Annotated in this window: 53 protein-coding genes, 1 tRNA gene, 1 pseudogene and 1 riboswitch (2 of these 56 cut by a window edge); of the genes and pseudogenes, 26 read left to right on the forward strand and 29 right to left on the reverse strand. The window is 72.2% G+C overall.

The window, feature by feature from the left end; genetic code table 11:
- The 3 genes from cysS to ACWGJ5_RS15250 form a co-directional block, all read left to right on the forward strand.
- On the forward strand, positions 1 to 119 hold the 3' portion of the coding sequence (gene cysS, locus ACWGJ5_RS15240; protein ID WP_453310191.1) for a cysteine--tRNA ligase. 1,282 nt of this gene lie to the left of the window's left edge; only the last 119 of its 1,401 coding nucleotides appear in the window; the start codon falls outside the window, past its left edge; its stop codon occupies positions 117 to 119.
- Positions 120 to 211: 92 nt separating this feature from the next.
- Positions 212 to 1,153, forward strand: coding sequence for a 23S rRNA (guanosine(2251)-2'-O)-methyltransferase RlmB (gene rlmB, locus ACWGJ5_RS15245; RefSeq protein WP_453310192.1), 942 nt, complete (start codon positions 212 to 214; stop codon positions 1,151 to 1,153).
- 153 nt (positions 1,154 to 1,306) lie between these two features.
- Positions 1,307 to 3,019: a DoxX family membrane protein gene (locus ACWGJ5_RS15250; protein WP_453310193.1), complete on the forward strand. Its 1,713-nt coding sequence runs from the start codon at positions 1,307 to 1,309 to the stop codon at positions 3,017 to 3,019.
- Between the two features lie 116 nt (positions 3,020 to 3,135).
- Here ACWGJ5_RS15250 and ACWGJ5_RS15255 read toward each other — a convergent pair whose 3' ends face one another.
- From ACWGJ5_RS15255 to ACWGJ5_RS15265, 3 genes are all read right to left on the reverse strand, one after another.
- Positions 3,136 to 3,867 (reverse strand): nucleotidyltransferase family protein, encoded by a 732-nt coding sequence (locus ACWGJ5_RS15255; protein ID WP_228624471.1) that lies wholly within the window; start codon positions 3,865 to 3,867, stop codon positions 3,136 to 3,138.
- 111 nt (positions 3,868 to 3,978) lie between these two features.
- Positions 3,979 to 4,440: a hypothetical protein gene (locus ACWGJ5_RS15260; protein ID WP_453310194.1), complete on the reverse strand. Its 462-nt coding sequence runs from the start codon at positions 4,438 to 4,440 to the stop codon at positions 3,979 to 3,981.
- 238 nt (positions 4,441 to 4,678) lie between these two features.
- Positions 4,679 to 5,815 (reverse strand): ABC transporter ATP-binding protein, encoded by a 1,137-nt coding sequence (locus tag ACWGJ5_RS15265; protein WP_228624473.1) that lies wholly within the window; start codon positions 5,813 to 5,815, stop codon positions 4,679 to 4,681.
- A gap of 214 nt (positions 5,816 to 6,029) precedes the next feature.
- Here ACWGJ5_RS15265 and ACWGJ5_RS15270 point away from each other — a divergent pair.
- Positions 6,030 to 6,106: transfer RNA gene (locus ACWGJ5_RS15270), tRNA-Thr, on the forward strand.
- Positions 6,107 to 6,160: 54 nt separating this feature from the next.
- On the opposite strand, the gene ACWGJ5_RS15275 is transcribed toward ACWGJ5_RS15270, so the two are convergent.
- Both ACWGJ5_RS15275 and ACWGJ5_RS15280 read right to left on the reverse strand, forming a co-directional pair.
- Positions 6,161 to 7,567 carry an NAD(P)/FAD-dependent oxidoreductase gene (locus ACWGJ5_RS15275; RefSeq protein ID WP_453310195.1) on the reverse strand — a complete coding sequence of 469 codons (1,407 nt, stop codon included), beginning with the start codon at positions 7,565 to 7,567 and terminating at the stop codon, positions 6,161 to 6,163.
- Between the two features lie 10 nt (positions 7,568 to 7,577).
- Positions 7,578 to 8,231, reverse strand: coding sequence for a rhomboid-like protein (locus tag ACWGJ5_RS15280; RefSeq protein ID WP_453310196.1), 654 nt, complete (start codon positions 8,229 to 8,231; stop codon positions 7,578 to 7,580).
- A gap of 110 nt (positions 8,232 to 8,341) precedes the next feature.
- Between ACWGJ5_RS15280 and ACWGJ5_RS15285 the strand changes: the two genes are divergently transcribed.
- Complete coding sequence (locus tag ACWGJ5_RS15285; RefSeq protein ID WP_453310197.1) at positions 8,342 to 8,821, forward strand: N-acetyltransferase family protein; 480 nt, start codon at positions 8,342 to 8,344, stop codon at positions 8,819 to 8,821.
- On the opposite strand, the gene ACWGJ5_RS15290 is transcribed toward ACWGJ5_RS15285, so the two are convergent.
- The 3 genes from ACWGJ5_RS15290 to ACWGJ5_RS15300 all read right to left on the reverse strand — a co-directional run bounded on the left by ACWGJ5_RS15290 (position 8,810) and on the right by ACWGJ5_RS15300 (position 12,618).
- Positions 8,810 to 10,324, reverse strand: a complete 1,515-nt coding sequence (locus tag ACWGJ5_RS15290; protein ID WP_453310198.1) for an MFS transporter — start codon at positions 10,322 to 10,324, stop codon at positions 8,810 to 8,812. The two genes, ACWGJ5_RS15285 and ACWGJ5_RS15290, sit on opposite strands and share 12 nt — an antisense overlap.
- A gap of 89 nt (positions 10,325 to 10,413) precedes the next feature.
- A complete protein-coding gene (locus ACWGJ5_RS15295; RefSeq protein ID WP_453310364.1) occupies positions 10,414 to 11,385 on the reverse strand; it encodes a zinc-binding dehydrogenase in 972 nt (323 codons plus the stop codon).
- Positions 11,386 to 11,433: 48 nt separating this feature from the next.
- Positions 11,434 to 12,618, reverse strand: coding sequence for an NAD(P)-binding protein (locus ACWGJ5_RS15300; RefSeq protein WP_453310365.1), 1,185 nt, complete (start codon positions 12,616 to 12,618; stop codon positions 11,434 to 11,436).
- 161 nt (positions 12,619 to 12,779) lie between these two features.
- Here ACWGJ5_RS15300 and ACWGJ5_RS15305 point away from each other — a divergent pair, with 161 nt between their 5' ends.
- Entirely contained in the window at positions 12,780 to 13,469 is a 690-nt protein-coding gene (locus tag ACWGJ5_RS15305) for a pentapeptide repeat-containing protein (protein WP_453310199.1), read from the forward strand.
- Between the two features lie 3 nt (positions 13,470 to 13,472).
- On the opposite strand, the gene ACWGJ5_RS15310 is transcribed toward ACWGJ5_RS15305, so the two are convergent.
- Positions 13,473 to 13,973, reverse strand: a complete 501-nt coding sequence (locus ACWGJ5_RS15310) for a hypothetical protein (protein ID WP_228624482.1) — start codon at positions 13,971 to 13,973, stop codon at positions 13,473 to 13,475.
- Between the two features lie 77 nt (positions 13,974 to 14,050).
- Between ACWGJ5_RS15310 and ACWGJ5_RS15315 the strand changes: the two genes are divergently transcribed.
- Entirely contained in the window at positions 14,051 to 15,442 is a 1,392-nt protein-coding gene (locus ACWGJ5_RS15315; protein ID WP_453310200.1) for a M1 family metallopeptidase, read from the forward strand.
- A 73-nt stretch (positions 15,443 to 15,515) separates the two neighbouring features.
- Here the strand turns inward: ACWGJ5_RS15315 and ACWGJ5_RS15320 are convergent, their stop codons facing one another.
- Positions 15,516 to 16,475, reverse strand: coding sequence for a GNAT family N-acetyltransferase (locus ACWGJ5_RS15320; protein ID WP_453310201.1), 960 nt, complete (start codon positions 16,473 to 16,475; stop codon positions 15,516 to 15,518).
- A gap of 152 nt (positions 16,476 to 16,627) precedes the next feature.
- On the reverse strand, positions 16,628 to 17,203 hold the full coding sequence (locus ACWGJ5_RS15325) for a TerD family protein (protein ID WP_453310202.1): 576 nt from the start codon (positions 17,201 to 17,203) through the stop codon (positions 16,628 to 16,630).
- Between the two features lie 184 nt (positions 17,204 to 17,387).
- On the opposite strand from ACWGJ5_RS15325, the gene arfB reads away from it, so the two are divergent.
- Entirely contained in the window at positions 17,388 to 17,825 is a 438-nt protein-coding gene (gene arfB, locus ACWGJ5_RS15330; RefSeq protein WP_453310203.1) for an alternative ribosome rescue aminoacyl-tRNA hydrolase ArfB, read from the forward strand.
- A 147-nt stretch (positions 17,826 to 17,972) separates the two neighbouring features.
- Positions 17,973 to 18,833: a sigma-70 family RNA polymerase sigma factor gene (locus ACWGJ5_RS15335; RefSeq protein WP_453310204.1), complete on the forward strand. Its 861-nt coding sequence runs from the start codon at positions 17,973 to 17,975 to the stop codon at positions 18,831 to 18,833.
- Between the two features lie 189 nt (positions 18,834 to 19,022).
- Here ACWGJ5_RS15335 and ACWGJ5_RS15340 read toward each other — a convergent pair whose 3' ends face one another.
- Positions 19,023 to 19,151, reverse strand: a complete 129-nt coding sequence (locus ACWGJ5_RS15340; RefSeq protein ID WP_453310205.1) for a hypothetical protein — start codon at positions 19,149 to 19,151, stop codon at positions 19,023 to 19,025.
- Positions 19,152 to 19,355: 204 nt separating this feature from the next.
- Positions 19,356 to 19,928 (reverse strand): flavin reductase family protein, encoded by a 573-nt coding sequence (locus tag ACWGJ5_RS15345; protein WP_453310206.1) that lies wholly within the window; start codon positions 19,926 to 19,928, stop codon positions 19,356 to 19,358.
- 336 nt (positions 19,929 to 20,264) lie between these two features.
- Here ACWGJ5_RS15345 and cdgB point away from each other — a divergent pair, with 336 nt between their 5' ends.
- Both cdgB and ACWGJ5_RS15355 read left to right on the forward strand, forming a co-directional pair.
- Positions 20,265 to 21,920 carry a diguanylate cyclase CdgB gene (cdgB, locus tag ACWGJ5_RS15350; RefSeq protein WP_453310207.1) on the forward strand — a complete coding sequence of 552 codons (1,656 nt, stop codon included), beginning with the start codon at positions 20,265 to 20,267 and terminating at the stop codon, positions 21,918 to 21,920.
- A gap of 116 nt (positions 21,921 to 22,036) precedes the next feature.
- A complete protein-coding gene (locus ACWGJ5_RS15355; protein WP_453310208.1) occupies positions 22,037 to 22,966 on the forward strand; it encodes a carbohydrate-binding protein in 930 nt (309 codons plus the stop codon).
- Here the strand turns inward: ACWGJ5_RS15355 and ACWGJ5_RS15360 are convergent.
- The 3 genes from ACWGJ5_RS15360 to ACWGJ5_RS15370 all read right to left on the reverse strand — a co-directional run bounded on the left by ACWGJ5_RS15360 (position 22,963) and on the right by ACWGJ5_RS15370 (position 26,130).
- Positions 22,963 to 23,892, reverse strand: coding sequence for a 1-phosphofructokinase family hexose kinase (locus ACWGJ5_RS15360; RefSeq protein ID WP_453310209.1), 930 nt, complete (start codon positions 23,890 to 23,892; stop codon positions 22,963 to 22,965). The genes ACWGJ5_RS15355 and ACWGJ5_RS15360 overlap by 4 nt on opposite strands.
- 121 nt (positions 23,893 to 24,013) lie before the next feature.
- Positions 24,014 to 25,159: an N-acetylglucosamine-6-phosphate deacetylase gene (gene nagA, locus ACWGJ5_RS15365; RefSeq protein WP_453310210.1), complete on the reverse strand. Its 1,146-nt coding sequence runs from the start codon at positions 25,157 to 25,159 to the stop codon at positions 24,014 to 24,016.
- Entirely contained in the window at positions 25,159 to 26,130 is a 972-nt protein-coding gene (locus ACWGJ5_RS15370) for an ROK family protein (RefSeq protein ID WP_453310366.1), read from the reverse strand. The genes nagA and ACWGJ5_RS15370 overlap by 1 nt, the downstream gene beginning before the upstream one ends.
- Before the next feature lie 112 nt (positions 26,131 to 26,242).
- Here ACWGJ5_RS15370 and ACWGJ5_RS15375 point away from each other — a divergent pair, with 112 nt between their 5' ends.
- From ACWGJ5_RS15375 to otsB, 3 genes are all read left to right on the forward strand, one after another.
- Positions 26,243 to 27,535, forward strand: a complete 1,293-nt coding sequence (locus ACWGJ5_RS15375; RefSeq protein ID WP_453310367.1) for an ABC transporter substrate-binding protein — start codon at positions 26,243 to 26,245, stop codon at positions 27,533 to 27,535.
- A 35-nt stretch (positions 27,536 to 27,570) separates the two neighbouring features.
- A complete protein-coding gene (locus ACWGJ5_RS15380) occupies positions 27,571 to 27,795 on the forward strand; it encodes a DUF3263 domain-containing protein (RefSeq protein WP_453310211.1) in 225 nt (74 codons plus the stop codon).
- Between the two features lie 83 nt (positions 27,796 to 27,878).
- Positions 27,879 to 28,712 (forward strand): trehalose-phosphatase, encoded by an 834-nt coding sequence (gene otsB, locus ACWGJ5_RS15385; RefSeq protein ID WP_453310212.1) that lies wholly within the window; start codon positions 27,879 to 27,881, stop codon positions 28,710 to 28,712.
- Here otsB and ACWGJ5_RS15390 read toward each other — a convergent pair.
- On the reverse strand, positions 28,700 to 30,139 hold the full coding sequence (locus ACWGJ5_RS15390) for an alpha,alpha-trehalose-phosphate synthase (UDP-forming) (RefSeq protein WP_453310213.1): 1,440 nt from the start codon (positions 30,137 to 30,139) through the stop codon (positions 28,700 to 28,702). The genes otsB and ACWGJ5_RS15390 overlap by 13 nt on opposite strands.
- Positions 30,140 to 30,223: 84 nt before the next feature.
- Positions 30,224 to 31,168, reverse strand: coding sequence for a glucosyl-3-phosphoglycerate synthase (locus ACWGJ5_RS15395; RefSeq protein WP_453310214.1), 945 nt, complete (start codon positions 31,166 to 31,168; stop codon positions 30,224 to 30,226).
- Between the two features lie 161 nt (positions 31,169 to 31,329).
- A riboswitch (SAM riboswitch) is annotated at positions 31,330 to 31,468 on the forward strand.
- A gap of 17 nt (positions 31,469 to 31,485) precedes the next feature.
- Here ACWGJ5_RS15395 and thrC point away from each other — a divergent pair.
- From thrC to groL, 4 genes are all read left to right on the forward strand, one after another.
- Positions 31,486 to 32,769: a threonine synthase gene (thrC, locus tag ACWGJ5_RS15400; protein ID WP_453310215.1), complete on the forward strand. Its 1,284-nt coding sequence runs from the start codon at positions 31,486 to 31,488 to the stop codon at positions 32,767 to 32,769.
- A gap of 113 nt (positions 32,770 to 32,882) precedes the next feature.
- Positions 32,883 to 33,158: a MoaD/ThiS family protein gene (locus tag ACWGJ5_RS15405; RefSeq protein ID WP_453310216.1), complete on the forward strand. Its 276-nt coding sequence runs from the start codon at positions 32,883 to 32,885 to the stop codon at positions 33,156 to 33,158.
- A gap of 432 nt (positions 33,159 to 33,590) precedes the next feature.
- Positions 33,591 to 33,797: a cold-shock protein gene (locus tag ACWGJ5_RS15410; protein WP_019057200.1), complete on the forward strand. Its 207-nt coding sequence runs from the start codon at positions 33,591 to 33,593 to the stop codon at positions 33,795 to 33,797.
- A gap of 325 nt (positions 33,798 to 34,122) precedes the next feature.
- Positions 34,123 to 35,745 carry a chaperonin GroEL gene (gene groL, locus ACWGJ5_RS15415; RefSeq protein WP_228624502.1) on the forward strand — a complete coding sequence of 541 codons (1,623 nt, stop codon included), beginning with the start codon at positions 34,123 to 34,125 and terminating at the stop codon, positions 35,743 to 35,745.
- A 90-nt stretch (positions 35,746 to 35,835) separates the two neighbouring features.
- Here the strand turns inward: groL and ACWGJ5_RS15420 are convergent, their stop codons facing one another.
- Together ACWGJ5_RS15420 and ACWGJ5_RS15425 are read right to left on the reverse strand one after the other, a co-directional pair.
- Positions 35,836 to 36,477 (reverse strand): hypothetical protein, encoded by a 642-nt coding sequence (locus ACWGJ5_RS15420; RefSeq protein ID WP_453310217.1) that lies wholly within the window; start codon positions 36,475 to 36,477, stop codon positions 35,836 to 35,838.
- The gene (locus ACWGJ5_RS15425; RefSeq protein ID WP_453310218.1) at positions 36,467 to 36,982 is read right to left on the reverse strand and encodes a SigE family RNA polymerase sigma factor; all 516 of its coding nucleotides are present in this window, start codon (positions 36,980 to 36,982) and stop codon (positions 36,467 to 36,469) included. The genes ACWGJ5_RS15420 and ACWGJ5_RS15425 overlap by 11 nt, the downstream gene beginning before the upstream one ends.
- Positions 36,983 to 37,160: 178 nt before the next feature.
- Between ACWGJ5_RS15425 and ACWGJ5_RS15430 the strand changes: the two genes are divergently transcribed.
- From ACWGJ5_RS15430 to ACWGJ5_RS15440, 3 genes are all read left to right on the forward strand, one after another.
- Positions 37,161 to 38,225: a sigma factor-like helix-turn-helix DNA-binding protein gene (locus ACWGJ5_RS15430; protein ID WP_453310219.1), complete on the forward strand. Its 1,065-nt coding sequence runs from the start codon at positions 37,161 to 37,163 to the stop codon at positions 38,223 to 38,225.
- Positions 38,222 to 39,931 (forward strand): transglycosylase domain-containing protein, encoded by a 1,710-nt coding sequence (locus ACWGJ5_RS15435; protein ID WP_453310220.1) that lies wholly within the window; start codon positions 38,222 to 38,224, stop codon positions 39,929 to 39,931. The genes ACWGJ5_RS15430 and ACWGJ5_RS15435 overlap by 4 nt, the downstream gene beginning before the upstream one ends.
- A gap of 139 nt (positions 39,932 to 40,070) precedes the next feature.
- A complete protein-coding gene (locus ACWGJ5_RS15440; protein ID WP_453310221.1) occupies positions 40,071 to 41,195 on the forward strand; it encodes an NADH:flavin oxidoreductase in 1,125 nt (374 codons plus the stop codon).
- Positions 41,196 to 41,214: 19 nt separating this feature from the next.
- On the opposite strand, the gene ACWGJ5_RS15445 is transcribed toward ACWGJ5_RS15440, so the two are convergent.
- Positions 41,215 to 41,787, reverse strand: coding sequence for a hypothetical protein (locus tag ACWGJ5_RS15445; protein ID WP_453310222.1), 573 nt, complete (start codon positions 41,785 to 41,787; stop codon positions 41,215 to 41,217).
- Positions 41,788 to 41,937: 150 nt separating this feature from the next.
- Between ACWGJ5_RS15445 and ACWGJ5_RS15450 the strand changes: the two genes are divergently transcribed.
- Positions 41,938 to 42,609, forward strand: a complete 672-nt coding sequence (locus ACWGJ5_RS15450) for a class I SAM-dependent methyltransferase (protein ID WP_453310223.1) — start codon at positions 41,938 to 41,940, stop codon at positions 42,607 to 42,609.
- A gap of 17 nt (positions 42,610 to 42,626) precedes the next feature.
- On the opposite strand, the gene ACWGJ5_RS15455 is transcribed toward ACWGJ5_RS15450, so the two are convergent.
- The 3 genes from ACWGJ5_RS15455 to ACWGJ5_RS15465 form a co-directional block, all read right to left on the reverse strand.
- Positions 42,627 to 42,890, reverse strand: coding sequence for a hypothetical protein (locus tag ACWGJ5_RS15455; protein WP_453310224.1), 264 nt, complete (start codon positions 42,888 to 42,890; stop codon positions 42,627 to 42,629).
- A 324-nt stretch (positions 42,891 to 43,214) separates the two neighbouring features.
- Complete coding sequence (gene murQ, locus ACWGJ5_RS15460) at positions 43,215 to 44,138, reverse strand: N-acetylmuramic acid 6-phosphate etherase (RefSeq protein ID WP_453310225.1); 924 nt, start codon at positions 44,136 to 44,138, stop codon at positions 43,215 to 43,217.
- 74 nt (positions 44,139 to 44,212) lie between these two features.
- Complete coding sequence (locus tag ACWGJ5_RS15465; protein ID WP_453310226.1) at positions 44,213 to 45,118, reverse strand: MurR/RpiR family transcriptional regulator; 906 nt, start codon at positions 45,116 to 45,118, stop codon at positions 44,213 to 44,215.
- A 56-nt stretch (positions 45,119 to 45,174) separates the two neighbouring features.
- Here ACWGJ5_RS15465 and ACWGJ5_RS15470 point away from each other — a divergent pair, with 56 nt between their 5' ends.
- A complete protein-coding gene (locus ACWGJ5_RS15470) occupies positions 45,175 to 45,558 on the forward strand; it encodes a hypothetical protein (protein WP_453310227.1) in 384 nt (127 codons plus the stop codon).
- A complete protein-coding gene (locus ACWGJ5_RS15475) occupies positions 45,555 to 45,836 on the forward strand; it encodes a DUF4031 domain-containing protein (protein ID WP_453310228.1) in 282 nt (93 codons plus the stop codon). Before ACWGJ5_RS15470 ends, ACWGJ5_RS15475 begins: the two co-directional genes overlap by 4 nt.
- Here ACWGJ5_RS15475 and ACWGJ5_RS15480 read toward each other — a convergent pair.
- Together ACWGJ5_RS15480 and ACWGJ5_RS15485 are read right to left on the reverse strand one after the other, a co-directional pair.
- Entirely contained in the window at positions 45,818 to 46,921 is a 1,104-nt protein-coding gene (locus ACWGJ5_RS15480; RefSeq protein WP_453310229.1) for a GNAT family N-acetyltransferase, read from the reverse strand. The two genes, ACWGJ5_RS15475 and ACWGJ5_RS15480, sit on opposite strands and share 19 nt — an antisense overlap.
- Before the next feature lie 27 nt (positions 46,922 to 46,948).
- A complete protein-coding gene (locus ACWGJ5_RS15485) occupies positions 46,949 to 47,593 on the reverse strand; it encodes an HD domain-containing protein (protein ID WP_453310230.1) in 645 nt (214 codons plus the stop codon).
- On the opposite strand from ACWGJ5_RS15485, the pseudogene ACWGJ5_RS15490 reads away from it, so the two are divergent.
- Both ACWGJ5_RS15490 and ACWGJ5_RS15495 read left to right on the forward strand, forming a co-directional pair.
- Positions 47,592 to 48,205: pseudogene (locus tag ACWGJ5_RS15490) on the forward strand (maleylpyruvate isomerase family mycothiol-dependent enzyme). The gene ACWGJ5_RS15485 and the pseudogene ACWGJ5_RS15490 sit on opposite strands and share 2 nt — an antisense overlap.
- A 72-nt stretch (positions 48,206 to 48,277) precedes the next feature.
- A complete protein-coding gene (locus tag ACWGJ5_RS15495) occupies positions 48,278 to 48,970 on the forward strand; it encodes a copper homeostasis protein CutC (RefSeq protein WP_453310231.1) in 693 nt (230 codons plus the stop codon).
- Positions 48,971 to 48,991: 21 nt separating this feature from the next.
- Here ACWGJ5_RS15495 and ACWGJ5_RS15500 read toward each other — a convergent pair whose 3' ends face one another.
- The 3 genes from ACWGJ5_RS15500 to ACWGJ5_RS15510 form a co-directional block, all read right to left on the reverse strand.
- Positions 48,992 to 49,723, reverse strand: coding sequence for a hypothetical protein (locus ACWGJ5_RS15500; RefSeq protein WP_453310232.1), 732 nt, complete (start codon positions 49,721 to 49,723; stop codon positions 48,992 to 48,994).
- 56 nt (positions 49,724 to 49,779) lie between these two features.
- On the reverse strand, positions 49,780 to 51,843 hold the full coding sequence (locus ACWGJ5_RS15505) for a HelD family protein (protein WP_453310233.1): 2,064 nt from the start codon (positions 51,841 to 51,843) through the stop codon (positions 49,780 to 49,782).
- Between the two features lie 113 nt (positions 51,844 to 51,956).
- A protein-coding gene (locus ACWGJ5_RS15510; protein WP_453310234.1) for an ABC transporter ATP-binding protein crosses the window boundary here: on the reverse strand, positions 51,957 to 53,729 show its 3' portion. 69 nt of this gene lie beyond the right edge of the window; only the last 1,773 of its 1,842 coding nucleotides appear in the window; the start codon falls outside the window, past its right edge; it ends in the stop codon at positions 51,957 to 51,959.

Here is a 53,729-nt window from a genome sequence, read left to right on the forward strand (position 1 = left end):
CCGCCCGCGCCCGCAAGGACTGGGCCACCGCCGACGCCATCCGCGACCAGCTGAACCAGTCGGGCCTGGTCATCGAGGACAGCCCGCAGGGCCCACGCTGGACCCTCGGGTCCCGGTAGGCCCCCGGCCCTTGATCGATTGTGCCGCCCGGGGGCCCGGGCGGCACACTGCATAGACGTACACACACTTTTTCGCAGAGAACAGGTAGGTCATGGCCGCGAACAACCGCCGCATGTCCGGCAAGAAGGGCGCGCAGGTCGGCAGCGGCGGCCAGCGGCGCCGGGGCCTGGAGGGCAAGGGCCCGACCCCGCCCGCCGAGATGCGCAAGGGCCACGCCAAGCAGCGCGCCGCCGCGGCCAAGGTCCGCCGCGCCCAGGGCCGCCCGCAGCAGCGCCGGGGCGGCGGCAAGTCGGCCTCCGAGTTCGTCGTCGGCCGCAACCCGGTGGTCGAGGCGCTCCGCGAGGGCGTGCCCGCCTCCACGCTCTACGTCCAGCAGTTCATCGACAACGACGAGCGCGTCCGCGAGGCCCTCCAGCTCGCCGCCGAGCGCGGCGGCATCAACCTGATGGAGGCCCCGCGTCCCGAGCTGGACCGCATGACGAACGGCCTCAACCACCAGGGCCTCGTCCTGCAGGTCCCGCCGTACGAGTACGCGCACCCCGAGGACCTCGCCGAAGCCGCCTACGACGAGTCCGAGGACCCGCTGATCGTCGCCCTGGACGGCGTCACCGACCCGCGCAACCTCGGCGCGGTCATCCGCTCCGTCTCCGCCTTCGGCGGCCACGGCGTGGTCGTGCCCGAGCGCCGCTCGGCGGGTATGACCGCCGGCGCCTGGAAGACCTCCGCCGGTGCGGCCGCCCGCACCCCGGTCGCCCGCGCCACCAACCTCACCCGCGCCCTGGAGGCGTACAAGAAGGCCGGTATCACGGTCGTGGGCCTGGCGGCGGACGGCGAGGTCGAACTGGGCGCCCTCCAGGCGCTGGACGGCCCGGTCGTCATCGTCGTCGGCAGCGAGGGCAAGGGCCTGTCCCGCCTGGTCGGCGAAACCTGCGACTTCCGCGTCCGCATCCCGATGCCCGGTGGCGCGGAGTCGCTGAACGCGGGTGTCGCGGCCGGGATCGTCCTGTACGAGGCGGCGCGCAGGCGCAGCTGACGCGGCGCCATGCCGACGGGACTGAACACCCGTCCGGAATTTCACCCTTGCGGGGTAATTCTGGCGTCCATATGGCGTTCGGCGCCGCTTTGACGGGGTCCGGACACATCCGCCCGGTCCAAGCAGTGTCCTAACTCCACGTCGCTCGGTTAGATGAGTGTGGACACCAGAACACCCCGCACACCCACGGGGGGACGCTCGTCGGGATTCCAGTCCGGGTCCGACGAGGCTCCCGCGCTGAGCATGGTGAAGGTGCCGAGCGATCCGGCGCAGGTCATCGTCAATCACGCCAGCTTCCGCGTGCAGCTGGGCGCGTCGGCGAAGCGCACCCAATCCCCGCGGATCGCCCGGCATCTGAGCGCCGCCCAGGACACCGCCCGGATGCCCGTCGTGGGCACGGCGGGCCGGCCGGGCGTCGCCGCCGCCGGCCGCCGCCGCCCCGTCGTGTGGAGCGGCAAGTCCGCCCCCGACGACACCGGCGCCCACCGCCTCCTCCAGGCCGTGCGGGGCAGCAGCGTCCGCCACGCCGAAGAGCCCGAGCCCGGCGCCACCCAGGTCATCCCACGCGTCGACACCGACTACGCCGACGCCTACGACGACCTCGGCCAGACGGTCGAGAGCCCGGTCGTGGGCCACCAGCGCACGGCCCGCGACGGCACCCGCCTCCTGCCGCACATGCGCACGGTCGGCGGCGCCTACGACGAACCCCCCTACCCCGACACCGGTTTCGAGTCGTACGACGACCAAGACGGTCGCGACGGCTACGACGGCTACGACGACCAAGACGGCTACGACGAGTACGCCGACCCCTCCGACCTCGACGCCCCGCGCCCCGCCCGCCGCCAGGGAGACGACCCGGCCCGGCACGCCTACTTCCCCGGCCGCCGGATGAACCTGGGCGTGGTCCTGCTCCCGCTCCGCATCTTCCTGGGCTTCATCTCCATCTACGCCGGCATGGGCAAGCTGTGCGACCCCGTCTACTTCGACGGCGGCAAGCGCGGCTCGATGGTCAAGTGGCTCAACACCCTGCACCCCTGGGCCGTCGCCGAGCCGCTGCGCCAGTTCGCCCTCCACCACCCCGTCGGCTCCGGGCTGGTCATCGCCTTCCTCCAGGTGGTCGTCGGCGTCCTGACCATCCTCGGCTGCTGGCAGCGCGTCGCCGCGGTGCTGGGCGCCCTGCTGTCCGCCGCCCTCATCGTGACCGTCAGCTGGAAGACGGTCCCCGCCTACGACGCCCCCGACATCATCTACATGGCCGCCTGGTCCCCGCTGATCATCGCCGGCGCCCCCGTCTACTCCGTGGACGGCCGCCTCGCCGGCGGCGCCTGGCGCCGCCTCGGCCCCCGCGCCGACATCTGGGACCTGCGCCGCCACGTCCTGCGCCGCGGCGCCCTGATCACGATCGTCACCGTCGGCCTCACCCTGCTCGCCGGCTCCCTGCTCGGCGGTGCCGTACGCGACTCCAGCCGCGTCATCGTCCCCGGCCCGGGCGAGGCCCCCCGCAACAACCTCCCCGGCTCCTCGGTCCCCCAGGAGCCCGGCCGACAGCACAGGAAGACCCCGGCGGCCTCCACCTCGCCCACGGGCGGCGCCACGGCCGGAGCGAGCCCCTCCGGCGCGGCGACGACCCCGGGCGCCACCCGCAGTGCCGGCGGTACGACCACGACCCCCAGCCAGACCCAGGGCACCATGGGCCAGACCCCGCCCCGCCAGTCCTCCCCGACGGGCGGCGCCCCGAGCACGACGGCCGGCCCGACCAGTTCCGGCGGCTCGTCCAGCTCCGGCGGCACGTCGGGCGGCACGTCCGGCTCCGGCGGTTCCTCGTCCTCCGGCCAGACGGGCCTGGTGGGCGGCCTGCTGGGCTGACGGCACGAGAGATGGGAGGGCCCCGTACCAAAGGAGGTACGGGGCCCTTTCTGCATGAGGTACGGGGTGCTTGCTGATGCGATACGGAGAGGCTGACCGATGCGGTACGAGGAGGCCTACCGCCCCAGGGCCGCCAGTTCCCTGGCCGCTTCCGTCAGATCCTTCGCCGTGTCGATGGCCCGCCAGTAGGCCCCCTGCGGAATGGGGAACCCGGCGAGCTTCCGCTCCCGGGCCAGCCCGGGGAACGTGGTCCGCTCGTGATCGCCCCGCTCGGGCAGCAACTCGGCGAACTCGGGCGAGAAGACGTACACGCCGGCGTTGATCTCGAACGTCGACGGCGGGGCCTCGATGAAGTCGGTGATGTGACCGAACCCGTCGGTCTTCACCGCGCCCCAGGGGATCCGCGGCCGGGCCAGAGCCAGGGTCGCGAGGGCATCCCGCTCGGTGTGGAAGTCGGCCATGTCCCGCAGGGAGAAGCGGGTCCAGATGTCGCCGTTGGTGGCGTACCAGGGCCGGTCGGGGCGGGGAAGGTGCGCTGCGGCGTACTTGAGGCCGCCGCCACGGCCGAGGGGCTCGGTCTCCACGACGGTGGTGACGGAGACGGGCAGGTCGGCGGAGTCCAGCCACTTCTGCAGGACGTCGGCGAGGTGGCCGCAGGAGACCACCACGTCGGTCACGCCTTCCTCGGCGAGCCAGGTCAGCTGATGGCCGATGATCGGAGTGCCCGTGCCGGGGATCTCGACCATCGGCTTGGGCCGGTCGTCGGTGTAGGGACGCAGCCGGGAGCCCTGGCCACCGGCCAGGACCACGGCTTGAGTGGGGCGCGACGCGGCGTTGGGATGGGTCATGACCGCACTGTACGTGGCGCCCCGCTCGGCTCGGCCGACGGTTGGGAACCCTCTAGGGTGATTGACCGGAACTTGCAGGAGCCGTCACCGACGTCCCGGCGCATCCGGTGTTCAGCTGTGCGCGGCGAGCACGCCCGAGGCGAACGCCGTGTCGCACACCGGGCGGGCGTAGGACTGGGCGCGCGGGGCGCCGTAGATGCGCACGGCGGCCTGGCCCAGCGCGCGGGCGATGGCGGAGCAGTGCCGGGCCAGCGAGGGGTGTCCGTTGACGGCCTGCTGGAGGTGGGTGAGGACGACCCCGGGGTTCTCGTCCTGCAGCTCGCTCATCAGCTGGTCGCGGAGCACGTCCTGCGGGGCGCGGGCGACCGCCTTGTCGGAGACCGCCGCCGCGGAGACGTCCGAGGCGGCCAGCGCCGAGCTGGAGGGGCTTCCCGTCCAGTTGACCCGGGTCACCGCGAGGGTCCCGGAGAGCACCAGGACGACGGGCAGGACGAGGGCGAGAGTGCGGCCGATCCGGCGGGCAGGGCCGCCCCGGTGGCCGCGTCGCGTCTGAGGGTTGGTGGAGTGCTTCACGCGTGTGAGGGTAGCGCGGGGTAATGATTTGGCGACATTTAGTCACCCCTTCGGGGGATGAAGTGGTGCCACTTCCTGGGTAAGGGGTTGACGCGACCCGCCCGGAATGATTGCTGTGCCGGGGTATATCCGGGGTATATCCAGGCTTACAAACCACACGAAAGGGGCCCCGCGGCACTCCGCGGGGCCCCTTTCGTCAACTCGGCGCAAACGCGCAGCTCAGTCGCCGTGCACGCACTCAGTCGGAGAGGCGCTCACCCGTGGACGTCGAGAACACGTGGATCTCGCCCGGCCGCGGCACCACGTGCAGCGTGGAGCCCTTCTCCGGGACCTGGCGGCCGTTGACGCGCACGACCAGGTCCTTGACCTCGTCGCCGACCTCGGCGGTGCCGTAGACGTAGCCGTCGGCGCCGAGCTCCTCGACGACGTTCACGGAGACGGCGAGACCGGCCGGGGCGTCCGCGCTGTCCTTCGTCAGGGAGGCGGCCGCGCCGCCGCCCAGCTCGACCACGTCGAAGTGCTCGGGCCGGACGCCCACGGTCACCGTGCGGTCCCCCCTGTCGCTGGCGGCCTTCAGCGCCTCCCGGTTGACCGGGACGACGCTGTTGCCGAACTTCACGCCGCCGTCGGTGATCGGGACCTCGACCAGGTTCATGGCCGGGGAGCCGATGAAACCGGCGACGAAGAGGTTCGCGGGCTTGTCGTACATGTTCCGCGGCGAGTCCACCTGCTGCAGGAGGCCGTCCTTGAGCACGGCCACCCGGTCGCCCATCGTCATGGCCTCGACCTGGTCGTGGGTGACGTAGACGGTGGTGATGCCGAGCCGGCGCTGCAGCGACGCGATCTGCGTACGGGTCGAGACACGGAGCTTGGCGTCCAGGTTGGACAGCGGCTCGTCCATGAGGAAGACCTGCGGCTCACGCACGATCGCGCGGCCCATGGCCACACGCTGGCGCTGACCGCCGGAGAGCGCCTTCGGCTTGCGGTCCAGGTACTCGGTGAGGTCGAGGATCTTCGCGGCCTCCTCGACCTTCTGCCGGATCTCCGCCTTGTTGACGCCCGCGATCTTGAGCGCGAAGCCCATGTTGTCGGCGACCGTCATGTGCGGGTAGAGGGCGTAGTTCTGAAACACCATGGCGATGTCCCGGTCCTTGGGCGGCAGGTGCGTGACGTCGCGGTCACCGATGCGGATGGCACCGGCGTTGACGTCCTCCAGCCCCGCGAGCATCCGCAGCGAGGTGGACTTTCCGCAACCCGACGGGCCGACCAGGACGAGGAACTCGCCGTCCTCGATCGCGATGTCGAGCGAGTCGACGGCGGGCTTGGTGGAACCCGGGTAGATCCGGGTCGCCTTGTCGAACGTGACAGTGGCCATGGTGATGGGCCCCCTTCTACCGGCAGGAACGTGCCGGACGATCCGTTGTAGGAAGGTGGTTGGTGTAGTCCACACGGGTGAACTGCGCGAACTGGCTCAGGAGGGTACCTGGCGTTCACCCGTCTGTCAGTACCTCGATGACTGTGAACTTCGCGGAAATTTTCGACAGGACCCGTCGCGGACCTGGGTACACTGCACGAGCACCCAGGTGCACGCCTCCTTAGCTCAGCTGGTCAGAGCGCCGCTCTTGTAAAGCGAAGGTCGTCGGTTCGAATCCGACAGGGGGCTCCAGACAACCGGGCCGACCTGGGGTTTCCCTCAGGTCGGCCCGGTCACGTCGGCCCTTCAGTGCCGCCCCGCCACGCGGTCCGCCGCCTTCGCCAGGCGGGAGGACTCCGTTCCCGGGCGCAGGCGTTCGCGCTGGTCGGCGGTGCGGTAGGTGGCGTACATGCCGTGGACGCCGAGCCAGCGGAAGGGTTCGGGTTCCCACTTGCGGACCTTGTGGTTGACCCAGGGCAGGTCGGTCAGCTCGGTGCGGCCGCCCTGGCCGGAGTCCTGTCGGACCAGGTCGCGCAGGGTGCGGGCGGCCAGGTTGGTGGTGGCGACGCCGGAGCCGACGTAGCCGCCGGCCCAGCCGAGGCCCGTCGAGCGGTCGAGGGTCACCGTGGCGCACCAGTCGCGAGGCACGCCGAGGACGCCCGACCAGGCGTGTGTCACGCGGACTCCGGCGAGGGCCGGGAAGAAGCGGGTCAGGATCTCCCGGAGGGCTTCGACGGTCGCCTCCTGCGTGCGGCCGTCGTTGTCCGTCCTCGATCCGAAGCGGTACGGGATGCCCCGGCCGCCGAGGGCGATGCGGCCGTCGGCGGTGCGCTGGGCGTACATGTAGGCGTGGGCCATGTCGCCGAGGGTTTCGCGGCCCTCCCAGCCGATGGCCGCCCACTGGTCCTCGGTCAGCGGCTCGGTGGCGATCATGGAGGAGTTCATGGGGAGCCAGGTGCGTCTCTGCCCCTTCAGGGACGCGGTGAAGCCCTCGGTGCAGCGCAGGATGTAGGGGGCGCGGACGGTGCCGTAGGGGGTGACGGCGTGCTTGGGGCGGATCCCGGTGACCGGGGTCGACTCGTGGATCGTGACGCCGAGGGCCTCCACCGCCGCCGCGAGGCCCTTGACCAGCTTGACGGGGTGCAGGCGGGCGCCGTGCGGGGTCCAGGTGGAGCCGACCGCGTCGGCGATGCGGATGCGTTCGGCGGTCTGCCGGGCGCCGTACAGTTCCCGGTCCTTCTCGCCGTACGACAGCTCATGCTCGTGGAAGGCCTTCAGACGGGCCAGTTGGGCGGGGGTGGTGGCCACTTCGAGGACGCCGCCCTGCTGGATGTCGGCGTCGATGCCCTCGGCCTCGGCCACCGCGACCACCTCGGCGACGGTGTCGTTCATCGCCTTCTGCAGGCGTACGGCGGCTTCGTGGCCGTGCAGCCGGGCGTACCGGTCGCGGCCGGCGATGCCGTTGTAGAGCCAGCCGCCGTTGCGGCCGGAGGCGCCGTAGCCGCAGAACTTCTGTTCCAGGACGGTGATGCGGAGGAAGGGGGCCGCCTTCTTCAGGTAGTACGCGGTCCACAGGCCGGTGTAGCCGCCGCCGATGATCGCGACGTCGGCGGTCGCGTCCCCGGGCAGTGGCTCGCGTACCGCGGGGAGGCCGTCGTCCGCGTACCAGAAGGAGATCCCGCCGTTGACGACACTGCTTGCCGAGCTGCTCATGGCCGGGACGTTAACCCCTGGGCGCGGCCGGTGTCTCCTTCGGATTCCATGCTTTTCCGCGGCCTCTGGTCAGGGGGTAGCAGGCCAGTCCGATCAGTACGGAGACGAAGTGGCCCAGTTCGGTGAAGGTGCGTCCTTCGGCCAGAGGCAGGGTGAAGACGACGAGGACGACCAGGAGGTACGCGTAGCGCCAGGGCGGTGCGATGCGGTAGGTGAGGACGCCGATGACGCCGGCCAGTGCGTAACTGACGCCGATGTCCAGGGTGTTGACGGCGGAGTGCGGGGCGATGCCGTCGCGGACGGCTTTCAGCAGGGCACCCTCGCTGATGAGCGTGGCCAGGACGTGCGCCAGGGCGCACACCGCGAACCAGCGGGCCGTGCCGAGCCAGCGTTCGGCGGGTGCGTGGAAGACGGTGTACAGCAGGACGTAGGGGAGCCAGCGGCCGCTGTCGATCCACATCGCGCTGGCCACGAGGACCCGTACGGGGTTGTGTGACAGTTCGTGGATGTTGGTCGACCGCTGCCGCAGGAAGTGCTGCTCGAACTCCGGCGACATCTGGTGCAGCGCGACGGTCGTGACGAACAGGACCGCCAGCCACACGTACGCGCCGGGAGCGCTGCGGATGTACGCCCATACGCCGCCGAGGCCCCGGTTGATTCGCATGAGCCGATTCACGCACGCCGGCATCGTCCGGTTCGTGATTGACATCCCCGGCGATCTCGCGGAGGCCCGGGCCGGAGATCGCCCGGCGGCTCACGGGTTAGCCTCGCCGCATGATTCGTACCGCGATGCCCGCCGACGTCCCCGTCATCCATGCCCTGATCCGTGAGCTGGCCGAGTACGAGAAGGCGCCGCAGGAGGCGCGGGCGACCGAGGAGCAGCTGCGGGAGGCGCTGTTCGGGGAGCGGCCGGCGGCGTTCGCGCACATGGCGGTGGACGACACCACCGGCGAGGCCGTGGGGTTCGCGCTGTGGTTCCTGAAGTTCTCGACCTGGCGTGGGGTGCACGGGATCTACCTGGAGGACCTGTACGTCCGGCCCGGTGCCCGCGGCGGCGGGCACGGGCGGGCGTTGCTGACGGAGCTGGCGCGGATCTGTGTGGAGCGCGGGTACGGGCGGCTGGAGTGGTCGGTGCTGGACTGGAACCGGCCCGCGATCGGGTTCTACGAGGCGCTGGGCGCCCGTCCGCAGGACGAGTGGACCGTGTACCGGCTGACGGACGGGGCGCTGGCGGCGTTGGGGTCAGGTCACTGACTCGGGTACCGGGGCGTCGGCCGGCACCCCGTGTTTCGGGGCCTTGGCCGTGACCATCAGGCCCGCCGTCAGGCCCGCCAGGAGCATCACGCCGGCCGCCCACCAGATGGCGATGGTGTAGCCGTGGACCACGCCGGCCGGGACCACGAGGGCCTTGGGCGCGCCGGTGCGCAGGTGGGCGGTGATGTAGGCGGTGCTGCTGGTGGTGGCGATGGTGTTGAGCAGCGCCGTGCCGATCGAACCGCCCACCTGCTGTGAGGTGTTGACGGTCGCGGAGGTGACGCCGGAGTCGCGGGGGGCGACACCGGAGGTCGCGGTGGCGAACACGGGCATGAAGGTCAGGCCCATGCCGAGACCCATGAGGATGAGGGCGGGCAGGATCTCGGTGGTGTAGGAGGAGTGGACCGTCATGCGGGTGAGGAGTGTCATGCCGCCCGCGGCGAGGACCATGCCGGGGGCCATGAGCATGCGCGGTGCCACATGCTGCAGCAGCCGTGCGGAGATCTGCGTGGAGCCGGTGATGATCGCGGCGGTGAGCGGCAGGTAGGCGAGGCCCGTTTTGACCGGCGAGTAGCCGAGGATGATCTGCAGGTAGTAGGTCATGAACAGGAACAGGCCGAACATGCCGATCGTCGCGAGCATCATGGTCAGGAAGCAGCCGGCGCGGTTGCGGTCCTTGATGATGTGCAGCGGGAGCAGGGGGCTCGGGGCGCGGTTCTGCCACCAGACGAACGCGGTGAGCAGGAGGAGCCCGCTCGCGAAGAGGGCGAGGACCAGCGGGTCGCTCCAGCCGCGCGGCTCCGCCTCGCTGAAGCCGTAGACGATCGCGACGAGGCCGCCGCAGCCGAGCAGGACGCCGGGCACGTCGAGGCCGGCCTCGCGGTGGCCCGGGCGGTCGTGCAGGAGGGCGAAGGCGCCGACCACGGCGAGGACGGCGATGGGCACGTTGACGTACAGGCACCAGCGCCAGTTGAGGTACTCGGTGAGCAGGCCGCCGACGATGAACCCGATCGCCGAGCCGCTGCCGGCGAGGGCGCCGTACACGCCGAAGGCCTTGCCGCGTTCGCGGGGGTCGGTGAAGGTCGTGGTCAGCAGGGAGAGCGCGGAGGGCGCGAGGACGGCGGCGAAGGCGCCCTGCAGCGCGCGGGCGCCGAAGAGCATGCCGGAGCTGGTGGCGGCGCCGCCGAAGGCCGAGGCGACGGCGAAGCCGATGAGTCCGATGACGAAGGTGCGTTTGCGTCCGACGAGGTCGGCGATGCGGCCGCCGAGCAGGAGGAGGCCGCCGAAGGCGAGGGTGTAGGCGGTGATCACCCACTGCCGGTTGCCGTCGGACATGTGCAGGGCGTGCTGGGCGGAGGGGAGCGCGATGTTCACGATCGTCGCGTCCAGGACGACCATCAGCTGGGCGAGGGCTATGACGACGAGGCCCCACCAGCGGTGCGGATCGGTCCCCTCGGGGGTCTTCCGGAAGGGGCCGGCTTCACCCGTTCGGCCGATACTCATCTGGCCAGAAGACCACGAATCCGGGCGTATTGCATCCATGTGTGCGTTCCGGCTGTCCGGTGCCTCGCCCGTGGTTTTCGGCGGATGCTTCATGGTTCCAGTACCACCTTTCCGATCGTTCCGCGGTTCTCGAGTGCGCGGTGCGCGGCGGCCGCTTCCGCGAGGGGGAAACGGGTGACGGCGGGGCGCAGCCGGCCGTGGGCGGCCTCGGCGAGCGCGCGCTGTTCGAGTGCGTGCAGGCCGCCCGCCCTGCGGAGCATCTCGGGGCCGAGCACCGACTGGGAGACGCCCTCGGCGAGGTACCCCCCGCCCTCCCCGATGCCTTCCGCCGACCAGCCGAAGACCAGGTGCCGTCCGCCGGGCCCGAGGAGGGCGACGGCCTGCCGGGCCGCCTCTCCGCCGACGCCGTCGTAGACGATCGAGGCCTGCCCGGCCCCGAGATCGGCCCGGACCTTCGCGGGCCAGGCGGTGTCGGTGTAGTCGACGGCGAGGTCGGCGCCGTTCGCCCGGACCCGGGCCGTCTTCTCCGGGCCGCCCGCGAGTCCGATCACGGTGGCGCCGGCGTTCTTGGCGTACTGCACGAGCAGGGTGCCGATGCCCCCGGCGGCGGCCGGTACGACCACCACGTCGTCCGGCCCCGGCTCGGCGAACTGCACGATCCCGAGCGCCGTACGGCCCGTGCCGATCATGGCGACGGCGGCGGCGAAGTCCAGGTTCCGCGGGATCTCGTGCACCCGGTCGACGCCGGTGACGGCGAGTTCGGCGTACCCTCCGGGCGCGGGACCGAGGTGGGCCACGACCCGCCTGCCGAGCCACAGCCCGTCGACGCCGTCGCCGAGCGCGTCCACGACCCCGGCGACCTCGCGGCCGGGCACGGTCGGCAGGGCGGGCCGCTCGGGCAGCGGGCCCCGGTGCCCGGCGCGCAGGGCGGCGTCGAGCAGGTGCACCCCGGCCGCGGCGACCGCGATCCGCACCCGGCCCGGGCCGGGGACCGGGTCCGGGGCCTGCTTGTAGGTGAGGTTCTCGGCGGGACCGAAGGCGTACAGGCGTACGGCGTGCATGGTGACCCCCCAGGAGGACGGCTGTGTCATCGCATCCACGCTCCGACCTCAAGCGCGCTTGAGGTCAAGGACGGGCCGGCCGAGGATCAGGGACACCGCGGTGACCGCGCTGTTGAAGGACACCTCCGACAGCACGCCCGGCGCCGCCACCTGGTCGCCGACGAGATAGACCCCGTCGCCGCGGTCCACGGCGGGCCGGTCCCGCCAGCTGCTCCCCGGCAGGTCCAGGGCCCCGGTACGGCCGTCCGCCACTGCCTCCCGCCGCCAGGTCAGCCGCTCCCGCCAGCCCGGGAAGCCCAGGTCGAGGAGCTGCTCGGCACGGGCGAGGCCGTCGGCGCGCAACTCGCCCGGCCCGATCGGGAACTGGCCCTGGATCAGCTGCTCCCCGGCCGGGGCGAGGGACGGATCGGGTGCCGTGCACCGCTCCAGCCAGCCGGTCGCGTCGAGGTCGGAGAGGACGAAGGGGTCACCGCGCCGGGCGCGTACGCCGAGGTCGAGCAGGACGGTACGGCCGCTCGGCCAGGTCAGCGAGTCGTCGCCGAGCAGCCGCCGGGCGGCGGCCAGCGAGGTGGCGACGACCACGGGGGTGCCGGTGGGCAGTGCGTCGACGCGGGACAGGGTCTCGACGCGCACGCCCAGGTTCCAGGCCCGTGCGGCCATCCGGTCGATCACGGAGGCCCAGCCGCCGACCGGGTAGTGCGCCTCCGGCGGCAGCTTGGTGGCCCGGCGCAGCCGTTCCTGCACGAACGCGGCGGACAGGGCGCCGGGATCGTGGTGGAAGAGCGCGACGGCCGCGTAGTGCGCTGCGGCGCGGGCCCCCTCCTCCCCGGCGACACCGGTCGCCCAGGACAGGAAGTCGGCGTCGACGGGCGCCTGCCGGACGCCGGGGCGCAGCAGCTTCAGCATCCCGAAGGGCGGGGTGCGGCGCAGCGCGCCGTGGTGCCGCAGCCGCAGCCGGGCGGCCTCCAGGGCCGGGATCGGGGCGAGCGGACCGATCAGCTTCCGCTGCCTGAGCCAGGTCCAGTGCGGGCCGCCGTTGTAGAGGGCGTGCGGGCCCTCGTTGGTGCGGTACGGCCCCTCGGCGGTGCGGGCCCGGCCGCCCAGGGTGTGATGGGCCTCGTACACGGTGACCTCGGCACCTGCCTCGGCGGCGGTGATCGCGGCGGTGAGCCCGGCGAAGCCGCCGCCGACGACGGTGATGCGGTGCGCGGTGCGGCGCAGGGGGCGCTGCATGGGGTGGTTCACGGGTGGGCCCTCCCTCGGATCGGTACACCTGGTCCGTGTGTACGGCTGTCGGTCCGTAACTAGGACTGTCTGGCGGGGCCGGAATGTGACATCGCCCGGGTTTTCCCAGGTCAGAGGGATTGTCAGTGGTGGGGTGCAGCATGGGGGGCATGGCGAGGAGAGCGACGGGCGGCCGTGCGGCGGGCCGGGCAGGGGTGAAGGGCGCGCGACGGCCGGAGCTGCGGCTGCCGCCCCTTCGGCCGTGGCCGGCAGGCGAGTTGGAGCCGGACGGGGACTACGACGGGCTGGACTTCAGGGAGGCCGACCTCACCGGGCAGGACGGCGTGGGCGCCCGGTTCATGGACTGCGCGCTCACCGGCTGCCTGATGGACGGCACGGCGCTGGGCCGGGCCAGAGTTCTGGACTCGGTCCTGACCGGGCTGCGCGGGGTGGGCACGCATCTCGCCGAGTCCACGTTCCGGGACGTCGAGCTGATCGACGCCCGGCTGGGCGGCACCCAGCTGCACGGCGCCGTCCTGGAGCGGGTCGTGGTCCGCGGCGGCAAGATCGACTACCTCAACATGCGCGAGGCCCGCCTGAAGGACGTCGTCTTCGAGTCCTGCGTCCTGGTCGGGCCGGACTTCGCGGGCGCGACCCTGGAGCGGGTGGAGTTCGTCGACTGCGCGCTGAGAGAGGCCGACTTCGGCGGCGCGACACTGCAGGACGTGGACCTGCGCGGGGCCGCGCCACTGGAGATCGTGCGGGGGCTGGACCGGCTGTCGGGAGCGGTGATCAGCACAGGGCAACTGCTGGATCTGGCGCCGGTGTTGGCGGCGGAACTGGGGATCCGGGTGGAGTAGGCCCTACGGCACGCGTGGAAAGCGGGCCTGGAGTGTCCAGACGGCCGGGTTCTCCGACAGGTCCTCGTGCAGGTCGGTCAGGTCGGCGATCAGGTCGTGCAGGAAGTCGCGGGCCTCGCGGCGCAGTTCGGCGTGGGAGAAGGACAGTGGGGACTCCTCGGCCGGCACCCAGTCGGCGCTGATGTCGACCCAGCCGAAGCGGCGCTCGAACAGCATCCGGTCGGTGGACTCGGTGAAGTCCAGCTCCGCGCGCTGCGGGCGGGCGGCGCGGGAGCCCATCGGGTCCCGGTCCAGCCGCTCCACGATGTCGCACAGCGCCCACGCGAAGTCCAGCACCGGCACCCATCCCCAGGCTGTGGACAGCTCCCGGTCCGTCTTCGTGTCCGCGAGATACACGTCACCGCAGAACAGGTCGTGCCGCAGCGCGTGGACGTCCGCGCGGCGGTAGTCGGTCTGCGGGGGGTCCGGGAACCGGTTGGAGAGGGCGTAGCCGATGTCGAGCACGGGAGAGATGGTGTCACGCCCCGGCAGCACCACCGGACACTCGGATCACTCGGACCCCGGCACTTAAGATCACTGACATGTCCAGATCCGTACGCCTTGTGCCGGCCGTCGCGGCCCTGCTCGCCCTCGCTCTGACCGGCACCGCATGCGACCGCGGGGTGCGCGGCACCCCCGGCGGCACCGGCGTACGCGACCCCTACTTCCCGAAGGCCGGCAATGGCGGCTACGACGTCGGGCACTACGACCTCACCCTGGACTACACCCCTTCCACCCGCCGTCTCACCGGCACGGCGGTCATCACCGCCCGCGCCACCCAGGACCTGTCCGCCTTCGACCTCGATCTCGCCGGGCTGCACGTCGACTCGGTCACCGTCGAGGGCAAGGAGGCCCGCTTCAACCGGGCCGGCCAGGAACTCACCGTCCGCCCGCACGACGACCTGAGCAGGGGCGAGACCTTCCAGGCCACCGTCCGCTACTCGGGCACCCCACAGATCCTCACCGACCCCGACGGCTCCAAGGAGGGCTGGCTGCCCACCGCCGACGGCGCCCTCGGCCTCGGCGAACCCGTCGGCTCCATGGCCTGGTTCCCCGGCGACGACCACCCCTCCGACAAGGCGACCTACGACATCACCGTCACCGTCCCCGAGGGCCTGCAGGCCGTCTCCAACGGAGAGTTGGCGGACCAGTCCACCAAGGGCGGCCGCGCGACCTGGCACTGGCACACCGCGCAGCCCATGGCGAGCTACCTCGCCACGGTCGCCGTCGGCCACTTCGACCTCACCCGCAGTACCGGGCCGCACGGCCTGCCGATCCTCACCGCCGTCGACCCCACCCAGGCGAAGGCGAGCGAGAAGGTGCTCGCGCAGCTCCCCGAGATCATCAGGTGGGAGGAGATCAACTTCGGATCGTACCCCTTCGCCTCCACCGGCGCGATCGTCGACCGCCCCGATGACGCCGGGTACGCCCTGGAGACGCAGAACCGGCCCGTCATACCCGGCGCCCCGGACACCGGCACCCTCGTGCACGAACTCGCCCACCAGTGGTACGGCGACTCGGTCACCCCGAGGTCCTGGCAGGACATGTGGCTCAACGAGGGCTTCGCCACCTACGCGGAGTGGCTGTGGCGGGAGGACCACGGCGGCGAGAGCGTCCAGCAGACGTTCATGGACTACTACAACGGCGACGACAAGGCCGTCTGGGCCTACCCGCCCGCGAAACCGTCGAGCGCCGCCCACATCTCCGACAGTCCCGTCTACGAGCGTGGCGCGATGGTCCTGCAGAAGATCCGGCAGAAGGTCGGCGACGACGCGTTCTACGACATCATCCAGGGCTGGGCCGCCGCCCACCGCGGCGGCAACGTGACCACGGCCGACTTCACGGCGTACGTGGAGAAGAAGGCCCCGCACCAGGACTTCACCGAGATCTGGAAGGACTGGCTGTATGGAGACGGCAAACCGGCCCATCCGTGACGGGCGAACCCGCAGGCGGGAGACGGCGCGGCCGAGTCCCGTGCCGGCCGGTGTCGTCCGCTCCGCCGTCCGCTCAGTCCCCCCACGCGTCCAGCAGTCCCGCGAGCCCCGGCGGCCACACCGGCTCGGGTGCCTCGGTCAGTTCCCCTCGGGTCCACCAGCGCCATGCGAGGATGCCGTCGGCGGTGTGCGCGGCGGCGAGTCGGGAGCCGTCGGCCGGGTCCCGGCGCGGGCCGCGGGTGACGTAGACGTGCTCGTGCTGGCGGACGGGGGTTCCCGTGTGGGTGAAGTCGTGTTCCCAGGTGCACAGCAGCGGGCCCGGCTCCAGGTCGGTCCAGCCGGTCTCCTCGGCCAGCTCCCGCAGGGCGCCTTCGCGCGGGGACTCGCCGGGCTCCAGGCCGCCGCCGGGCAGCGCCCAGTGGACGCCGACCTCGACGTTGTCGTACCGGAACAGAAGCACCGCGCCGTCCGGCGCCACCACGGCGATCCGGGCCGCCTTCCTCGGTGTGCGCGACTGCTCGCCCAGCACCTTGCGCAGCACGGCGCAGGGGCGGCCCAGCGCCAGGTCGGGGCGGTGGTCGATCACCTCGTAGCCGAGGGTGGTCCAGAAGGCCAGCGCCTTGGGGTTGTTGGCGAGCACGGCGAGCCGTACGGCGCTGCGGCGGCCCTGGGCGCGGAAACGGTCCTCGACCAGGTGCGCGAGGGCACGGCCGTGGCCCTTGCCGTGCTCCGCCGCGTCCACCATCAACAGGCCGATCCACGGGTCCGGGTCGGCGGGTTGCGGATGGTGGGCGAGCGTGCCCGCGAGTCCGACGAGACGTCCCTCCTCCGTGCGGGCCAGCAGCACCTCGGTGCCCGGCATGGCCAGATCCTCGGCCAGCGTGGCCGCGACCTGCTCGGGACGTATGTCGTCCGGGTCGGGGAAGTCGCCGCTGAGCCGGTGGAACTCGCGGTTGGACGCGTAGAGCGCGGTGAGTTCGCTCAGCAGCGGGGCCGGGATGTCCTGGCCGGCGGAGAGGGGCTCGAGAATCACCGGGGCAAGCTATCCCCGAGGAGCCGTTGCCCGCCTGCGGATTCGTGTCGCCGGGGGGCGAGGAAGCCCCGGGCCGCGTACGGCGGGGCACGGGGCTTCCCGCGGGGACGCGCGTCCCTCAGGCGTTGGCGTCCCTCAGGCGTTGGCGTCCGTCAGACGTTGACGCCGAAGTCCTGGGCGATGCCGACCAGGCCCGAGGCATAACCCTGGCCCACCGCGCGGAACTTCCACTCCGCGCCGTTGCGGTACAGCTCGCCGAAGATCATGGCCGTCTCGGTGGCGGCGTCCTCGGAGAGGTCGTAGCGGGCGATCTCGGCGCCGCCGGCCTGGTTGACGATGCGGATGTAGGCGTTGCGGACCTGGCCGAAGTTCTGGCCGCGGTTCTCGGCGTCGTAGATGGAGACCGGGAAGACGAGCTTGTCGATGTCGGCCGGGAGCGCGGCCAGGTTGACGTTGATCGCCTCGTCGTCGCCCTCGCCCTCGCCGGTGCGGTTGTCACCGGTGTGGACGATGGTGTTGTCCGGGGTCTGCTTGTTGTTGAAGAAGACGAAGTGCGCGTCCGAGTAGACCTTGCCCTGGGTGTTGACCGCGATGGCGGAGGCGTCCAGGTCGAAGTCCGTGCCGGTGGTGGTGCGGACGTCCCAGCCGAGGCCCACGGTGACGGCGGTCAGGCCCGGAGCCTCCTTGGTGAGCGAGACGTTGCCACCCTTGGACAGGCTTACAGCCATGTTGGGAGTCCCTTCCTTGGACATGTGTGGTGCAGTGCCGTTGAAGCTACCGTCACCGGGAAGAACGTCGAGGGGGGTACCAGTGGTTCCGGCTCCCTTTACCTTTTTTACCGAGCGCCTTCTTCGCCGGGCGTGGTCGCGGGTACGGAAATCCAGGTGACGTGGACCGGGCGGGACCGGGAACATGGACCGCATGTCCGGTCCATACGTCATCCGTGGCTCCGTCTCCCTTCCCGAGGCCGAGCTGATGTGGCGTTTCTCCAGGTCGTCCGGGCCCGGTGGGCAGCACGTCAACACCAGTGACTCGCAGGTGGAGCTGCGCTTCGACCTCGCCCGCACCGAGGCGCTGCCCGCGGTCTGGAAGGAGCGGGCGCTCCAGCGGCTCGCGGGCCGGCTCGTCGACGGCGTGGTGACCGTACGGGCCTCCGAGCACCGCTCCCAGTGGCGCAACCGCGAGACCGCCGCCGTGCGCCTCGCCGCCCTGCTCGCGGAGGCCAGCGCGCCCCCGCCCAAGCCGCGCAGACCGACCCGGATCCCGCGCGGCATCAACGAACGCCGGCTGCGGGAGAAGAAGCAGCGCTCGGAGACGAAGCGGGGCCGCACGGGCCGGGACTGGGGGTGAGCCCGGCGGGCGCGGGGCGGCGCCCGTCACCCGCACGGCTGCCCTCGCGCCGGGGAGCCGTCACATCCGGGGCCTTGCGTTCGTCAGTGAGTCAGTGAGTCGGCGGGAGAGCCGGCCACCAGGGCGACGGAGAGGCCGGGCATCCCGATGGGCGACAACGAACGGCAGCACCGCGACGACGAGTTTCTCGCCGAGCGGTTCGAGGCGTACCGGGGGCATCTGCGGGCCGTCGCCTACCGCATGCTGGGCTCGGCCGCGGAGGCCGAGGACGCGGTGCAGGAGGCGTGGTTCCGGCTGAGCCGGTCCGACACGCGTGAGGTGGGCAACCTCGGGGGCTGGCTGACGACCGTCGTCGGCCGGGTCTGCCTCGACATGCTCCGCTCCCGCCGCTCGCGGGGCGAGGAGCCCCTGGACACCTGGCGTCCCGGGGCCTCCGCCGAGCCGGACGCCGCGCAGGACGCGGTGCTCGCGGACTCGGTCGGCGTGGCCCTGCTGGTCGTCCTCGACGCGCTCTCACCGGCCGAGCGGCTGGCGTTCGTGCTGCACGATCTGTTCGGGGTGCCGTTCGAGGAGGTCGGCGGGATCCTCGGGCGCAGCCCGGCCGCGGCACGACAACTGGCCAGCCGGGCGCGGCGCCGGGTGCGGGGCGCGGATGCGCCGGAGGCGGACCTGGTGCGGCAGCGGGAGGTGGTCGACGCGTTCCTGGCGGCCGCGCGGGAGGGGGACTTCGACGGCCTGCTGGAGGTGCTCGACCCGGACGTGGTGGCGCGCGGCGAGGGGGGTGTGACCGCCGGCGCCGTGGGGGTCGCCTCCGGTGCGAAGATCTTCGCCCATCTGGCCCGCGTGGCGCGTCCCGCACTGGTGGACGGGGCGACGGGGCTGGTCGTGTACGCCGAGGGTCGCCTCGAGCGGGTTCTGGCGTTCACCTTCGTCGCCGACCGCATCACGGCCATCGACATCGTGACGAACCCGGAGGACCTGGCCGAGCTGACCGTCGAGCCGGCGTAGCCGGGCCGCCGGGTCACCGCAGGGCCGGCACCCCCACCGTCTCGCCCCGTCGACCTCCCCGTTCGGCCGGAGACCCAGCCCGGGACGGAAGCCCTCCTGGCCGGCCGCACCGGGGTGCCGGCAGGGGTACATCTCGCTGTCGCCCCGGCGGCGGAGCAGGTCGGCGACGGCGTCGACGGCGAACCGGCCTTACCCCCGCCCCTGCGCGTCCGTGGCGATGTCGGGGCGCCACAGGCCCGGGCGGCGCACGCTGCCGTCGCCGTACCAGTCGATGTCGAGGAAGGCCGGCAGAAAGCCGACCGGGCTGTCGTCGACCACGATCAGCCGGGGCCGGGCGACCCCCGCGGGTGGATGTAAGCACCGGCCGGGGATGTCACGACGGGCTTGACGGCGTGTTCCTGGCCGGGGCGGATCCGGAGGCCGATCGCGGCGTCGAAGTTCGCGGGGGTGGCTTCTTCCGGACGAGGGGTCATCCGCCCAGCGCAGGAATTCGGATCCGCTCGCTGCCACGGAATATCGCGGTCACCCCAACTGCCGGTATCTGCCCCGGAAGTACATCAGCGGCCCGCCCTCCGCGCTCGGGACGTGCGCGGTCAGCACGCGGCCGATGACGAGGGTGTGGTCGCCGGCCGTCACCCGCTGCTCGGTGCGGCACTCCAGCGTGGCCAGCGCGCCGCCCACCAGCGGGGCGCCGGTGGCCTCGCCGCGGAAGTAGGGGATGTCGTCGAAGAGCAGACGGTCGCTGATGCGGCCCTTCATGGCGAAGCGGCCCGCGATGTGCCGCTGGCTCTCGGTGAGGACCGACACCGCCCACAGGGGCTGTTCGTCGAGCAGGTCGTCCATGCGGGCGCCCGTGCGCAGGCTCACCAGGACCAGCGGCGGGTCGAGGGAGACGGACATGAAGGCGGTGGCGGTCATGCCGACGTCCTCCATGTCCGGCGCGCCCGGGTCGTCCGGGTCCAGCGGCGGCTCCTGCGCGGTCACCAGGACCACTCCCGCGGCCAGCCGGGACATCGCGGCCCGGAACTCGTCGTTGCTCACCCCCTCAGCATGCCCGGAAGCGGCGGTGGCGGTGGGTGAGGCGGTCTTCAGCACGCCCGAAACGCTAGTCTCCGCCCCGCACGGGCCGCATCGGGCCTTCGCCCGAGCCGGGTCCTAGGACCAACGGAGGACCGCTGTGTGCATGATGTGAACAGAGCCCAAAAGTTTGCGTTCAGTAAACGCACGCGGAAATCGCGGAAACTCCACTCAATTGTTCATGTTCGCCTGTGACTTGAGTCACAAGGGGCATGAATTGTTGACCCTGTGTACCGAGTGGGCAGCGCGCTGTGATTCAGTGGCGGGGAAACTGGAACGCACCGTAAGAGGCACCCTTAAGAAGCGCCGAAGACAACCCTTGATTCGCTGCGAGGTCTCGGGGGGAGGGCGAGCATGGAGACCGAGTCGGAGCCGTATGTCCGTCTTGCGTCCCTGCGACAGCTGCACCAGGTCATGGCCGACATGAACACGGCACGCAGCCTGGCCGACACACTGCAGACCGTCGCCGACGGCGCCGTACAAGCCCTCGGGTACGAGATGGCGTGCGTGAACCTCGTACGCCCCGACGGCGATCTCGTCGTCGCCGCGTTCGCCGGGAACCCCGCCGCCGAGGCCCTGATCACCGGCCGGGTCGGCTCCCGCGAGTCCTGGGATCGGCGGCTGAACATGGGCGAGCGCTGGGGCGACCTGATCTTCATACCGCACACCGAGGGCTGGGTGCTGGACGACGACGACGTACCCCAGTGGTTCACGGACGGGCCAGCGCCCCGCTTCGAGGACGAGTGGCACCCCTCCGACCGCCTCTTCGCCCCCATGTACACGCCGGGCGTCTCGGGCGGCGCCTGCGGTGAGCTGCTCGGGGTCATCTCCGTCGACCGGCCGCGCAACGGCCGCCACCCCGGCGCCTGGGGCCGCGAGGCCCTGCAGATGTACGCCTTCCAGGCCGCCATCGCCATCAGCAACGCCCGGCTGCGCGCCAACATGCAGCGCGCCCTGGTCCGCCTGGAGCGCGAGCAGCAGGCCCTGCGTGCGAGCGAGGAATCCTTCCGGCAGGCGTTCGAATACGCCCCCTCCGGCATGGCCATCGCCGAGATGGGCGGCGACCAGCACGGCCGCATACTGCGCACCAATGACGCCCTGTGCCGTCTGCTCGGCCGCCCGGCCTCGGCGATGCGCCGCTACTCCTTCTCCGACCTCGTCCACCCCGAGGACATCGGCACGCTCCTGCGGACCTCCGCCGAGGGCGGCCGCGCGGAACTCCGCCTCGGCCGCCGCGACGGCACGTACGTCTGGGTGAGCCTGCGCAACAGTGTCGTCGCGGACGCCGCCGACGGCCCCCGCTTCCTCCTCACCCACGTCGAGGACATAGAGGAACGCAAGCGCCGCGAGCTGCAGCTCGCCCACCGCGCCTCCCACGACTCGCTCACCGGCCTGCCCAACTCGGCCGAGCTGCGCTCCCGCCTGTCCGCCCGGCTGTGCCGGCGCCCCGCCCACAGCGGCGAGCTGGAGTCCCTGGACGCGGCCTACGGCCACCCCGCCTTCGACGGCCCCGCTGCCCACGGCTTCGACTACCGGCCGGGGACGGAGGCGTACGACACCTTCGACCACCACGTCCACACGGTCGCCCCCGAGGACGGCCGCGACGACGGCACCAAGGGCCTCGCGGTGCTCTTCTGCGACCTCGACGGCTTCAAGTCGATCAACGACCGCTTCGGGCACAACGCGGGCGACGCGGTACTGATCGAAGTGGCCCACCGGCTCTCGCGCGGTGTCCGGGACGGCGACACGGTCGCCCGGCTCGGCGGCGACGAGTTCGTGATCCTCGCCAACGGCCTCGGCCGGGCCGACGCCCAGGACCTCGCCGTACGGCTGCGCAACGAGATCATCCAGCCGATCCGGGCCGAGGGCCGGGCCGTCCGGGTGGGCGCGAGCTTCGGCATCGGGTGGGCACACTGCGGCATGACCGCGGACGAAGTGTTGAAGTCGGCCGACGAGCGGATGTACGTAGAGAAACGATCTCGTCCCAAACAGCACAGGCGCGCCGGATGATCCCCAGGTCAGCGAGTTGATGCGGTCCGAGGCACCCGTTTGGCTCAGTCAGAGCGGGTAGGCTCGCCCTCCAGACCTGTACCGCATCCACCCGCACCCGCTGAGGAGACCTAGGGATGACGCCCGGCGAAAACGGCCCGAGCACGCCCGAGGACGACGACCCGTTCGGCTACCTGTACGCCGACGGCCAGGCCAGAGGCGCCCAGCCGCCGTCCGGCGGTTACGGCTACCCGAACTCGGTCAGCAGGGTGCGGACGGTCGGTGAACGGCAGTACGGCCAGCAGCCGCCGCAGTACGGTCAGCCGACCGCGCCCCAGCAGCAGGGCGCCTACGGCCAGCCGAACGCCTACTACCAGGCCCCGGAGACCGTGCCCGGCGGCGCCCCGACCAGCCGGCAGCCGGTACCGCCCGCTCCCGGCCGCCGCGGCCCGAACACCAGGGGCCTGCTGATCGGCGCGATCGCGGTGGTCGCCGCGGTCGTCATAGGCATCAGCGTGGCGATGCTCAACGGCAACGACGACAAGAAGAACGGCAACCAGGCCAACACGACGCCAAGCCAGTCCCAGAGCAGCCAGCCGAGTCCGTCGGCCAGCAGCTCGGCGGCGGGCGGTGCGCTGAAGACCGATGCGGCTGCCCTCCAGCTGGCTGGTGGAGCCGCGAAGGCCACGGACGTCAAGGGCGCGCAGACCTCCGACGGCTCCTACGTGGGAGGCCTGAACCAGGCCGGTGCCTCGATCACCTGGACCGTCAACAACGTCCCCTCGGACGGCGTCTACACCCTGTTCGCGCACTTCAGCGTGCCCGGCCAGGACCAGCAGATGACGGTCAGCATCAACGGCAAGCCGTTCGCCACGGGGCTGCCGCTGAAGAACTACGCGCACGCCAAGGACGGCGACATCGTCAACGGCTGGACGACGACGTACGTGTGGCCCACCCTCAACAAGGGCGCCAACACGATCTCCATCTCCTGCCAGCCCGGCGACAAGTGCAACGCACTGATCGACCAGCTCTGGCTCCAGCAGGGCCAGCACACGCGGAACGGCTAGGCCGCGCTGACCACCCCGGTCACCGCCACCCGCCCCCGCAGCTGCTCGTACACGGCGGGGTCGAACTCGCCGGCGGCCGGGGCCCGTACGGTCGCCGCTGACAAGGCGACCGCGCGAGCCAGCCGGTCCGGCCAGGGGAGTCGCTCCACGAGCCCCGAGAGCAGGCCGGCGACCGCCGAGTCGCCCGCGCCCGTCGGGTTGCCGTACACCCGGGCCGGTGGGGCGGCGCGCCAGCGGCCCTCGGGGGTGACGGCCAGCAGGCCCTCCGCGCCGAGGGAGGCGACCACCGCGTGGGCACCCCGCCGGCGGGCGTCCTGGGTGGCGCGCAACGGTTCGTGGGAGCCCGTCAGTTCGGCCAGCTCGTCGGCGTTCGGCTTGACGAGGTCGGGGCGGGCGGCGACCCCGCGGCGCAGGGGTTCGCCGCTGGTGTCCAGCAGGACCGGGACGCCGGCCGACCGGGCCGCGCGGACCAGGTTCGCGTACGCCCCCACCGGCACGCCCGGCGGCAGGCTGCCGCACAGGGCCACCGCCGAGGCGCCGGCCAGCAGTTCCTCGTAGTGGTCCAGGAACGCGCCCCACTCCGTCGGGGCGACCTGCGGGCCCGGCTCGTTCAACTGGGTGGTGTCACCCGACAGTTCGTCCACGACCGCGATCGTGCGGCGGGTCGCCCCCGCGACCGGCACCAGTGCGTCCGTCAGACCGGGGACGTCGGCGAGCCGTTCGCGTATCGCCCGGCCCGTGCCGCCGCCCGCGAACCCCGTGACCGTCACCTCGTGCCCGAGCGCGGCCAGCACCCGGGCCACGTTCACGCCCTTGCCGCCGGGTCGCTCGATGACCTCCGAGACCCGGTGCGAGGCGTGCGGCCGTAGCGACCGTACCCGGTAGGTCAGGTCGAGAGCGGTGTTGAGCGTGACCGTGAGGATCACCCGGGCCGACCTCCCTCGAAGTCCGTGCGCCTGTCATCGGTTCCGGGGGCACGATCATGCCAAACAGACGGCGGCCGGCCCAGTCATGAGTCGGCCGCCGTCGAGGGAAAAGACGGGCAGATCAGGCCAGTTGGGACGGGATCACCACCCACTCGCCCCGTCGCATCACGCCCTTGAGGCCGAAGTCCCCGTCCAGCACCAGCAGGTCGGCGTCCTTGCCCGGCTCCAGCGAGCCGACGCGGTCGGAGAGGCCGAGCAGGCGGGCCGGGTTCGCGGACAGGGCCTGTACGGCGTCCTCGACCGGCAGCCTGTCGACGGTCACCGCCCGCCTGAACGCGCGGTCCAGGGTGAGCGTCGAGCCCGCGATCGAGCCGCCCTCCACCAGCCGGGCCACCCCCTCGCTGACCTCGACCTCCAGCGGGCCCAGCATGTAACGGCCGTCGCCGATGCCGGCCGCGTCCATCGCGTCCGTGATGAACGCGACCCGGTCCGCCCCCGCCCGGTGGAAGGCCAGCTCCAGCGCGGCCGGGTGGAGGTGCGTGCCGTCGTTGATCAGCTCGACCGTGACCCGCTCGTCCTCCAGCAGGGCGGCGATGGGGCCCGGCGCCCGGTGGTTCAGGGCCGGCATCGCGTTGAACAGATGGGTGGCGACGGTGGCGCCCGCGTCGATGGCCTCGACCGTCTGCTCGTACGTGGCGTCCGTGTGCCCGATCGCCGCGATCACGCCGTGCTCGGCGAGCAGCCGTACGGACTCGATGCCGCCCGGCAGTTCGGTCGCGAGGGTGACCATCTTGGCCCTGCCGCGCGCCGCGTCGATCAGCTTGCGGACCTCGGCCGGGTCCGGGTCGCGCAGCAGCGCTTCGGAGTGCGCGCCCTTGCGGCACGGCGAGATGAACGGCCCCTCGAAGTGGATGCCCGCGATGTCGCCCTGCTCGGCCAGCTCGCTCAGCAGCCCCGCCTGGCGGACCAGCAGGTCCATCTCGTCGGTGACGGTGGAGGCCACCAGGGTGGTGGTGCCGTGCGCGCGGTGGGTGCGGAGGGCCGTCATGATCTGGTCCGGGGTGCCGGAGAAGGAGGCGCCGCCGCCGCCGTGGTTGTGGATGTCGACGAAGCCGGGGATCAGCCAGTGGCCGCTCACGTCGATCACGTCGGCGTTCTCGGGAGCGGCCGCCGCGATCTTCGTACCCTCGACGACCACGCGCCCGTCGTCCACGACCCCGGTGGGCAGCACCACCCGAGCACCTGCGAGAACCAAGCTGGGAGCCATCAGGCGGTTACCTCCGAGGGGTCGGTGGAGTCGGGGTCGGGGCGGACGGGTCCGGCGGTGTCGAGGAGGTCGCGGGCCAGCAGGCCCGCGCCCAGGCAGCCGGCGGTGTCGCCGAGGGCGGCGGGGACGAGGGCCGGCAGCTTCTGGAAGGTGACCCGCTGCCGCACGGCCTCCCGCAGCGGCTGGAACAACACTTCCCCCGCCTCGGCGAGACCGCCACCGATGATCAGGGTGCGCGGGTCCAGCAGGGTGAGCGCGGTGACCAGGCCGTCGGCGAGCGCGTCGACCGCCTCCTGCCAGACCCGGACGGCGTTCGGGTCACCGGACGCGACGGCCTCGGCGCAATCGGCGGCGTCCGCGTCCGGGTCCCCGCAGGCGGCCGCCCAGGCCTCGCTGACGGCGGACGCGGAGGCGTACCGCTCCAGGCAGCCGTGCTGCCCGCAGGGACACGAGATCCCGCCGGGCCGTACGACCACATGGCCGATCTCGCCCGCGAAGCCGTGCGCGCCCGCCTCCACCCGGCCGTCGATGCCGATGGCGCCCGCGATCCCGGTGCCGAGCGGTACGAACAGGAACCGGTCGGCGCCCCTGCCCGCGCCGATCCGGCCCTCGGCGAGGCCCCCGGTGCGTACGTCGTGGCCGAGGGCGACGGGGATGCCGAGCCGCTCGCCGAGCAGCGCGCGCAGCGGCACGTCCCGCCAGCCGAGGTTGGCCGCGTAGGAGGCGATGCCCCGCTCCTCGTCGACGATGCCGGGGACGGCGATGCCGGCAGCGGCGGCGGCCTCGCCGTAGCGCTGCAGGCCGTACGCGTGCAGCTCGGCGGCGAAGTCGAGGATCGTCGCGACCACCGCGTCCGGTCCGCGCTCGCGGCCGGTGGCGCGGCGGGCGCGGTGCAGCAGTTCGCCGTCGTCGCCGACGAGGGCGGCCTTCATCCCGGTACCGCCCACGTCCAGGGCGATGACATGTCTCACCACGGGCCCTAGTGTGACCCTCCCACCCGCGAGAGGTCTAGTCCACTCACGTGGTGTAGACCTTACGTGTCCATATGTTGAACGGTCAGACAGCAGGGTTGGGGCGTTGAGGTTGCGTCGGCGTACGGCAGGAACGATCGCGGTGGTGTCCGCACTGGGCATGACGGCGGTCCTCGGCGGCTGCGGGAGTACGGGCTCCTCCGACGTCACGTTGAGACTCGTCGCCGCCGACTACGGCGACTCTCCCGCCAACAGTTCCCAGAAGTACTGGGACACCCTGGCCAAGGAGTACGAGTCGAAGCACCCCGGTGTGAAGATCGACGTCAGCGTGTACTCGTGGAACGACGTCGACGCCAAGGTCAAGGACATGGTCGCCGCCGGCCACGCCCCCGACCTGGCCCAGATCGGCGCCTACGCCGACTACGCGGCCGCCGGCAAGCTCTACCCGGCCTCCGACCTGCTCTCCATACGGACCCAGGCCGACTTCCTCTCCCAGCTCTCCGACGCCGGGCAGTGGAACCACACGCAGTACGGCATCCCCTTCGCCGCCTCCACGCGCGTGCTCTTCTACAACAAGACCCTGTTCGCCAAGGCCGGCATCACCCCGCCCACCACCTGGGACGAGCTCGCCGCCGACGCCAGGACGCTCAAGGCCAAGGGCGTGAAGTACCCCCTCGCGCTGCCGCTCGGCCCCGAGGAGGCCCAGGCCGAGACCATGCAGTGGCTGCTCAGCGGCAGCAGCGGCAACAACGGCGGCAGTGGCTACACCGACGACATCGGCACGTACACCATCGACTCCGCGCAGAACGTCCAGACCTTCACCTGGCTCAAGGACGACCTGGTCGACAAGGGCCTGACCGGGCCGGTCGCGCCCGGCAGGCTCAACCGCGCGACCGCGTTCGCCGCCTTCGCCGACGGTCAGGTCGGCATGCTCAACGGGCACCCCACGCTGATCCAGCAGGCCGAGAAGAAGGGCGTGCAGTTCGGCATGGTGCCGATGCCGGGGCGCACCGGCAGGGCCAGGGCCTCCATGGGTGTCGCCGACTGGATGATGGCCTTCAAGCAGAACGGGCACCGGGACCAGACAGGCGACTTCCTCAACTTCGTCTACACCGAGAAGAACGTCCTGGCCTTCTCCCGCGAGTACGGCCTCCTCCCGGTCACCGGCTCGGCGTCCAACGCCATGAGCGAGTCGGACTCCGCCCCCGACAAGGCCCTGCACCCCTTCCTCGGCGAGCTGCCCACCTCCGAGCTGTATCCCGTCGGCAAGACCTCCTGGGCGTCGGTCAGCGCGGCCGTGAAGCAGAACATCGGCCAGGCCGTCGCCCCCGGGGCCGACCCCGCCGGCGTCCTGACCCGCCTCCAGGCGACGGCGACGGCGGCCGACAGCAGCGCCAAGAACTGAGCGCCGCTGTCAGCGCCCACCGTTACGGTGACTGCATGGAACTCGCCCCCCGCGAACAAGCCATCCTCGCCCTCGAGCGCCGCGGCTTCCCCGGCCCCGGCGCCAAGGAACGAGCGATACGCGAGGAACTGGGCCTGTCCCCGGTCCGCTACTACCACCTCCTGAACGCGTTGCTGGACGACGAGCGGGCACTGGCGGCGGACCCGGTGACGGTGAACCGCCTGCGCCGGGTACGGGACTCCCGGCGCACGGAGCGCTGAGCAGCTGCCCGGCGGGTGGGAAACGGGGGGGCCGGGGCGGAGCCACAGGAGTGTTCCGGGCCCGCGCTGGATAGTGTCGCTGTATGGACCCTCTGCCGACCCCGCAGACCCAGCCCGGCCGGGACGGACTCGCCGCGTTCCTCGCCAAGCCGAGCGCCGCGACCGTCGGCCTGGACTTCGACGGCACCCTGGCCCCCATCGTCGCCGACCCCGAGCGGGCCCGCGCCCACCCCGAGGCCGTACCCGCACTCGCAGCCCTGGCTCCCAGGGTCGCCTCCGTCGCCGTGATCACCGGCCGCCCCGCCGGCGTCGCGGTCCGCTACGGCGGCTTCGCCGGTGTCCCCGGCCTGGAGCACCTGACCGTCCTCGGCCACTACGGCGCCGAACGCTGGGACGCGGTCACCGGCACCGTCACCGCCCCGCCCCCGCACCCCGGCGTCGCCGCGGCCCGCGCCGAGCTGCCGGGCGTGCTGGAAGGCGCCGGCGCCTGGCACGGCACCTGGATCGAGGAGAAGGGCCGGGCGGTCGCGGTGCACACCCGCCGCGCCGACGACCCGCAGACCGTGTTCGAGGCCCTGCGCGGCCCCCTCACCGACCTCGCCGCCCGCCACGGTCTGATGGTCGAACCCGGCCGCCTGGTCCTGGAACTGCGCCCGCCGGGCATGGACAAGGGCGTGGCGCTCGCCGACCACGTCCGCAGGACAGGCGCCGAGTCCGTCCTCTACGCCGGCGACGACCTCGGCGACCTCCCAGCCTTCGCCGCCGTGGAGGAACTCCGCGCCGAGGGCCTGCCCGGCCTGCTGGTCTGCAGCGGCAGCACGGAGGTCACGGAGCTGGCGGAACGAGCCGATGTGGTGGTCGACGGCCCGCCCGGTGTCGTACACCTGCTGCGGACCCTTGCCGCTCAGCTGGACTGAAGCTCCTCCAGCGCCTCCAGCTGCTGCAGGAACCACCGAGCGGGCGGCAACGCGGTGGCGGCCGCCGCCAGCCGCTTCGACCGCTCTGCCCGCTCGTCCGCCGGCATGCTCAACGCGGAGTGCAACGCGCCGGCCGTGCCCCCGATGTCGTACGGGTTCACCACGAGCGCGTCGGTGCCCAGTTCCTCGTACGCCCCCGCCTCCCGCGACAGCACCAGCGCGCAGCCCTCGTCGGAGACGACCGGCACCTCCTTGGCGACCAGGTTCATGCCGTCCCGGATGGGGTTGACCAGCGCCACGTCGGCGAGCCGGTACGCGGCCAGGGAGCGCGCGAAGTCGTCCTTGACGTGCAGGACGACCGGCGTCCAACCAGCCGTACCGAAGGTCGAGTTGATCTCCTCGGCCACCCGCCGCACCTCGGCCGTGTAGTCCCGGTACACGGCGAGGTCCTGCCGCGACGGATACGCGAACGCGAGATGCACCACCCGTTCACGCCACTCGGGGTGGTCGTCCAGCAGCTGCCGGTACGCCAGCAGACCGCGCACGATGTTCTTGGACAGCTCGGTGCGGTCGACGCGCACGATGGTGCTGCGGCCTTCGCCGATCTCCGCGCGCAGCGCCGCCATCCGCTCGTCCACATCGGGCTCATGGGCCCGCTTGCGCAGGAAGTCGGCGTCCGCGCCGAGCCCGTGTACACCGACCCGCATGGCCGGGGCCCCGGGTCCCAGCACCGAGTGACAGCACTCCGTGAACGCGTCCGCCCAGCGCCTGGTCAGGAACGCCGCCCGGTCCGCGCCCAGGATGCCGTTCAGCAGCTCGGCGGCGATGTCGTCGGGCAGCAGCCGGAAGTACTCCGGGGGCGCCCACGGTGTGTGCGAGAAGTGACCGATCCGCAGGTCGGGGCGGAGCGCGCGGAGCATGCCGGGCACCAGGCACAGGTGGTAGTCCTGCACCAGCACCGCCGCCCCCTCGGCCGCCTCCTCGGCCAGCGCCTCGGCGAACGCCCGGTTGTAGGCCTCGTACGACGCCCACTGCCGCCGGAACTCCGCGTCGAAGACCGGCTCCAGCGGGGTCTGGTACAGCATGTGGTGCACGAACCACAGCACCGAGTTGGCGATGCCGTTGTAGGCGTCGGCGTGCACGCTCGCGTCGATGTCCAGCATCCGCACCCGCTGCCCGCCGGTGTCCTCGCCCGGCAGCAGCCCGCCGCCCGCGCGCCGTACGGCCTCCCGGTCCCCGTCGCCGAGCGCCGAGCACACCCACACCGAGCCGTCGTCCGGCCCGATGGCGGACAGCCCCGAGACCAGCCCGCCGCCGCCCCGCTTGGCGAGCAGCGAGCCTTTCTCGTCCACCGTGTACGAAACCGGGCCGCGGTTGGACGCGACCAGCACCTGAGCCTTCTCGGCAGCACCCTGCGTGGAAGCCATGGTCCTCAACCTAGCCCGGCCCGGAACCGGTCAAACGTACGGCCACGCCGGGCACGCCGCCGTATACGACCACCGCGGCCGGTTTCACGCCACCCTGCGTTCGGCGTACTCGGCGATCTCCACCATCGGCGGCCGTTCCTCGGTGTCCACCGAGTACGTGCGCGGCTCGAAGCCGTCCTCGCCCCGCTCGAACTGGGTGAGGGAGGGGCGGATCAGATGGCCGCGGGCCAGCCGGAGCTGGGCCGTGCGGTAGATCGCCGCGGACATCCGGCCCAGCGCCTGCCCGTCCTGGTGGCGGTGCTTGCGCACGCCCACGTCCACCTGCGCCAGTGCGTCGAGGCCGACCAGGTGCAGGGCGTCCACCAGCATGCCCAGTTCGACGCCGTACCCGACCGGGAACGGCAGCTGCTCCAGCAGCGAGCGCCGGGCCGCGTACTCGCCGCCCAGCGGCTGTACGAATCCGGCCAGCTGCGGCCAGTGCATGTTCAGCAGCGGGCGGGCCATCAGCTCGGTGACCCGGCCGCCCTGCCCGGTGGCGCCGCCCAGCGGGCGGTCGTACATGCCCTTGACCAGGTCCACCCCGGGCTCGGTGAGCAGCGGGCCGACGATCCCGGAGACGAAGTCGGAGGAGAACTCCCTCAGGTCCGCGTCGATGAAACAGACGATGTCCCCGTCGGTGACCAGGAGTGAGCGCCACAGCACCTCACCCTTTCCGGGGACGGCGGGGACGCGGGGCAGGATCTCGTCCCGGTGAACGACCCGTGCGCCCGCGGCGGCGGCGACCTCGGAGGTGCGGTCGGTGGAGCCGGAGTCGACCACCACGATCTCGTCGACGAGGGGGACCTGCTCCACGAGGTCGTGGCGGATGATCGCGACGATGTCGCCGACCGTCTCCTCCTCGTTGAGCGCGGGCAGTACGACACTGATCGTCTGGCCGGTGCGCTGTTTGGCGGCCAGGATCCGGTGGAGCGGGCGATCGGCCACGGACCAGGAGCGGGTGGCCAGCCAGCGCTCGACTTCTTCCAGCACGGTCTGCGGCTCCTCACTGTTCGTGATCGCACGGGCTGCACCGTGTGATCCATCTCGCGGTTCGGACGACTATCTCAACTGTCCTGGCCTTCGGTTACAGTCTTGAACAACGCCGATGACCATCGCATGTCGAGGGTCGGAGCGCGTTCACAACCGCATACCGCTCATCCAGAGGGGCAGAGGGAAACGGCCCGATGAAGCCCCGGCAACCCTCCAGTCGGTTCTCGCTCCGCGAGGCTCCCGGCTAGGGAAGGTGCCAAATCCGTCTCACGGCGAGGTGCGTCGTGAGGAAGATGAGGAGAAAGGGCCTCGCCTCCATGGCTGTGCAGACAGTTGCAAGCTCCACCGATTCCACCGTAGACCTCGGTCCCGCCGCGGCCCTGAGCTGTCGCGAGTGCGGCCACCGCGTCCCGCTCGGCCCGGTGTTCGCCTGCGAGGAGTGTTTCGGCCCGCTGGAGATCGCCTACGACTTCTCCGCCTACGACACCGAAGAGCTGCGCCGCCGTATCGAGTCCGGCCCCGCGAACATCTGGCGGTACGCGCCGCTGCTGCCGGTCCCGGCCGACGTCGCCGACAAGCCGAACCTGAACCCGGGCTGGACGAAGCTCGTCAAGGCCGACAACCTCGCGCGTGAACTCGGCGTCACCGGCGGTCTGTTCGTCAAGGACGACTCCGGCAACCCGACCCACTCCTTCAAGGACCGCGTGGTGGCCCAGGCCCTGGAGGCCGCCCGCGCCTTCGGCTTCACCACCCTGTCCTGCTCCTCCACCGGCAACCTCGCCGGTGCCGTCGGCGCGGCCGCGGCCCGGGCCGGCTTCCGCTCCTGCGTGTTCATCCCGCACGACCTGGAGCAGGGCAAGGTCGTCATGGCCGCGATCTACGGCGGCGACCTCGTCGGCATCGAGGGCAACTACGACGACGTGAACCGCTTCTGCTCCGAGCTGATCGGCGACCCGGCCGGCGAGGGCTGGGGCTTCGTCAACGTCAACCTGCGGCCGTACTACGCCGAGGGTTCCAAGACCCTCGCGTACGAGATCTGCGAGCAGCTCGGCTGGCGGCTGCCCGACCAGATCGTGGTCCCGATCGCCTCCGGCTCCCAGCTCACGAAGATCGACAAGGGTCTGCAGGAACTCGTCGGGCTCGGTCTCGTCGAGGACAAGCCGTACAAGATCTTCGGCGCGCAGGCCGAGGGCTGCTCCCCGGTGTCGACCGCCTTCAAGGCGGGCCATGACGTCGTACGGCCCCAGAAGCCGAACACCATCGCCAAGTCCCTCGCCATCGGCAACCCGGCCGACGGGCCGTACGTCCTGGACATCGCGCGCCGCACCGGCGGTGCCGTGGAGGACGTGACGGACGAGGAAGTCGTCGACGCCATCAAGCTGCTGGCCCGCACCGAGGGCATCTTCGCCGAGACCGCGGGCGGTGTGACCGTCGGCGTCACCCGCAAGCTGGTCAAGGACGGCGTCCTGGACCCGACGAAGACCACGGTGGTCCTCAACACCGGCGATGGCCTGAAGACCCTCGACGCGGTGGCCGGTACGGGGCTGACCGCGACGATTCGTCCCAACCTCGACTCGTTCCACGAGGCCGGACTCGTGTAGCCGTTATCGTCTGCGGGCCGCGGGGTCTGGTCGCGCCCACGCGGTGGCAGCCGCGTACGAAACACGGCCCCGCGCCCCTTTCGGAGCGCCAACCCTGACCGGAGGTCACGAGCATGAGCATCACTGTCCGCATCCCGACCATCCTGCGCACCTACACGGGCGGGCAGGCCGAGGTCGCCGCCGAGGGCGCGACCCTCGCCGAGGTCATCGCCGACCTGGAGAAGAACCACACCGGCATCGCCGCCCGCGTCCTGGACGACCAGGGCAAGCTGCGCCGGTTCGTCAACGTGTACGTCAACGACGACGACGTCCGCTTCGAGCAGGGCCTGGAGACCGCCACCCCGGACGGCGCCGGAGTCTCCATCATTCCGGCCGTCGCCGGCGGCTGATCATTACCTTAGGTAACGTCAGTTACGCATTGTTCATCGAATTGCCTCCTCCGTGAGAGAAGCGGAGGGGGCAATTCTGTGTGATTGAGCGCGATAGAGTTGGGGAACGCGCTCCGCGGCCGACCGGTCGGGGGCCTTGTATTCATGCCGCAGGCCCGACAAGAAGTAGCCAAAGTGGGCGAGTCTTATGCGGCTTTTGTGGTGATTTGAGGGGCCCGACTTGCCCTGAAGTCGGGCGAATTCTCATCACATTCCGGACCGTTCCCGTCCAGAATTCTCGTCCGATTGACCTGTTGCAGACGGCAGTTGGACAGATACATTCAGCCGCGGTCGACGCGTTCCGGCGCACGCCCCCGACCGATGGGGGGTGAGGTCTGACCCGGGTCCGCGAAGTGTGGATCTGTGCAAGGGCCAGTAATAGGGGAGTTAGGCATGGCTCAGGGCACCGTCAAGTGGTTCAACGCGGAGAAGGGGTACGGCTTCATCGCGGTCGACGGTGGTGCGGATGTATTCGTCCACTACAGCGCGATCCAGATGGACGGTTACCGCACCCTGGAAGAGGGGCAGCGGGTCGACTTCGAGATCTCGCAGGGCCAGAAGGGCCCGCAGGCGGACATGGTCCGGCTGGCGACCAGCTGAAGCACGCGTCGGCTGACAGCGACGTTCTTCTGTTCATCTTCGAAGGGTCCGTACCTCCTGGGGTACGGACCCTTCGTCATGCCCGGCGCCCCCTGTTCGCGCGCGGCTGAGCGCTCCTCCGCCATGCCCGAGGCGCTTGCACTCGGGGGTGCCGAGTGCTAATCATTGGCGTTAGCACTCTGAAGGTGAGAGTGACAGTGAAGGACCGGGTCGGTGAGGCCCGCAGGCCGGGTGGGGCAAGGAACCACGAGGCCGGCGAGCCGTCCGTCGCGGGCGCGGGCGCGGTCCGAAGGAATCACCCCCAGTCCTGGAGGGACCACTTCACATGGCCAAGATCATCGCGTTCGACGAGGAGGCGCGGCGCGGCCTCGAGCGCGGCATGAACCAGCTCGCGGACGCCGTGAAGGTGACGCTCGGCCCCAAGGGCCGCAACGTCGTCCTCGAGAAGAAGTGGGGCGCCCCCACGATCACCAACGATGGTGTCTCCATCGCCAAGGAGATCGAGCTCGAGGACCCGTACGAGAAGATCGGCGCCGAGCTGGTCAAGGAAGTCGCCAAGAAGACGGACGACGTCGCCGGTGACGGTACGACCACCGCGACCGTGCTCGCCCAGGCCCTGGTCAAGGAGGGCCTGCGCAACGTCGCCGCCGGCGCCAACCCGATGGCCCTGAAGCGCGGTATCGAGAAGGCCGTCGAGGCCGTCTCCGCCGCTCTCCTCGAGCAGGCGAAGGACGTCGAGACCAAGGAGCAGATCGCCTCCACCGCGTCCATCTCCGCCGCCGACACCCAGATCGGCGAGCTGATCGCCGAGGCCATGGACAAGGTCGGCAAGGAAGGCGTCATCACCGTCGAGGAGAGCAACACCTTCGGCCTGGAGCTCGAGCTCACCGAGGGCATGCGCTTCGACAAGGGCTACATCTCCGCCTACTTCGCGACCGACATGGAGCGCATGGAGGCGTCGCTCGAGGACCCGTACATCCTCATCGCCAACTCCAAGATCTCCTCGGTCAAGGACCTGCTCCCGCTCCTCGAGAAGGTCATGCAGTCGGGCAAGCCGCTGCTGATCATCGCCGAGGACGTCGAGGGCGAGGCCCTGTCGACCCTGGTCGTCAACAAGATCCGCGGCACCTTCAAGTCCGTCGCCGTCAAGGCCCCGGGCTTCGGCGACCGCCGCAAGGCCATGCTCGGCGACATCGCCATCCTCACGGGCGGCGAGGTCATCTCCGAGGAGGTCGGCCTCAAGCTGGAGAACGCGACCCTGGACCTCCTGGGCCGCGCCCGCAAGGTCGTCATCACCAAGGACGAGACCACCATCGTCGACGGTGCCGGCTCCTCGGAGCAGGTCAACGGCCGCGTCAACCAGATCCGCGCCGAGATCGAGAACAGCGACTCGGACTACGACCGCGAGAAGCTGCAGGAGCGCCTGGCGAAGCTCGCCGGCGGTGTCGCGGTCATCAAGGCCGGTGCCGCCACCGAGGTGGAGCTCAAGGAGCGCAAGCACCGCATCGAGGACGCCGTCCGCAACGCGAAGGCCGCCGTCGAGGAGGGCATCGTCGCCGGTGGTGGCGTGGCCCTGCTGCAGGCCTCCCAGGTCTTCGAGAAGCTGGAGCTCGAGGGTGACGAGGCGACCGGCGCCAACGCCGTGCGCATCGCGCTCGAGGCCCCGCTGAAGCAGATCGCCGTCAACGCCGGCCTCGAGGGCGGTGTCGTGGTGGAGAAGGTGCGCAACCTGACCCCGGGCCACGGCCTGAACGCCGCGACCGGCGAGTACGTCGACCTGGTCGCCGAGGGCATCATCGACCCGGCGAAGGTGACCCGTTCCGCGCTGCAGAACGCCGCCTCCATCGCCGCGCTGTTCCTCACCACCGAGGCCGTCATCGCCGACAAGCCGGAGAAGGCCGCCGCGCCGGCCGGCGGCGGCATGCCGGGCGGTGACATGGACTTCTGATCGACCTGACGGTTGATCGCCTGTCCTTCGGACCGAGGGCGGCACTCCCAGCTTCTGGCTGGGGGTGCCGCCCTCGGGCGTTTACCGAGGCTAGGAACTCGGCGTGACCGCCACCGACAGCGTGTCGCCCGGCTTCAGCCTGTTGTAGAGCCATACGGCGTTCTTCGTGTCGAGATCGATCCAGGCGCCGGTTCGGGGGGCGCAGGCGAGTGAGCCGACGTAGAGGCTGGACCTGTCGGTGCCGCGCAGCTCGACCACGTACGGTTCGGCCACCTTGCAGGCGGACTTGGGGAGTTCGTCGGCCGTGTCCCGGGTGAGGTCGAGTTTCGCGGCGACGGTCAGCAGGTCGGCGGAGGGGCGGGTCGGGTAGCCCGATGCGATGGGCATGACCCGGCCGTCGACGGTCAGGGCCCGCTTCTCGAAGTCCACCATGCCGGTGACCGGGGTCGCGCGAGGGGTGGGGGTGGGGGACGCCGGGAGCCGGGGAGCGGTGGCCGCCGGGGCCTGGCGGTGGGCCGGAGTGTCGTCGCCCGGGTCCAGCGTCAGTGCGAAGGCCGCCAGGGCGAGGGTCGCGGCGCCCGCGCCGAGGATGAGGGCCGTGCGACGGCGGCGGCCCCGGCGGACGGCGCGGCGGCGGATCCCGGGAGCGCCGAGGGCCGGCGGCGTCTCGTTCGCCGTCGCCAACTCGCGGAGGGCGGTGGTCAGGTCGTCCGGGACGAGGTCATCCGACACGGCCGCCCTCCTTCCGTGCCGGCTCATCGGCCTCGTCCGTGCCCAGCTGCTTCGCCAGTGCCGCCCGGCCCCGGGACAGCCGGGCCTTGACCGTGCCCACGGGTGCGCCGGTCTCGGAGGCTACCTGCTCGACACTCAAGTCGCACAGATGGTGCAGGACGATCGCCAACCGCTGCGCCTGGGGCAATTGGCGCAACGCGGCCACCAGCGCGGCGTGTTCGGGACCGGGACCGGGAGTCGACTCGGGCGGCGCGTGCCGTCGCATCAGTTCCAGCCGGCGCCTGGCGCGCCGCCAGCGGCTGACTGCCAGCCGTACGGCGACCGTGCGGATCCAGGCCTCGGGGGCGCTGTCGGCCAGGAAGGACTTCCGCCGGTCCCAGGCGCGTACGAACGCCTCCTGCACCACGTCCTGGGCCTCGCCGTGGTCTCCGGTGAAGGCATAGAGCTGCCCGGTCAGGCGGGGGAAGGCCGCCGCGTAGAAAGCGTCGAACTCGTCCTCGGTCATGCCCTCCGCCGGAGTCTTGCCGCTGTCTTGCTGAGTCCTACTGGGTCTCTCTGTGTCTTTCTGCGTCTTCCTGCGTCTTGCGTTTCCCGTGCAACCCGCCTGCCCCGCCCGTGCGTACAGGTCCCGTGGGCCGCGTGCGCGGCGTACATCGAAACACACGTGACCCAAGGAGAAGACGATGCGGACGGGTGCCCGGATCCATGACGACTTCGCCGCCTGCGCGCGCGCCTGCTGGCCCCGGCTCCTCGTCACCGCGCGGTTGCTCACCGAGGACCTGCCCGAGGCGGACGAACTGGCGCGGAGGACGCTGATACGGGTGTACGCGCGCTGGCGCCGCGTTCCGCGCAACGACGTCGACTTCCACGTACGGCGTCACCTCGTGCGGAGCTGGCTGCGGCGGCCGTGGCCGCTCGTGCGCCGTGCCGCCCGGCAGCGGGCCGTGCTGGTGCTGCGGTACGGCGAGGGGCTGCCGGACGCGCAGATCGGTCAGCTGCTCGGCATCTCCAAGGGTGCGGTGCGCCACGTCGCCAGGCGTGGGACGAAGGCGGCCGGGGGTGACGAACAGCGGCTGCGCGAGGCCTACGCCGCCGTGGCCGCTGACGTGGTTCCCGGCCCGCTTCCGCTGGACGCGGCGACCGTACGGGGGCGGGCGTGGCGGCGGCGCCGCGCCGCGGTGGCCGCCGGTGCCTGCGCGGTGGTGCTGGTGGCCGGGGGCTCCCTCGCCGTCGGCCGGGTCGCCGGGAGCGGCCACGGTGAGTCGTCCGGTACGGCGGCCGGCCGGGCGGTGGGCTCCGTACGGATCGTGGCGCCCGGGGAGCGGGTGCGGGCGGCGCCCGGCGTGGAGATGTGGCTGACCGCGGACGGCAGCCACTGGTCGACGCCGCAACAGGCCGACCGGTTCCGCGGGTTGGACGCCTACTCGCGCCACCAGCCGGGGGTGTCGCTGCAGGCGGAGCCGGTTGGGAGCAGGTACTTCCTGTCCGGCCTGTACTACGGCGTCACCGGGGACCCGGGGCGCGTCGAGCTGAGCACCGGTCACCGTCAGGTCGCCGCCAGGGTGCTCACCCTGGCGGGCAGCCCCGGCTGGGGGGTCTGGTACGCGACCACGTCGCTGTCCGCACAGGACACCAAGACGCTCATCGTCGAGGGCATGGAGAAGACCGAGGGCGGTGAGGGCGTCAGGGTGTACGACGCCGCGGGCGCCGTCGTGGCACGGCTGCGGAGCGGGGGGTGGTCGGCATGACCCCGGAGCTCAAGGAGGAGCCCAGGGAGAGGCCCGAGGAGGAGCCCAGCAAGAGGCCCGAGGAGGAACCGCGGAAGGCGTCCAAGAAGGCGCGCGCACACACGAGTTCGCGGCGCGTCCCGCTCCGCGTCCGGCTGCGCCGCAACCGGGGCCGTATCGCACGTCGGCTGCTGGTCGCCTTCCTGCTCCTGCTCGCCCTGCTGTGCGGGGCGGTCGTCGTCGCGTACAAGCTCACCGTCATTCCCGAGCCGCACCCGGACACGGTCGTCCAGAGCACCGTCTTCCTCGACGAGAAGGGCGCCTACCTGGGCCGCCGCGGCCCGGTCGACCGTCAGGAAGTGCCGCTGTCGCAGGTCCCGCGGTATGTGCAGGACGCGGTGATCGCCGCAGAGAACCGTTCCTTCCGGACCGACTCCGGCGTCTCCCCGAAGGCCCTCGTCCGTGCCGTCGCGGCGGCGCTGACCGGCGGCGAACGGCAGGGCGGTTCCACCATCACCCAGCAGTACGTCAAGAACGCGCTGCTCAGCCCCGAGCAGACCCTGTCACGCAAGGCGCGCGAGGCGCTGATCGCGGTCAAGCTGGACCGCACGCGCTCCAAGGACGAGATCCTGGAGGGCTACCTCAACACCGTGTACTTCGGCCGGGGCGCCGCGGGCATCCAGTCGGCTGCGCGCAACTACTTCGACGTCGACACCAAGAACCTCACGGTCTCCCAGGGCGCGGCCCTGGCCGCCGTCATCAACCTCCCCTCCTACTACGAGAAGGCCGGCTCGGACCCGAAGGTCACGGCGACGCTCCAGAAACGCTGGCAGTGGGTGCTGGACGCGATGGCGGCGAGCGGGAACATCACGGCGAAACAGCGCTCCGAGGCCCGCTTCCCGGCGTTCCGGTTCTATCCGCCGGGGGCGACCGACGGGCAGCGGCAGTACCTGATCGACGTCGCGGCGAAAGAGGCCGCCGACCGGCTCGGCATCAGCGAGGACCAGCTGGCGCGCGGCGGCTACACCGTGCGCACCACCTTCGACCTCCCCTTGCAGGTCTCCACGGCGGAACTGGTCAAGGGGCAGAAGGCCGGCAAGGGGGTACGGCTGCACACCGCCGTCGTGGGCATGGAGCCCGGCGACGGTGCGGTGCGGGTGCTGTACGGGGGGTCGGACTACGCCCGGCAACCCTTCAACGACGCGGTGAGCGGGGCGGTGGAGGCGGGTACGGTGATGACGCCGCTGGAGAGGATGCCGTTCGGGGCGCCGCTGACGGGGTTCCCGAAGACGTCCGCGCCCACTCCGCTGAAGCTCACGTCGGCCTACGCGGCGGTCGCGGCCGGCGGCATGTACGCCGCGCCGTACACCGTCGCCCGCATCACCCGCGACGGCCGCACCGTCTACTCCGCGCATCCCGACCGCCACCGGGTCCTGCCCGAGCAGGCGGCCCGCGCGGCGGCCACGCCGGTCCGGGCCGGCGCCCAGGCCACCCCGGTCTCCGGTCCTCCGGCGAGCCTGTTCACGGCGGGAGCGGGCGGCGGCATCACCCGTCGCACGGTGTGGACCGTCACCTACGACGCCCGGCTCACCCTGACCGTCACCCTCTTCGCCGACAAGCCGGGCAAGAGGAAGGACACGACGGTGCCTGCGCAGCTGCCGACGGATCCCTCACCGACGGGGTTCACGGAGCAGACGGCGACTCAGCTCTGGGGTCGCCTGAGGTGATCGGCGTGTGAGCGGCGCCACGTAAAGGATTTCCGTGCGGCGGAATGTGGGGCAGCGCATAGGTGATTACTTAAGAAGCTGCAACAATGCGTGCTCACATACCGACCGGTTAACCCCGCCACCCACGAGGAGCCCCCACGTGACCGCCACGACGCCCGCCTCCCGCGCGGCCCAGATCCTGTCCCGCCCGATCGCGCTCAACGGTCTCACCGTTCCCAACCGGATCGTGATGGCGCCGATGACCCGCATGTTCTCCCCGGGCGGCGTCCCCGGCGAGGACGTGCGCTCGTACTACGCCCGCCGGGCCGCCGCCGGGGTCGGTCTGATCGTCACCGAGGGCACGTACGTGGGTCACGAGTCGGCCGGCAACAGCGGGCGCGTGCCGCGGTTCCACGGCGAGGAGCAGCTGGCGGGCTGGGCGAAGGTCGCCGAGGACGTGCACGCGGCGGGCGGCACGATCGTCCCGCAGCTGTGGCACATCGGCATGGTCCGCAAGGACGGCGACGCCCCCTTCCCGGACGCCCCCGCGATGGGCCCCTCCGGCCTGGTCGCCGCGGACGCCGAGCCCACCGGCAAGGCGATGACGCAGGCTGACCTGGACGACGTCGTCGCCGCGTTCGCCAAGGCTGCCGCGGATGCCGAGCGCATCGGCCTCGACGGCGTGGAGATCCACGGCGCCCACGGCTACCTCGTCGACCAGTTCCTGTGGGAGGGCACCAACCGCCGTACCGACGCCTACGGCGGCGACCCGGTGGCCCGCGCCCAGTTCGCCGCGGAGATCGTCGCCGCGGTCCGTGAGGCGGTCTCGGCCGAGTTCCCGATCATCTTCCGCTACTCGCAGTGGAAGCAGCAGGACTACACCGCCCGGCTCGCCGAGACCCCCGAGGAGCTGGAGGCGATCCTCACCCCGCTCGCCGCGGCCGGCGTCGACGTCTTCCACGCCTCCACCCGCCGCTACTGGCTGCCGGAGTTCGACGGCTCGGACCTGAACCTGGCCGGCTGGACCAAGAAGCTCACCGGCAAGCAGGTCATCACCGTCGGCTCGGTCGGCCTCGACGGCGAGTTCCTGGGCGCCTTCCAGGGCCAGGGCTCCGAGGTCAAGGGCATCGACAACCTCCTCGACCGCCTGGAGGCCGACGAGTTCGACATGGTCGCCGTGGGCCGCGCGCTGCTCCAGGACCCGGAGTGGGCGGCCAAGGTGCTCGCCGACCGCTTCGACGAGCTGAAGCCGTACGACGCCGCGTCCCTGAAGACGCTCAGCTGAACCCGCCCCGCGGGTGTGGCTACAGAGGGCCGTTCATCGGCTCGATGTCGACGCGCACGGGGGTGCCCCACACCCGCAGCACCTCGTAGTCGGTGAACTCGTGCACGAGCCGGTAGGCCATGGCGGGCCGGGACCCGCGCCGCTGGGCGGCGAGATACGCCTCGGCCTCCCGCCGGTCCCGCCGCGGTGTCCCGCACAGCTGCCACTCCTGCCCGTTCCAGGCCTCAGGCAGCCAGCGCTGCTGGGGCTGGGGCCGGTCGCCGCGCACCCCGTACCGGGAGGGCGCGGTGGCCACGGGCTCGGCGGCGGCCGGCCGGCCCTGGAACTCCGAGCGGCGGGCCGCCCGGCGCCGGGTCTCGCAGAGCAGGCACAGATCGGGCGCGCTCTCGTCCACGGGCCCCTGGGGATGCTCGGGGCAGCGGGTGCTGGGCGCGCTGTTCCCGGTGCTCTCGTCCACGAGGTCGAGTGCCCGGCGCAGATCCGCCTTGATCTCGTGCAGCCGGGCGTCCGGGGTGTCGGCGGTCAGGGCTTCCCCGTGCTCCCCGAGGAGCCGGAGTGCCCTTCCGAGGGCGGCGAGCTGGGCGTGGTTCATGGTCGGCCTGCGTAGTCCTTGAGTTCCTCGGTGTCCAGTTGGACGCCGACGACCTGGGCGGGGTCGGGCGGCTGCAGTGGGGATCCTCAAGGGTAACGGGGGTCCTTGGCCGTGAACCGGGGGAGCCGGGAGCGCCGTAGGGTGTGCACCGTGCTGCCGAGACGCCTGATCGACGTTCTCCACCGCTTCAACGCCGCCCACCCCTGGGACCACAACGCCCGCTATCACCGGTGGCTGCTGCGGCAGTTGCCCCGCCGGTTCGGCAGGGCCCTGGACGTGGGGTGCGGCAGCGGGGATCTGGCCCGGTTGCTGGCCGGGCGGGGCGAGCGGGTGCTGGGGGTCGACGCGGACCCGGAGATCCTTCGGCGGGCCCGGGAGCTGACCGACGCCGCCACCCCCGTCACCTACACCCTCGCCTCCGCCCCGGACGGACTTCCACCGGGTCCGTACGACGTCGTCACCTGTGTCGCCGTGCTCCACCACCTCCCCCTCGCCGAGACCCTCACCCGGCTCCGGCGGGAGCTCGCGCCCGGTGGCACCCTGGTGGTCGTCGGCTGTGCCCGGGCCGCGAGCCCCGTCGATCACGCGCTCGGGCTGGTCGCCATACCGCTCAACCTGCTGACCGGGTGGGTGAAGAACCGCGGGCGGCCCACCACCCACCGGCCCGTCTCGATGACCGCGCCGACCCGTGAACCCGAGCAGTCCTTCGCCGGAATCGCCCGGGAGGCGCGCCGCCTGCTGCCCGGCGCCCGCCTTCGGCGGCGGCTCTTCTGGCGGTACACCCTCCTCTGGCGCGCCCCTGGCGATCCGTCAGGCCACTGAGCGCCGGCGCCCGGTCGTCAGCCCGTGATGTGGTCGAGGGCGCTCTGTGCCCCGCAGGCGGGGGCGGCGGTGAGGGCGCCTGCGGCCAGGGTCAGCGGTGAGACGGGGCTGAACGCGGGGAGCAGGGCGAGGTTCTCGACACACGCCCGCGCGTCTGGATCGGACCCGCGGACGTCGGCGTGGGCGGGGGCGGCCAGGGCGGCGGCGGAGGCCGTGAGGACGGCGGTGACCAGGAACTTCGTCATCATGCCCGGGGAACGACCGGCCGCACGGTACGTCACGCGGGTGCGCCCACCCGGGGGCGGCGGGGGAAGCCGAAGGCGTAGTGCCGCCGAACTCCTTCGCCGTGTTGTGGCCGACGAACACCGCGATCAGGGCCAGGAGGGCGGAGGCGACACAGGACAGGGCCGGGGTCAGGGACGGCAGCCAACCGGGACCGCCCTGCGCCGGGTCGCGAGCCGCGTCCACCGCCGCCGGGTCGGCGAGGGCCGGCCGGAGGCGGGTCATGCAGTGGGCCGCGGAGGTGACGTTGGCCGGCCGCCGACCCGGTCGAGGAGGGCGGTCGCGGTGGAGGCGGGGTCGTTGCGCACGCCCGGGCGTGCGGGTCAGCGGGCCGCGTGCGCCAGCGCGGCACGCAGATGGCCGCCGGACTCCTCCAGAAGGCGGGCGGCCGTCGGGCCGTCGACGTCGGCGAGGAGGGCGAGGATCGCGTTCTTCACCTCGCCGCCGGACTCGGTGAGGGCCCTCTCGATCTCCTCGTCGGAGGCGCCCGTGGCCAGGGAGACGATCCGGCGGGAGCGGGCGCGGAGCTTGTCGTTGGAGGCGCGGACGTCGACCATCAGGTTCCCGTACGTCTTGCCGAGCCGGATCATCGTGATGGTCGACAGCATGTTGAGGACCAGCTTCTGTGCCGTGCCGGCCTTCAGGCGCGTGGAGCCGGTGATCAGCTCCGGGCCCACGACGACCTCGATGCCGTGCTCGGCGGCGGCCGCGAGCGCGCTGTGCTCGTTGCAGGCCAGACCGATGGTCAGCGCGCCCAGGGCGCGGGCGTGTTCGACGGCGCCGATCGCGTACGGGGTGCGGCCGGAGGCGGAGATGCCGACGACGGTGTCCTCGGGGGTGAGTTTGAGGGCGTCCAGGTCGCGGTGGGCCAGCTCCGCGGAGTCCTCGGCGCCCTCGACGGAGGTCACCATCGCCCCGGGGCCGCCCGCGATCAGGCCGACGACCTGGGCGGGGTCGGTGTTGAAGGTGGGCGGGCACTCGGAGGCGTCCAGTACGCCGAGCCGGCCGGCGGTGCCGGCACCGGCGTAGATCAGCCGCCCGCCGCGCGCCATGCGTTCGGCGACGGCGTCGACGGCAGTGGCGATCCGGGGCAGCTGCGCCGCCACGCCCGCGGGCACGCCCGCGTCCTCACCGTTCATCAGGCGGGCGATGTCGAGGGTGGACAGACGGTCGATGTCGGCGAGCTCGGGGCGGAAGGCTTCGGTGGTCAGGGAAGCCAACTGCTGACGCAGGTCATGCGAGGTCATGGGGGGTGGCTCTCTCAGGTCTGGGTGCCGTTGTGCGTGCTGTTGCCCACCCGGGACTGGTGACCTGGGGTCGGTCACCTGGGGCTGGTGCGATGCCGGTGCGCCAGCGCCTCGTACGACGCGGCCAGCGCGGGTGCCGCCGTCTCGTACGTACGCTGGGCCACTCCCACGAACAGGCAGTCCACCACGAGCAGTTGGCTCGTCCGCGAGGACATCGCGGCCGGTCGCAGCTCGCTCTCCCGTGAGGTGGACGTGGTCAGCACGTGGTCGGCGTACTGGGTGACCGGCGAGTCCGGCCGGCCGGTGATGGCCACGGTCGTGGCCCCGCGCTCGAAGGCGACCCGCAGCGGCTCGATGACGTCCCCCGTCGAGCCGGAGTGGGTGATGGCGATCGCCACGTCACCCGAACGGAGCTGCACCGCGTTGGTCACGGCGAGGTGCGGATCGCTGTGGGCGTGCGCTATGAGGCCTATGCGCAGGAGTTTCTGGGTGAGGTCCTGGGCGACGAGCCCGGACGCCCCGATGCCGTAGACGTCGGTGCGGCGGGCGCCGGCCAGGGCGTTCACCGCGGCGCCGAGCTGGACCGTGTCGAGTCCGGCGGCCGTGTCGGCGAGGGTCTGCTGCTCCTCGTAGGCCAGCTTGGTGACGACGTCGGCGATGGGGTCGTCCACCGCGATGTCGGTCGTGATCGCCGGCGCCCGGCCCGACTGCTGCTGCGCGGCGAGGCCCGCGAGGGCCAGACGCAGGTCCCGGTAACCCGGATAGCCGAGCAGGCGGGCGGTGCGGACGACCGTGGCCTCGCTGGTGCCGGTGAGCTCGGCGAGGCCGGTGACCGTGAGGGCGGCGCAGCCGGCCGGGTCGCTCGCGACGGCCTCCGCGACGCGCTGCATGGAGCGGGTCATGGAGGGGGCGAGGGTGCGCACCTTGGCGGCGAGGGAACCACCCGGACCGCCGAAAATTTCCTTCACGTCCTGGGTCACATGTGAAAGATATTTTCGGTTCGGCGCCGGGGTCAAGAGTGCGCACAATGGGTTCCATGGATCTCATCAGTCCCCTTGAGCAGGCCCTGCATGCCGCCCGAGCCCTCGTGCTCGCCGATCTGGTCGCGGGCGAGGTCGCGGAGGCGGACGTGGTCTCGCTGGTCGAGGACTCCGTGGTGGAGCGGCGCTGGTGGGTCGAGCAGTGGCCGGAGGGCGCGTCCTACATCGCCGGGCTGATCGCACAGGACGTGCAGGACGCGCTGCTGGACCGGTACGGCCGCTGGCCGCTGTGCCCGGTGTGCGGCTCCGGCGACCCGCACGCGCTGGACGTGGAGCCCGAACTGGGCCCCGACCCGCACTGGGTGTGCCACAAGGTGGGCGTGAAGGTCGCGGCGGTGGGCTCGCTGAGCTCGGCCACGGGCGGAATGACCTCGTCGTGACGCTGTACATCGATCCGCCCGCCTGGCCCGGACACGGCCGCATGTGGTCGCACATGGTCAGCGATGTGTCCTACGACGAACTCCACGCGTTCGCCGAGCGGCTGGGCGTACCGAGGCGCGCCTTCGAGCGCGACCACTACGACCTGCCGTCGCACCGGTACGCGGACGCGGTGGCCGCCGGGGCGGTGGAGGTCAGCAGCCGCGAAGTGGTGCGGCTGCTGCACGCCTCGGGCCTGCGCCGGCGCAAGGGAGAAGCGGCTCAGGTCCGGCGGATGTAGAGCAGGAGCCCGTCGTCCAGGCCGTGCTCGTCGTGGGCGATGCGCTCCTCCTCCACGGTCGCCCGGGTGAAGCCGGCCCGGGACGCCACGCGCTGGGAGGGGGTGTTGGCGTGCTCGATGGTCGCGAACACCATCTCGACGTCGTCGCGGCCCAGCGCCCAGTCCGTCAGCGTGCGCAGCGCCTCGGTGGCGTACCCCTGGCCCCGGGCGCCTTCGACGACGTCGTAGCCGACCTCCACCCAGCCGTGCTCGTTCGGGGCGCCGTGGAAGCCCATGCCGCCGACCGCGCGGCCGTCCTCGTGCCGGACGAGCGCGAAGATCCCGAACTCCGGCCGGTGCACGCCCGCTTCGTACGCCTTGACCAGGGAGCCGGAGGCCTCGCGGGTGCCCTCGTACGGCTCGCCGCCGAGCCAGGTGAGGCCGCCGTCGCCGCCCAGGCGCAGATCGCGGGCGGCGGCCGGGCGGAGGCCGGTGAGGGTGAGGCGCTCGGCCGGGATGACGAGGTTGTTCCGCCAGCGCCACTCGGCGACGGGGGCGCGGCCGGGCAGCTCGCCGCGGCCGGTGGCCCACAGCAGGGTCGGCCAGGGAGCGGGGCCGGGTTGGACGTGCGGGAAGAGGCAGGCCAGGAGGGACTGGACCAGCTCGGCCGGCGGCTCGTAGGCGATCCCGAGCCCCTCGGCCATGTCCCGTGTGTGCAGCAGCACTTCGGCGATGCCCATCGCGGCGAAGCCCTCGGCGTCGGCGCTGCCGAAGGGGTAGGGGTGGAAGCCGCGGACACCGGGCTCGGCGGTGCGGACGGCGGCGGCGAGCAAGGCGCCGGTCGTCTCGATGACGTGCAGCAGGCCCGCGTTGTCCGTGCCCTCGTCGAGGGTGAGCTCGAAGGGGACATAGGCGTCCTGTGCGCGTCCGGCCAGGTTGGCGGCGTAGGCGATCAGGTCGTCGGCGACATGGACGGCGGTGGCGTGGCAGTCCCACTCCAGCCCTTTGGCCCGGACCGCCCGCCAGTCCCGGTCCACCGCCGCGCGCAGTGCCGCCGCGCAGCCCGCCACGGCCTCGGTCACATCGTCCCCGTTTATCGGTCGCATGGGGCGAACCCTAGGGGGCCGCGTCCCTCAGGGCGACAGGATTTCCAGCTCGGAGGCGAGGTTGTAGCGGGCGGTTGACTCCCAGTGCTCCTGCCCGTGGGGAGTGCGGAACAGGCGGGGCAGGGCGAGGAGTTGGCACAGGACGGCCGAACGGCCCTCCCGGAAGGCGTCGTTCGGCACGAAGTGGTACTCCTCGCGCACCTCGGCGGTGTAGACGGCGTACGCCGACGGGGGCGCGGCCAGGATCGCGAGGTCGGCGTCGCACAGCACCTGGCCGTCGCGGTCGTCGGCGGCGGGGTCGTGCGTGAAGGTGAGCCGGACCAGCCGGGCCACCTCGGCGGTCTTCTCCTGAGAGACCCCGGCCTCGGGGAGCGCGCGTTCGGCGAGGCGGGCCGAGCGCTCCTCGTTCTCGGACCGCTCCGGCAGGTAGACGGCGTCGTGGAACCAGGCCGCCAGGCGTACGACGTCCGGGTCGGCGGCGTACTTCTCCAGGACGTCGATGTGGTCGAGGACCGCGGTGAGGTGGGCCACCGTGTGGTAGCGGCGCTGCGGCTCCTGCCAGCGGGCGAGCAGGTTGTCGGCGTACGGCGCGGGGTCGGGTCCGCCGCCCGGGGCTCGGGCTGTTTCCAGCGTACGGGCGAAACGGAGGCGCAGGGCGTCGAGGTCGGCCATGCCGTCATTCTCCCGCCGGGCGCTGCCGACCGCCGCGTGTCCGGGGTGGTCGGTGCGGGATGTGCCGGCACACTGCTCGGCCGCGTTGATGCGGGTGGTGGAGAACCGGTTCGAGAAGGGCGTGTTCTCGCCCGAGTCCAACGACCGGGACGTCGCCGAGCGGGCCGCGTGGCCGAACGCGCGGGTCGTGGACGAGCCGGAGCGCGGGATGACCGAGGCGGGGCCGGTGATCGCGAAGGCGGGCGGAGTGCTCGACATGATCGCGCTGGGTGTGGTGGTCCCCCCACGCCTTCAGGGCAGTGGGGGAGGGTGCACGCCGGTGACGTGCGCGAGGTCTTCGGCGCGCCGGGGGCGTACGCGGGGGCCGGGCTGCCGGACGCGCTGACGCTGCTCGTCCGGATCACCCGGGAGAAGGTGCACCTGCCCCTGCACGCCGACCTCGACGACGTGGACCAGCCGCTGCGGCTCGGCGCGGCGGTGGCGGCGGGCCCTCCCGCGCGCTGCATCGGCGGCGCGGCCACCCTCGTACGGCTGGACGCGGGGCGGCCGGTGAACGGGGACGGATACGAGCCGGCCGGCGCGCGGGAGGGGGAACTCGACATCTTCGGGTGAAGGGCGCCCCCGCACAGGCGTAGTCTTGGAATTGGACTAGACCTGTAGCGACCGTCGGACGAATGGGGTGCCATGAGCAAGCGTGCAGTCCTGGAGGTGATCGCGCTCGACGTCGAGGACGCGGTCGCCGCCCAGGCCGGAGGCGCGGACCGCCTGGAGCTGGTCACCGACATGGCGGCCGACGGGCTCAGCCCGGCGCCCGCCACCGTCGCCGGGATCCGGGCCGCCGTCGACATCGACCTGCGCGTGATGCTCCGCCTCGCGGACGGGTTCGCGGCCGGAGACGTGGACCATCTGGTCCGGGTGGCCGGCGACCTGCGCGGGGCCGGCGCCGACCAGTTCGTCCTCGGCTTCCTCGGCGTGGACGGCGGGGTCGACCTCGCCGCCGTCGAGCGGGTGGCCGGCATGCTGGACGGCTGCGCGTGGACGTTCCACCGGGCGATCGACCACGCCGCCGACCGCGACGCCCTGCGCAAGCAGCTCGCCGACCTGCCGGGCCTCGACACCTACCTCACCGCGGGCGCCGCCGACGGGGTGGACGCGGGACTGCCGGCGCTGGAGGCCGAGGCGGGCCGGCGGGGAGAGCCCGGGTACGGCCAGACCCTCCTGGTCGGCGGCGGCCTGCGGCTGGACCACGTGCCGCGGCTGCGGGCCGCCGGCATCGACGACTTCCACATCGGCGGGGCGGCCCGGCCCTCCGGGTGGGAGGGGCCGGTTTCCGCGGGAGCCGTGCGGGAGTGGCGCAGGGTGCTGGACGGGGAGTAGGACGGCCCCCGTCCAGCGTCGTCACGCGGTCGCGAGCACGACGAGGACGAAGAGGAACACCAGGCAGAAGCCGGTGAGCGGGACCAGGCCGATCATTCCGGCCGGGCGCCGGAGGACCGGGAGGCCCGGGTCCAGGCCGGGGCCGAAGGCGGCCGTCGGCGCGGGGAGCTTCCGGATCCTGGACAGGGCGAAGAGGTTGATCAGCAGCGTGATGGGCGTGATGATCACCGACATCGGACCCCACCAGCCCTGCACCATCGTGTCCGACTGCATCTTCCGGAAGACGGCGAGCGCGCAGGTCTGGCAGAAGGTGCCCTTCCGCCACAGGTTCCGCATCACGATCAGCATGCCCTGGTGGCCGCGGATCGTCACCCGCGCGGCGGGCGCGGCTCCGCACACGTCGCACCCGGGGCCCGAGGGCGAGGGGGCGGCGGACGGGTGGGCGCCGGGGGCCTGCTGGTACGGAGCGGCCTGGTTGTAGTCGGCGGGCGCCGGCTGGGGCGGGTACGGCGCCGGAGCCTGCTGATACGGACCGGGTGCCTGCTGCTGGTACGCCCCGGGCGCCTGTGCGTACGGTCCAGGTGCCTGCTGCTGGTATGCCCCGGGCGCCTGCTGGTACGGCCCGGGCGCCTGCTGGTACGGCCCGGGCGCCTGCTGGTACGGCCCGGGCGCCTGCTGGTACGGACCCGGCTGCTGCGCGTACGGCCCTGGAGTCTGCGGGTAGCCGGGGTGCGGGGACGGCGGTGTGCTCAACGGAAGCCTTTCCATGGGGACATGCCGGGACGGCACGACACCCTAGCCGCGTGCCCTCAGGCCAACTGAGCCGGTACCGGTGCCGCGTGGGTCACGATCAGTCCGGACACCGCGCGCGTGAGCGCCACGTACAGCCGCCGCAGCCCCGTGCGCTCGTCCGGCTCGCCGTCCACCACCGACTGCGGCTCGTCCAGGACCACGTAGTCGTACTCCAGACCCTTGGCGAGGGACGCCGGGACGAGGGTGAGGCGGGTCTCCTGGGTGGTTTCCTCGCCGGGGGCCAGGCAGGTGATCCCCGCCGCCGTCAGGGCCTCGGCCAGCGCCGGGATGCGGGCGTCGGCGGCGATCAGGCCGGTCGAGCCCTCATTGCGCAGCAACTCCTCGCAGGCAGCGACGACTTCGGACGTCTCGGCGATCGCACGGACCTCGAAGAAGCCGGGGTTCTCACGGACGGAGGCCACCGGGGTGAGGCCGGGGGCGATGTGCGGGAGGAGGCGGGAGGCGTAGGTGATGACGTCGGTGGGGACGCGGAAACCGGCCGTCAGCTCCTCGACGACCCCGTCCCGCTTGCCGAGATGGGCCAGCGCCTCGTCCCAGCCGCGGGTCGCCCAGGGAGTCGTACCCTGCGCCAGGTCGCCCAGCACCGTCGCGCTGCCCGTGGTGCAGCGGCGGCCGACGGCCCGGTACTGCATGGGGGACAGGTCCTGGGCCTCGTCCAGGACGACGTGGCCCAGCGAGTGCGTGCGCTGGATCAGATCGGCCGCCTCGTCGATCAGTACCGCGTCCGCCGCCGACCACCTGGCCGACTTCACACTGCGCACCGGCTTGGCCCACAGGATCGTCTTCTGCTCGTCCTCGTCCAGGACCTCGGCGGCGTGCTCGGCGAGGAAGTCCGCGTCCGTCAGCAGGCGCAGGACGAGTTTCGCCGGGTCCACGGCCGGCCAGATCTCCTTCACGGCCGCCTTCACCGCGCCGTTGCGGGCGACCGCGTCCTGCACCCGGTCGTCCGGCGCCTCGCCCGAGCGCTCCATCTGGACCAGCACCGCGTGCGCGATCCGCTGTGGCAGGGCCTCGCGGGCGGCGCCGTAACGGATGTCCCGCTCCAGCAACTCCCGGGCGAGTTCCTCCAGTTCGTACGACGGGAGCCGCCAGCGACGGGAGCCGCGCACCACCACGACCGCCTCCGTCGGCATGGTCACGTGGGAGTACAGGGCCCGGCGCAGCACCTCGGCCATCCGGGCGTCGCCCTTGATCACGGCGGCGGCCGCGTCGTCGGTGCCGCGCACCTCCACATGCGCGACCAGGTCGTCCACGGTTGCCTGCTGCACCGTCAACTCGCCCAGCGCGGGGAGGACCTGTTCGATGTAGTGCAGGAAGGACCGGTTCGGCCCGATGACCAGGGTGCCGGTGCGGGCGAGCCGTTCCCGGTGGGCGTAGAGGAGGTAGGCGACCCGGTGCAGGCCGACGGCGGTCTTTCCGGTGCCGGGGCCGCCCTGGACGCAGACCGTGCCGGACAGACCGGAGCGGACGATCTCGTCCTGCTCGGGCTGGATGGTGGCGACGATGTCCCGCATGGGGCCGACGCGCGGCCGCTCGATCTCCTGCTGGAGCAGCTTGCTGGTGGCGGCCGCCTCGGCCGGGTCGCAGAGGTGCTCGTCCTCGTACGCGGTCAGGTCGCCGCCGGTGTAGCCGAAGCGGCGGCGCAGCCCGACGTCCATCGGGTTCTTCTTGGACGCCCGGTAGAACGGCTGCGAGACCGGGGCGCGCCAGTCGATGACCATGGGGTCGCCGTCGGCGTCGTGGACATGCCGCCGCCCGATGTAGAACTGCTCGCCCTCCGCTCCTTCGGCCCGGTCCGCGCCGGGTGCGTGCAGATAGTCCAGCCGGCCGAAGAACAGCGGGGTGTCGCTGAGGTCGGCCAGTGCCTTGATCCGCTCGTCGATCTGGCGGGACAGCACTTCGGCGTTGACCCAGTTCGCGGTGACGTCCCGGATGTCCAGCGACTCCACGTCCTCGCGCATGGCGCGCAGCGCGGCGCGGGAGGAGGCGAGGTGGGAGCACTCTCGGGCGAGGGGGTCGGCGTGGCGTTCGTCGAGCGGTTCGTGGGCGGGCGCGGACAAGGGGGTGCCTCCGGATCTGCTCTTGGCATGACAGGGGGCCGTCCGGTTTCCGTCCGGGCGGCGGCTCTCCGCGAGAGGGAGGCGGGCAAGAGCGGAGATTCTAAGGGAGCCACTCAGGGACGGGCCAACGAATTATTCGCGGACGCAGGCGCCGGCCGGACCGTCTGCGCCGCCGCCAGCCGCCGGTACACCGAACTGGCGGTGAGCAGCTCCTCATGACGACCGCACGCGGTGACCCGGCCCTGCTCCAGGACGACGATCCGGTCCGCGTGCTGGACGGTGGAGAGCCGGTGCGCGATGACGAGGACCGCGCACTCCTCGGTGGCGTCCTTCAGGGCCGCGGTGAGCGCGGCCTCGTTGAGGGCGTCGAGGTGGGAGGTGGGTTCGTCCAGGAGCAGCAGCGCCGGGCGGGTGAGCAGGGCACGGGCCAGGGCGACGCGCTGGCGCTCGCCGCCCGACAGCGTGGCGCCGTGTTCCCCGACGGTGCCGTGCAGGCCGCCGGGCAGCCGCTCGGCCACCTCCTCGAGGCGGGCCAGCCTCAGGGCCCGGCGCACCTCGTCCTCCGTGGCGTCCGGGCGGCCGTAGACGATGTTGTCGTGGAGCGTGCCGCGCACGACATGGCTGCTCTGGTCCACGATCGCGAGCCCGGCCCGGCCGGCGTCGCGGGAGAGCTCCGCGGCGGGGCGCCCGTGGAAGCGGAGCCGGCCCGTGTCGGGTTCGTAGAACCGGGCGATCAGCGCGAACACGGTGCTCTTGCCCGCCCCGGACAGTCCGACCAGGGCGACCTGCCGGCGCTGCGGCACGGTGAAGGAGACCCCGCGCAGCACCGGCCGCCCCGGCCGGTAGCCGAAGTGGACGTCCTCCAGTTCGAGGGCCGGTGGTCCGAGGGCCGGTGGTTCGAGGGCCGGTCCGTGCGCGGGTGGCTGCGGGGCGGGCGGCGCCCCGGGGCCGGTGGGCTCGACGGGCAGCTTCAGGGCCTGCTCGATGCGCAGGTGGGCGCCCATGCCCCGCTGGATCAGGCCGGCCGCGCGGAACACCGAGGACAGCGGGACGACGAGGTAGGAGGCGTACAGCAGGAAAGCGACCAGGTCGCCCAGGGAGTGACCGTGGCCGTGGGCACGCAGGCCTCCGACGACGAGGACCAGCAGGAAGGAGCCCTGGACGGCGAGTTCGACGGCCGAGCTCATGACCGCGGCGTACTTCGCGGCGCGCACTCCGGCGGCGCAGGCCTCGTCGACGCGGGCGCCGATGCGCGCCGCCTCACGCTGTTCGGCGCGGTACACACGGACCATGGCGAGCGCGCCCAGGGCGCGTTCGAGGTCGGCGGCGACGGCGCCGACGGACGACTGCAGGCGCTCCGAAGCGGTGCGGATGCCCCGGAGCAGCAGGGCGACCACGGCCGCCGCGGTCGCCACGGTCGCCGTGACGAGCACCAGCAGCAGCGGGTCGAGCCAGGCCATCAGGGCCAGCGCGCCGACGGAGACCACCGCCCCGGTGACCAGGTCGACCAGCGCCTGGGCGACCACCTCGCGCAGCAGGGTGGTGTCGGCGGTCACCCGCGCGATCAGGTCGCCGCCGCGCTGCCGGTCGTACTCCCGCATCTCCAGTCGCAGCAACCGCCCCACCAGGGTGTGGCGCAGTTGTCGTACGACGCCTTCGCCGGTCCGCTCCAGCAGGAACCGGCCGGCGGCGCCGGTGCCGGCCTCGGCGGCGAACAGGGCGGTGAGCAGCAACAGCGGCGGCCAGAGGGGCTGCTGCCCGCTGCTGGCGTCCACCATCCGTTTGGCCAGCAGCGGCTGGGCGAGCCCCAGCGCGGACGCCGCCAGGGTCAGCGTGGTCGCCAGGGCGATCGCACCGCGGTGGCGGGCGGTGAGCCGGCACACGGC

The sequence above is a fragment of the Streptomyces sp. NPDC054783 genome (assembly GCF_053611725.1).

What these genes read in the sequence shown, in the direction of transcription:
- rlmB (WP_453310192.1), top strand. Translation starts at nt 212, where the DNA reads ATGGCCGCGAACAACCGCCGCATGTCCGGCAAGAAGGGCGCGCAGGTC.
- ACWGJ5_RS15250 (WP_453310193.1), top strand. Translation starts at nt 1,307, where the DNA reads ATGAGTGTGGACACCAGAACACCCCGCACACCCACGGGGGGACGCTCG.
- ACWGJ5_RS15255 (WP_228624471.1), bottom strand. Translation starts at nt 3,867, where the DNA reads ATGACCCATCCCAACGCCGCGTCGCGCCCCACTCAAGCCGTGGTCCTG.
- ACWGJ5_RS15265 (WP_228624473.1), bottom strand. Translation starts at nt 5,815, where the DNA reads ATGGCCACTGTCACGTTCGACAAGGCGACCCGGATCTACCCGGGTTCC.
- ACWGJ5_RS15275 (WP_453310195.1), bottom strand. Translation starts at nt 7,567, where the DNA reads ATGAGCAGCTCGGCAAGCAGTGTCGTCAACGGCGGGATCTCCTTCTGG.
- ACWGJ5_RS15280 (WP_453310196.1), bottom strand. Translation starts at nt 8,231, where the DNA reads ATGCGAATCAACCGGGGCCTCGGCGGCGTATGGGCGTACATCCGCAGC.
- ACWGJ5_RS15285 (WP_453310197.1), top strand. Translation starts at nt 8,342, where the DNA reads ATGATTCGTACCGCGATGCCCGCCGACGTCCCCGTCATCCATGCCCTG.
- ACWGJ5_RS15290 (WP_453310198.1), bottom strand. Translation starts at nt 10,324, where the DNA reads ATGAGTATCGGCCGAACGGGTGAAGCCGGCCCCTTCCGGAAGACCCCC.
- ACWGJ5_RS15295 (WP_453310364.1), bottom strand. Translation starts at nt 11,385, where the DNA reads ATGCACGCCGTACGCCTGTACGCCTTCGGTCCCGCCGAGAACCTCACC.
- ACWGJ5_RS15300 (WP_453310365.1), bottom strand. Translation starts at nt 12,618, where the DNA reads ATGCAGCGCCCCCTGCGCCGCACCGCGCACCGCATCACCGTCGTCGGC.
- ACWGJ5_RS15305 (WP_453310199.1), top strand. Translation starts at nt 12,780, where the DNA reads ATGGCGAGGAGAGCGACGGGCGGCCGTGCGGCGGGCCGGGCAGGGGTG.
- ACWGJ5_RS15315 (WP_453310200.1), top strand. Translation starts at nt 14,051, where the DNA reads ATGTCCAGATCCGTACGCCTTGTGCCGGCCGTCGCGGCCCTGCTCGCC.
- ACWGJ5_RS15325 (WP_453310202.1), bottom strand. Translation starts at nt 17,203, where the DNA reads ATGGCTGTAAGCCTGTCCAAGGGTGGCAACGTCTCGCTCACCAAGGAG.
- arfB (WP_453310203.1), top strand. Translation starts at nt 17,388, where the DNA reads ATGGACCGCATGTCCGGTCCATACGTCATCCGTGGCTCCGTCTCCCTT.
- ACWGJ5_RS15335 (WP_453310204.1), top strand. Translation starts at nt 17,973, where the DNA reads ATGGGCGACAACGAACGGCAGCACCGCGACGACGAGTTTCTCGCCGAG.
- cdgB (WP_453310207.1), top strand. Translation starts at nt 20,265, where the DNA reads ATGGAGACCGAGTCGGAGCCGTATGTCCGTCTTGCGTCCCTGCGACAG.
- ACWGJ5_RS15355 (WP_453310208.1), top strand. Translation starts at nt 22,037, where the DNA reads ATGACGCCCGGCGAAAACGGCCCGAGCACGCCCGAGGACGACGACCCG.
- nagA (WP_453310210.1), bottom strand. Translation starts at nt 25,159, where the DNA reads ATGGCTCCCAGCTTGGTTCTCGCAGGTGCTCGGGTGGTGCTGCCCACC.
- ACWGJ5_RS15380 (WP_453310211.1), top strand. Translation starts at nt 27,571, where the DNA reads ATGGAACTCGCCCCCCGCGAACAAGCCATCCTCGCCCTCGAGCGCCGC.
- otsB (WP_453310212.1), top strand. Translation starts at nt 27,879, where the DNA reads ATGGACCCTCTGCCGACCCCGCAGACCCAGCCCGGCCGGGACGGACTC.
- ACWGJ5_RS15390 (WP_453310213.1), bottom strand. Translation starts at nt 30,139, where the DNA reads ATGGCTTCCACGCAGGGTGCTGCCGAGAAGGCTCAGGTGCTGGTCGCG.
- thrC (WP_453310215.1), top strand. Translation starts at nt 31,486, where the DNA reads ATGGCTGTGCAGACAGTTGCAAGCTCCACCGATTCCACCGTAGACCTC.
- ACWGJ5_RS15405 (WP_453310216.1), top strand. Translation starts at nt 32,883, where the DNA reads ATGAGCATCACTGTCCGCATCCCGACCATCCTGCGCACCTACACGGGC.
- ACWGJ5_RS15410 (WP_019057200.1), top strand. Translation starts at nt 33,591, where the DNA reads ATGGCTCAGGGCACCGTCAAGTGGTTCAACGCGGAGAAGGGGTACGGC.
- groL (WP_228624502.1), top strand. Translation starts at nt 34,123, where the DNA reads ATGGCCAAGATCATCGCGTTCGACGAGGAGGCGCGGCGCGGCCTCGAG.
- ACWGJ5_RS15425 (WP_453310218.1), bottom strand. Translation starts at nt 36,982, where the DNA reads ATGACCGAGGACGAGTTCGACGCTTTCTACGCGGCGGCCTTCCCCCGC.
- ACWGJ5_RS15430 (WP_453310219.1), top strand. Translation starts at nt 37,161, where the DNA reads ATGCGGACGGGTGCCCGGATCCATGACGACTTCGCCGCCTGCGCGCGC.
- ACWGJ5_RS15435 (WP_453310220.1), top strand. Translation starts at nt 38,222, where the DNA reads ATGACCCCGGAGCTCAAGGAGGAGCCCAGGGAGAGGCCCGAGGAGGAG.
- ACWGJ5_RS15445 (WP_453310222.1), bottom strand. Translation starts at nt 41,787, where the DNA reads ATGAACCACGCCCAGCTCGCCGCCCTCGGAAGGGCACTCCGGCTCCTC.
- murQ (WP_453310225.1), bottom strand. Translation starts at nt 44,138, where the DNA reads ATGACCTCGCATGACCTGCGTCAGCAGTTGGCTTCCCTGACCACCGAA.
- ACWGJ5_RS15470 (WP_453310227.1), top strand. Translation starts at nt 45,175, where the DNA reads ATGGATCTCATCAGTCCCCTTGAGCAGGCCCTGCATGCCGCCCGAGCC.
- ACWGJ5_RS15480 (WP_453310229.1), bottom strand. Translation starts at nt 46,921, where the DNA reads ATGCGACCGATAAACGGGGACGATGTGACCGAGGCCGTGGCGGGCTGC.
- ACWGJ5_RS15485 (WP_453310230.1), bottom strand. Translation starts at nt 47,593, where the DNA reads ATGGCCGACCTCGACGCCCTGCGCCTCCGTTTCGCCCGTACGCTGGAA.
- ACWGJ5_RS15495 (WP_453310231.1), top strand. Translation starts at nt 48,278, where the DNA reads ATGAGCAAGCGTGCAGTCCTGGAGGTGATCGCGCTCGACGTCGAGGAC.